Genomic DNA, 48770 nt, shown 5'->3' with positions numbered 1-48770 from the left:
CGTAGCTCAGTTGGTAGAGCACGGGATTGTGACTCCCGTTGTCGAGGGTTCGATCCCCTTCGTCCACCCCATATTTAGAAGGACGCCAGATTAATAATCTGGCGTCTTTGCTTCAAAAGTTTGAAATGCGGATGTGGTGGAATTGGTAGACACACTGGATTTAGGTTCCAGCGCCGCAAGGTGTGAGAGTTCGAGTCTCTCCGTCCGCACCAAATTAGGTTTCGCAATGTATCGCTGTGCGAAACCATTGAGAAAGCCGCCTGTGGCGGCTTTTTTATTGTGCAACAGGGGCTTTATCAGCAACTTGGCGCACAGGTAGTGAATCTTCAGTTCACTGGTTTGACTAGTGGCCTATTGATACATTGCTGGCTCGGCTGATCAAGCAAGGTTTGTTCAGTCAGGTGCAACATGCAATATGGTGGGCGTAGCTCAGTTGGTAGAGCACGGGATTGTGACTCCCGTTGTCGAGGGTTCGATCCCCTTCGTCCACCCCATATTTAAAAAAACGCCAGATTAACCATCTGGCGTTTTTGTTTTTGACGTTTAAAAAAGCGGCTGCAGTTCGACCTCGCGTGTGAAGGTCGTGTCGTCATAAGGCCTTGATGCTTAAGTCTATTGGCTGCATCCAGGTAGGCATTTTGCTCGTCAGACACTAAAAAAGCGCAGAACCTGAAAAGGCATGCGCTTTTTTTTGGTTTAAAAAGTTTAAGCGGTTCAGGGGTGGGTACACGCGGTGTTGGGTGACGTTTGTCAGGCGCATGTGTGTTCTCTGCTTCTATATAGAAGGCTCTGAACGGGGTCGTGTGTAAAGGTTTGTGTATTTTGAGCGGGTTAAGCAAATCATTGCTTGTGCTTAATAATGTACCGGTCGTTTCTATGTGCGATTTGGGTAGGGTGACTTCTTGAGTTTGACCCACTAGAATGCATGCCCTTGATTATGGGGTCGGAAACGGCCGGCTAATGTCTGTGCAACGAGGAATATCCATGCAAGTTTCTGTTGAAAATACTTCCGCTCTTGAGCGTCGCATGACCATTGGCGTGCCAGCTGAGCGTATTGAGGCTGAAGTCAACAAGCGTCTGCAACAGACTGCCCAAAAGGCCAAAATCCCGGGCTTCCGTCCAGGCAAAGTGCCAATGAGCGTGATCCGTCAGCGCTACGAAGCTGATGCGCGTCAAGAAGCGCTGGGCAACGTGATCCAGGCTTCCTTCTACGAAGCAGTGGTTGAGCAGAAGCTGAACCCGGCTGGCGCACCGTCGGTTGAGCCTAAAGTCTTCGAGAAAGGCAAAGATCTGGAATACATCGCGACATTCGAAGTGTTCCCTGAATTCGAAGTGACTGGTCTGGACACCATCGCCGTCGAGCGCCTGAGCGCCGAAGTGGCTGAAGCTGACCTGGACAAAATGCTGGACGTGCTGCGCAAGCAGAACACCCGCTTTGAAGTAACTGAGCGTGCTGCTCAGAACGAAGACCAACTGAACATCGATTTCGTTGGCAAGGTTGATGGCGAAGTATTCGCTGGCGGTTCCGCCAAGGGTACTCAGCTTGTTCTGGGCTCGGGCCGTATGATCCCTGGCTTTGAAGAAGGTCTGGTTGGCGCTAAAGCAGGCGAAGAACGCGTTCTGACCCTGACTTTCCCGGAGGACTACCAGAACCTGGACCTGGCAGGCAAAACTGCTGAGTTCACCGTGACCGTGAACACTGTTTCTGAGCCTAAGCTGCCAGAACTGAACGAAGAATTCTTCGCTCAATTCGGTATCAAAGAAACAGGTATCGAAGGTTTCCGCACCGAAGTTCGCAAGAACATGGAGCGTGAGCTGCGTCAGGCGATCAAATCCAAAGTTAAAAATCAGGTAATGGACGGCCTGCTGGCTGCCAACCCGATTGAAGTGCCAAAAGCACTGCTGTCCAACGAAGTTGATCGTCTGCGCGTGCAGGCTGTTCAGCAATTCGGTGGCAACATCAAGCCTGACCAACTGCCTGCCGAGCTGTTCGAAGAACAAGCCAAGCGCCGCGTTGTACTGGGTCTGATCGTTGCTGAAGTGGTTAAGCAGTTCGATCTGAAGCCTGACGAAGATCGCGTTCGCGACATGATTCAGGAAATGGCTTCCGCTTACCAGGAGCCAGAGCAGGTTGTAGCGTGGTACTACAAAAATGATCAGCAATTGAACGAGGTTCGTTCTGTTGTGCTGGAAGAACAAGTTGTGGATACTGTTCTGCAGAAGGCTAAGGTGACCGATAAAGCGGTCTCTTACGAAGAAGCTGTCAAGCCGGTGGAAGCTCCACAAGCCGACTGATTTGTGATTCGTTAGAAAACACAACCATAAGCCAGCCTCGAGCTGGCTTATGCGTATTCCAGACAAGACTTTTTGGGAGTGACTGCCGGACATGTCCCGCAATTCTTATATTCAGCAGAACTCTGACATTCAGGCCGCAGGCGGCCTGGTCCCGATGGTTGTTGAGCAATCTGCTCGTGGCGAACGCGCCTACGACATCTATTCGCGCCTTTTGAAGGAGCGGATCATCTTCCTGGTAGGCCCTGTCGAAGACTACATGGCCAACCTGGTAGCTGCGCAGTTGCTTTTCCTTGAAGCCGAAAACCCGGACAAGGACATCCATCTGTACATCAACTCCCCAGGCGGCTCGGTCACTGCAGGCATGTCGATCTACGACACTATGCAGTTCATCAAGCCAGACGTATCGACTATCTGCATTGGTCAGGCCTGCAGCATGGGTGCTTTCCTGCTGGCCGGTGGCGCACCGGGCAAGCGTCACTGCCTGCCTAACTCGCGCATGATGATTCACCAGCCATTGGGCGGTTTCCAGGGCCAGGCGTCGGATATCGACATCCATGCCAAAGAAATCCTCAACATCCGTCATCGCTTGAACTCGTTGCTGGCCCATCACACCGGTCAGTCGCTGGAAACCATCGAGCGTGACACAGAGCGTGACAACTTCATGAGCGCTGAGCGTGCAGCCGAATACGGTTTGATCGACTCTGTGTTCAGCAAGCGTCAAATGCCCGCTTAAGCAGCTCAAATGTAGGTGGTTGGATTAACCGACCACCTGCGGGCTTGAAAAAGCCCGCAGTTGCCTTCATCTTGTGTTGCAAGCCTATCGGATTTGGATCGATCGAATGACTGACACCCGCAACGGCGAGGACAACGGCAAATTGCTCTATTGCTCCTTCTGTGGCAAAAGCCAGCATGAAGTGCGCAAATTGATTGCCGGCCCCTCGGTGTTTATCTGCGACGAATGCGTCGACTTGTGCAACGACATCATCCGTGAGGAGGTGCAGGAAGCCCAAGCCGAAAGCAGCGCGCATAAATTACCTTCGCCAAAAGAAATCAGCGGCATCCTTGATCAATACGTGATTGGTCAGGAACGTGCCAAAAAGGTTTTGGCTGTAGCGGTTTACAATCACTACAAGCGCCTGAACCAGCGTGACAAAAAGAACGACGACGTCGAACTCGGCAAGAGCAACATCCTGCTGATCGGACCTACCGGCTCGGGTAAAACCCTGCTGGCCGAAACTTTGGCTCGTTTGCTGAACGTACCTTTCACCATCGCTGATGCCACCACACTGACCGAAGCCGGTTATGTGGGTGAAGATGTTGAAAACATCATTCAGAAATTGCTGCAGAAATGCGATTACGACGTAGAGAAAGCCCAAATGGGTATTGTCTACATCGATGAAATCGACAAGATTTCGCGCAAATCTGACAACCCTTCGATTACCCGTGATGTTTCCGGCGAAGGTGTGCAGCAAGCGTTGCTGAAACTGATCGAAGGCACCGTGGCTTCCGTACCGCCTCAAGGTGGTCGCAAGCACCCGCAGCAAGAGTTCTTGCAGGTTGATACCCGCAACATTCTGTTTATCTGCGGCGGTGCATTCTCGGGCCTTGAAAAGGTTGTGCAGGCGCGCTCGACTCGCGGCGGCATCGGCTTCAGTGCCGAAGTTCGCAGCAAGGAAGAGGGCAAGAAAGTTGGCGAATCGCTGCGTGAAGTCGAACCTGACGATCTGGTCAAGTTCGGTCTGATCCCGGAATTTGTCGGCCGTTTACCTGTTCTGGCTACTCTGGACGAACTGGATGAAGCAGCACTGATCCAGATTCTGACTGAGCCCAAGAACGCGCTGACCAAGCAATACGGCAAGTTGTTCGAGATGGAAGGCGTTGACCTTGAGTTTCGTGCAGACGCACTGAAAGCAGTGGCCAAGCGCGCCCTTGAGCGCAAGACCGGTGCTCGTGGTCTGCGTTCGATTCTCGAAAGCGTACTGCTCGATACCATGTATGAAATCCCCTCGCAGTCCGAGGTGAGTAAAGTGGTGATCGACGAAAGCGTTATAGAAGGTAAGTCCCAACCGTTGTTTATTTACGAAAGCAACGAAGTGGCTGCCAAGGCTGCACCTGACGCGTAAATGTATTGCTGCGTATGACATATTGCGTGTTAAAGAAGGGGCCTTCGGGCCCCTTTGTTTTTCCTGTCGCTCAGTGCTTGTTTTTTTTCGAGACAGCCCCCATCTTGGCTTCAAGCTTACTTCCACCTGATTACGGCCTTATGGCCGCCGTAGAGGCGAAATCATGAAGACAACCATCGAATTGCCTCTCCTGCCATTGCGCGATGTTGTTGTTTATCCGCACATGGTTATCCCACTGTTCGTGGGACGTGAGAAATCAATCGAGGCCCTTGAGGCTGCGATGACGGGCGACAAGCAGATTCTGCTGTTGGCTCAGAAAAATCCTGCAGACGATGATCCGGGCGAAGACGCGCTCTATCGTGTAGGTACGATTGCAACTGTCCTGCAACTGCTCAAGCTGCCGGACGGTACCGTTAAAGTGCTGGTTGAGGGCGAGCAGCGTGGCGCTGTGGAGCACTTCGGCCAGGCAGATGGCTACCTGAGCGCCGAAGTCTCGCTGATTGACGAAGTGGCCGTAGCAGAGCGTGAGTCCGAAGTCTTCGTACGCAGCTTGCTCTCGCAATTCGAACAGTACGTACAACTGGGTAAAAAAGTCCCGGCCGAGGTGCTGTCTTCGCTTAACAGCATTGATGAGCCGAGCCGTCTGGTAGACACCATGTCTGCCCACATGGCCCTCAAAATCGAGCAAAAGCAGGAAATCCTCGAAATCATCAACCTGCAAGACCGGGTTGAGCATGTGCTGGCGTTGCTGGATGCCGAGATCGACTTGCTGCAAGTTGAAAAGCGCATTCGTGGCCGTGTCAAAAAGCAGATGGAGCGCAGCCAGCGCGAGTACTACCTGAATGAGCAAATGAAAGCCATTCAGAAAGAACTGGGTGACGGTGACGAAGGTCACAATGAAATCGAAGAGCTGAAAAAACGCATTGATGAAGCGGGCTTGCCCAAAGATGCGATGACCAAGGCCCAGGCTGAGCTGAACAAGCTCAAGCAAATGTCGCCAATGTCGGCAGAAGCGACCGTCGTGCGCTCTTACATCGACTGGCTGGTACAGGTGCCTTGGAAGGCTCAAAGCAAAGTGCGTCTGGATCTCAAGCGCGCTGAAGACATTCTGGATGCCGACCACTACGGCCTGGAAGAAGTCAAAGAGCGGATCCTCGAATACCTCGCCGTGCAAAAGCGCGTGAAGAAAATTCGCGGTCCTGTGCTGTGCCTGGTAGGGCCGCCTGGCGTGGGTAAAACCTCGCTGGCAGAGTCCATTGCCCACGCGACAAACCGCAAGTTTGTACGCATGGCCTTGGGTGGCGTGCGTGATGAAGCTGAAATCCGCGGTCACCGCCGGACTTACATCGGTTCCATGCCGGGCCGATTGATTCAAAAAATGACCAAGGTTGGGGTGCGCAACCCGCTGTTCCTGCTCGATGAAATCGACAAAATGGGCAGCGACATGCGTGGCGACCCGGCGTCGGCCCTGCTTGAGGTGCTGGATCCGGAGCAAAACCACAACTTCAACGACCATTACCTTGAGGTTGATTACGACCTGTCGGACGTCATGTTCCTGTGCACCTCGAACTCCATGAACATCCCGCCAGCCTTGCTGGACCGGATGGAAGTGATTCGTCTGCCGGGCTACACCGAAGACGAAAAGATCAACATCGCGGTCAAATACCTCGCTCCGAAACAAATTGAAGCGAATGGTTTGAAGAAAGGCGAGCTGGCTTTCGATAACGCGGCCATCCGCGACATCATCCGTTATTACACCCGTGAAGCCGGTGTGCGGGGCCTTGAGCGTCAAATTGCGAAGATCTGCCGCAAGGCCGTGAAGGAACATGCGCTGGAAAAACGCTTTGCCGTCACCGTGACGCCGGAGCTGTTGGAGCACTTCCTCGGTGTAAGAAAATTCAGCTATGGCTTGGCAGAACAGGAAGATCAAATCGGTCAAGTGACGGGCCTTGCCTGGACGCAAGTGGGTGGCGAATTGCTCACCATTGAGTCGGCTGTCGTGCCTGGCAAAGGCCAGTTGATCAAGACCGGTTCGCTGGGTGATGTGATGGTTGAGTCCATTACCGCAGCGTTGACGGTGGTTCGCAGTCGCGCCAAGAGCCTCGGTATCCCATTGGATTTCCACGAGAAACGTGACATCCACATTCACATGCCCGAAGGCGCCACGCCTAAAGATGGCCCTAGCGCGGGTGTAGGAATGTGCACGGCACTGGTGTCGGCACTTACGCTGATTCCTGTGCGAGCTGATGTTGCAATGACCGGTGAAATTACCCTGCGTGGTCAGGTACTGGCCATCGGCGGTCTTAAAGAAAAACTCCTGGCAGCCCATCGCGGTGGAATCAAAACGGTCATTATTCCTGAAGAGAATGTCCGCGATCTGAAGGAAATTCCTGACAACATCAAGCAGGATCTTCAGATTAAACCGGTTAAATGGATTGACGAGGTCCTGCAAATTGCGCTGCAATACGCCCCGGAGCCCTTGCCAGATGTGGCTCCTGAGATTGTTGCCAAGGATGAGAAGCGCGAGTCTGACTCTAAGGAAAGAATTAGCACGCATTAATACGAATTTGCCTGAGGGGCTTTCTTGACGCTGTATAGAGCCCTTGTTATAAAGCGGCTCTATAAGTGTCCGTAATACTCAGGCAAACGTTTAGCTTTACCAAAAAACTTTAGAAACATACTCAGACAGATATAAGGGGACTTAGAGTGAACAAGTCGGAACTGATTGATGCTATCGCTGCATCTGCTGATATCCCGAAAGCTGCAGCTGGCCGTGCGCTGGACGCAGTAATCGAATCCGTCACTGGCGCTCTTAAGGCCGGCGACTCTGTGGTACTGGTTGGTTTCGGTACTTTCTCTGTGACCGATCGTCCTGCTCGCACAGGTCGTAACCCACAGACTGGTAAAACGCTGGAAATTCCTGCCGCTAAAAAACCAGGCTTCAAAGCCGGTAAAGCGCTGAAAGAAGCGGTTAACTAAGTTTCTGTAACACTTTTTACCCAACCGGGTCAGGCGCACGCCAGGCTTGGCAGCGGAGCGGTTGTACCGTCGATGGTTATGTTGACGTGTTACGCCGAGGGTCGCGGGTTCGAGCCCGGTCCGCTCCGCCAGTTACGAGAAGGCGCATCCTCGGATGCGCCTTTCTTCTATCCGGACTCTACCCACGCTCCACGGTTGCTCATTGTGCAAGACCGTTTCTGGGGGAAGCATGCTGCAAAATATCAGGGACAATTCACAAGGCTGGATTGCCAAGACCATCATCGGTGTCATCGTCGCGTTGATGGCGTTGACCGGTTTCGATGCGATTTTTCAAGCCACCTCTCACAGCAAGGATGCGGCCAAAGTAAACGGTGAAGAAATCACCCAGGTTGAGCTCAGCCAGGCTGTCGACATGCAACGTCGTCAGTTAATGCAACAACTGGGCAAGGATTTTGACCCTGCATTGCTGGACGAAAAAATGCTGCACGATGCAGCCCTTAAAGGGTTGATCGACCGCAAGCTGTTGCTGCAAGGCGCCAACCAGGCCAAGTTCTCCTTCTCGGAAGCGGCTTTGGACCAGGTTATCCTGCAAACACCAGAGTTCCAGGACAATGGCCAGTTCAGCCCTGAACGTTTCGACCAGGTGATTCGTCAACTGGGTTACGGCCGTCTGCAATTTCGCGAAATGCTAGGTCAGGAAATGCTGATTGGTCAGTTGCGTGCCGGTTTGGCAGGCAGCGGTTTCGTGACCGACGAAGAAGTGAACGCGTTTGCCCGTCTTGAGAAGCAAACCCGTGATTTCGCCACCCTGAACATCAAGGCTGATCCAGCTGCGGTGAAGGTCAGCGATGACGAGGTCAAGGCTTACTACGACGAGCACGCCAAAGAGTTCATGACCCCTGATCAGGTGGTGATTGATTACATCGAATTGAAGAAGTCCGCCTTCTTCGACCAGGTGGCAGTCAAAGATGATGAGCTGCAAGCGCTTTATCAGAAAGAAATCGCCAACCTGGCTGAACAGCGCCGCGCTGCGCACATCCTGATTGAAGTCAACGACAAGGTCAGCGACGCGCAAGCCAAAGCCAAAATTGAAGACATTCAACAGCGCTTGGCCAAAGGCGAAAGCTTCGAAGCACTGGCCAAAGAGTTCTCCCAAGACCCGGGTTCGGCTGCCAACGGCGGTGACCTTGGCTTTGCAGGCCCGGGTGTCTACGACCCAACGTTTGAGACGGCTGTCTATGCGTTGAAAAAAGATCAGGTATCGGAGCCGGTGCGTACCAGCTTTGGTTATCACTTGATCAAGCTGTTGGGCGTTGAGGCACCAGAAGTGCCGAGCTTTGCCAGCTTGAAAGACAAACTGACCCGTGATCTTAAAACCCAGCAGGTTGAGCGTCGCTTCGTCGATGCAACCAAGCAGCTGGAAGACTCGGCTTTCGAAGCATCCGATCTGGCCCAGCCGGCGCAAGAGCTGAACCTGACCGTTCATACCTCGGCACCGTTTGGTCGTGAGGGTGGCGAAGGCATCGCTGCCAACCGCGCTGTGGTTCAAGCCGCATTCAGCACCGAAGTGATGGATGAAGGCGCGAACAGCACCGCACTTGAGCTTGACCCTGAGACCGTTGTGGTTCTGCGTGTTAAAGAGCACCTTAAGCCAGAGCAACTGCCTCTGGAAGCCGTTGCCTCGAGCATTCATGCACATCTGGTCAAAGAGCAGGCCGCTGGCGCTGCTAAAGCCAAGGCTGAAGGCATCATCAAAGATCTGCGCGATGGCAAGCTGGCGTTGAACCAGCCGGTTGCTGGCCAGTCGTGGAAAGTTGATGAAGCCGTCACTCGTGGTCAGGACGGTATTGATCCTGTCGTGCTGCAAGCGGTCTTCCGCATGCCTAAGCCGGCAGCCAAGGACAAGCCGACCTTTAGCACTGTTAGCCTGGCTGATGGCACCGTTGTCGTACTGCGCCTCAATGGCGTAAACGATGATGCGAAGCCAACCGACGAAGAGAAAGCTTCTTACCGTCGCTTCCTGGCGTCGCGTTCGGGTCAGCAAGACTTTGCTGCCTACCGCAAGCAGTTGGAAAACGAAGCCAAGGTTGAGCGCTACTAAGCCCTCAGCATCGCTTCACTAAAAATGGCCGCTCACTGAGCGGCCATTTTTTTTGCGGTCCAAACGCTGACAAAAGACCTTTATTTGATCAGGTCCATCACAAAGCTGAGCAGGGCGCGAGTCTTGGCCGGGACGTGATGGCGCGACGGGTAGTAGGCGTAGAGCGGGAATCGCTGGTCCGACCATTCGGGGAACAATTGCACCAACTGATTTGATGAGGTGTATTGCTCGATCCCCAGTTCGAATAGCTGGGCAATGCCCAGGCCTGCCAGGCAGGCGCTGTAGACCGTTCCTGGATCATTTACCGTGAGTTGCCCCTGGGGCTTCACGGTCAATTGTTTACGCTTTTGGTGAAACTCCCAGGCAAACGGTTTTCCCGTCACAGGTTCCCGGAAAAGAATGCAGCGGTGAGGCGTGTTTTCCAGTTCGCGTGGATCTGTCGGATGCCCAAAACGTTCTAAGTAGGCCGGGGATGCCATGGCCAAAACCCGAGTGTCGAACAGTTTTCGGGCGACAAGCGACGATGGGAGAGGGTGCCCAAAGCGCAGTGCCAGATCAAAACCATCTGCCACCAAATCTCCCAGATCCTCCTTGCTGCGCATGTCCAGTTCCAAGTCCGGATAGCTGTCCAGAAAAGGCCCCAGTCGCGGCCCAAGGATGAAGCGTGCGAATAGCGGGTCGACATTGATGCGCAGGCGACCCTGGACCATTTGTGCGTCACCGGCGGCACTGCTGGTGACCTCGGCCAGAGCGCCGATCAAAGGCATCACCTGCTCGTAAAAATGACGGCCTTCTTCGGTCAGCCTGACTGATCGTGTGGTGCGCTCGAAAATCCGGATCCCCAATCGGGTTTCCAGTCGGGCGACGGCTCTGCTGACACCGGACTGGGACATGTCCAGCACTTGGGCTGCGCCGCCAAAACTTCGTGTGTCGACCACTGCGGCCATGACATCCACGCCTTCAAGCAGTTGGGGGCTGAACGCTCGCATTAATGACTCCGGGGCATGGATATTGTGACTCTCATGCTATCGCACTTCTGCGAAGTAAATCCCACACTGGCTCTCGCTCAGCACACCACATTCATCGGGTGTGTTGGCCTTTCCCATCGCCATTCATTCGGGATGAAATGATGCAATCGATAGTTACAGATTCAAGCCCTGATCCTTCAGCGTCGCAACACCACGGGATGAAGGTCTCTAAAGGGCGAAGTGCAAGCGCCGTGCTCGCTTTAAGCCTGGGGTGCTTTTCTTTTGTCAGCACAGAACTCATGCCGGTCGGTGTTCTACCGGCACTGGCCCAAGGGCTGCACGTCTCGCTGGGCGTTGCAGGCTACCTGGTCACGATCTTTGCGTTCATGGTGGCCCTCACTGCCGCACCTCTCACCAGCCTGTTGGGGCACATCAACCGTAAAACCCTGATGTCGGGTCTTCTGGCCGTATGTTGCATCGGTAATCTGATTACCTTTCTGGCCTCAGGTTATTTCGTTGTGTTCATCGGCCGAATTCTGGTTGCCGCTGCCATTGGTGTGTTCTGGTCGACCGCGGTTGTCACCGCCGTGCACCTGGTTGCTACCCGCAATGCGGTGCGTGCGACGTCTATCGTGTTCGGCGGCGTTTCACTGGCCGCCGTACTTGGCGTTCCTGCGGGGTCCATGCTGGGCGATCTCTATGGTTGGCGTGCGGTATTCGCGGCACTCTCTGTGCTGAGCCTGATCGTGTTCATGCTGATTGTCTGGTCTGTCCCGGCTGTGCGTATTTCCCGAACGGCCAAACGCGGGGCCATGTCGTCTGTGCTCAAGAGTCGTTCTTTGCTGGCGATTTTTGGGATCACCGCCTTTGTCGTGACCGGTAACTTTCTGGCTTACACCTACATTGCACCGTACCTCGAGCAGGTAGCCAGGCAGAGTGCCGCGCAGATCAGCTTGCTTTTGCTGGTTTATGGCGCTGCGGGCGTGGTCACCAACTTTGCCATCGGGCCCTTTGCCGCGCGAGCGCCACGGGCCAGTCTGGGAGCAGTGACGGTGCTGCTTGGCGTGAGCCTGGCATGCCTGAATACCGCTGCGCTTAGCCACACCGCGGTCATTGTCACGCTTGCGGCCTGGGGCGCGGCATACGGTGCGCTTCCCGTCTTGCTGCAGACCTTGGTGTTTAAAGAGGCATCCAAAATCGAAGGCGGTGCAGATGCCGCCACCTCTATCAACGTCTCTGTATTCAATGCCGCGATCGGGCTGGGCTCTCTGGTTGGGGGACTGTTGATCAATCTGGCCGGCCCGTTGCCCATACCGTTTGTATCGGCAGCTTTCGCGTTGGCCGGGCTTGCGGTGCTGTTTATCAGCCGCGAGCGCAAAGCCCGCAGGTCCTGATGCTATTCGTTTTCTCTACACACTTATCAAGCAGGTTGTTAAAGCATGAGCAACATTACAGTACTGGGCCTGGGGGCGATGGGGTCGCGGATGGCCGCTCGACTGATCGCCGCCGGGCATAAGGTCACGGTCTGGAACCGCACGGGCCGGGCTGCGCAACCGTTGGTTGACTTGGGCGCCACCCTGGCGGTGTCGCCAAGGGACGCCAGCCAAGGCGCTGAGTTTGTGATCGCTATGCTGCGTGATGATGAAGTGTCGCGTTTCGTATGGCTGGATCCTGAGTGTGGGGCGCTCGCGGGAATGTCACCCGACACTGTCGCAATCGAGAGTTCAACCCTGACGTCGGGCTGGATACAGATGCTGGGTGCGCACATGCAGCATCAACGGGTATCACTGCTGGAGGCGCCCGTTTCCGGATCCCGGTTGCAGGCCGATACAGGGCAGTTGACCTACCTGATCGGCGGGGACACACAGGTGCTTGAGCGTTGTCGTCCTGTGCTGGGTGCATTGGGTTCTGGTATCCACCATACCGGTGCATTGGGGCATGGGGCGCTCACCAAGCTCGCAACCAATGCCTTGTTAGGCATACAAGTAACCGGTTTGGCTGAGATCATCGGCATGCTTAAGCGCAGTGGCGCCGATGCTTCGCACGTGTTGGCGGCGATGGCAGGCACTTCTGTCTGGGCGCCGGTTGCCACTTACCTTGCCAATACGATGCTGGCAGAGAACTTCGCCCCGCAGTTTCCCGTAGAACTCATCGAGAAAGACTTCGGATACGTGTTGAATGAAGCCGGAATTTCCAGGGATGCACCGACCATCGCTGCGGCACATGGGGTGTTTCAGCAGGCAATGGCGCAAGGGCTAGGTGCAGAGAACATGACCAGCGTCGTGCGGCTATTTACCGCGCAGCATGCGCCTGGTGAGGCAGATAGCTGACGCGGGCTGTGAGCCAAAACAAAAAACGCCCGGTGCAGACTCTGCACCGGGCGTTTTTATTGGCGGTTGCGCCGAAGCAATTACTCTTCGAGGCTGCCCATAGCGGTGGTGTTGAAGCCGCCGTCTACGTACATGATTTCGCCGCTGATGCCCGAGGCCAGGTCGGAACACAGGAAGGCGCCGGCGTTGCCGACTTCTTCGATGGTCACGTTACGGCGCAGCGGGGTTTGAGCTTCGTTGGCTGCCAGCATTTTGCGGAAGTTCTTGATGCCCGAAGCGGCCAGGGTACGGATCGGACCGGCCGACACGCAGTTAACGCGAGTGCCTTCCGGGCCCAGGCTGCCTGCCAGGTAACGTACACCGGCTTCCAGGCTGGCTTTGGCCATGCCCATCACGTTGTAGTTAGGCATGGTGCGCTCAGCACCCAGGTAGGACAGGGTCAGCAGGCTGCCATTGCGGCCTTTCATCATCGGGCGACCGGCTTTGGCCAGGGCCACGAAGCTGTAGGCGCTGATGTCGTGAGCGATGCGGAAGCCTTCACGGGTGGTGGCGTCGGTGAAGTCACCGTCCAGTTGGTCGCCAGGGGCGAAACCTACGGAGTGAACGATGCAGTCCAGGCCGTCCCACTTCTTGCTCAGGTCTTCGAAAACCTTGGCGATTTCTTCATCGCTGGCAACGTCGCAAGGGAAGCACAGTTCCGGGCCAGAGCCCCAGCCTGCGGCGAACTCTTCAACGCGGCCTTTAAGCTTTTCGTTCTGATAAGTGAAGGCAAGTTCAGCGCCTTCACGGTGCATGGCGGCAGCAATGCCAGAAGCGATGGACAATTTGCTGGCGACACCGACGATCAGGACGCGCTTACCGGCGAGAAAACCCATGTGTTGTTCCTCTATCAGGTTAATCGACAGCCACTGGTGCCAAAAAGGCGGCTTCCAGCAGCTGTTGTGTATATGGATGTTGCGGTGAGGCAAAGATACTTTGCGCATCACCCTGTTCGACCACTTGGCCATGCTTGACCACCATCAGTTGGTGGCTCAGCGCTTTGACTACCGCCAGGTCATGGCTGATAAACAAATATGTCAGGTTGTACTTGGTTTGCAGCGAGCGTAACAACTCGACTACCTGGCGTTGTACTGTGCGGTCCAACGCTGAGGTTGGCTCGTCCAGCAGAATCAACGCCGGTTTTAATACCAGTGCCCGGGCAATGGCGATTCGTTGCCGTTGCCCGCCAGAAAACTCGTGAGGGTAGCGGTGCCGGGTTTCCGGATCCAGACCTACTTCTCGCAAGGCTTCAATAATTGCCTTTTCCTGCTCTTCAGGTGTGCCCATACGGTGAATGCGCAAGCCTTCACCGACGATCTCGCTGACGCTCATGCGTGGGCTGAGACTGCCAAACGGGTCCTGAAACACCACCTGCATTTCTCTGCGCAGGGGTCTTACTTCCTGGCGTGACATGCAGTCTAACCGTTTGCCTTCAAAACGGATCAATCCTTCGCTGCCAATCAGGCGCAAAATCGCCAGGCCCAGCGTCGATTTTCCTGATCCGCTTTCTCCCACAATCCCCAGGGTCTGCCCTTGAGGCAGGCTGAAGTTAATCCCGTCGACCGCTTTGACGTAATCCACGGTCTTGCGTAACAAGCCTTTTTTGATCGGGAACCACACTTTGAGGTCCTCGACTTCCAGCAACGGCGCCCCGGCAAGCGTGTCAGCCGGGCCTCCGCTGGGCTCTGCGCTGAGCAGTTCCCGGGTGTACGGATGCTGTGGTGAACGAAACAATTGCTCACACGATGCTTGTTCGACGATGCAACCGCGCTGCATGACACATACTCTGTGCGCAATTCGTCGAACCAGGTTCAAATCGTGACTGATCAGTAACAGCGACATGCCCAGACGCGCCTGTAATTCCTTGAGCAATTCGAGGATTTTCAACTGAACGGTGACGTCCAGTGCGGTGGTGGGTTCGTCGGCAATTAACAGTTCGGGTTCATTGGCCAGGGCCATGGCGATCATGACACGCTGGCGCTGGCCACCTGACAGCTCGTGTGGCAGCGCTTTAAGGCGTTTGTGTGGCTCGGGGATGCCCACCAGCTCAAGCAGCTCCAGCGTGCGCAGGGTGGCCTCTTTGCCGGTCAGGCCTTTGTGAATGCCCAGCACTTCATTGATTTGTTTTTCAATGCTGTGCAGCGGGTTCAGCGAGGTCATGGGCTCCTGAAAAATCATGGCAATGCGGTTGCCGCGAATATGCCGCAGCTTTTTCTCATCCAGGTGCAGCAGGTCTTGCCCGGCATACTCAATGCTGCCGTGTGGATGGCGCGCCATGGGGTAGGGCAGCAGCCGCAGAATGGAGTGTGCGGTCACCGATTTGCCGGAGCCGCTTTCGCCAACCAGTGCCAGGGTTTCGCCGCGTTTGATATCGAAATTGATGCCTTGCACAACACGGTGTGATTGCTCGCCGGTGACAAACTCAACGGCGAGATCACGCACTTCGATCAGAATGTCCTGCGTCATCTTATTTCCTCGGATCGAAGGCATCGCGAGCGGACTCGCCGATAAACACCAGCAGGCTCAGCATGATGGCCAGCACCGCAAAGGCGCTGATGCCCAGCCACGGCGCTTGCAGGTTGGATTTGCCCTGCGCGACCAGTTCGCCCAGCGACGGCGCGCCCGGCGGCAGGCCAAAGCCCAGGAAGTCCAGCGCGGTGAGCGTGCCAATGGCGCCGGTCAAAATAAACGGCATAAAGGTCATGGTCGAAACCATGGCGTTGGGCAGGATGTGCCGGTACATGATGGCCATGTCTTGCATGCCGAGTGCGCGAGCGGCGCGTACATATTCCAGGTTTCGCCCGCGCAAAAATTCGGCGCGCACCACATCCACCAGGCTCATCCATGAGAACAGCAGCATGATCCCCAGCAGCCACCAGAAGTTGGGCTGCACAAAACTCGCCAGAATTATCAGCAGGTACAGCACCGGCAGCCCCGACCAGATCTCCAGGAAGCGCTGGCCTGCCAGATCGACCCAGCCGCCATAAAACCCCTGAAGCGCACCTGCGATAACGCCGATGATCGAGCTCAAAATAGTCAACGTCAGGGCGAACAGCACTGAAATCCTGAAGCCATAAATCACCCGTGCCAGCACATCGCGCCCTTGGTCGTCGGTGCCCAGCCAGTTTTCCAGAGACGGCGGAGCGGGGGCTGGCACTTTCAGGTCGTAGTTAATGCTCTGATAGCTGTAGGGGATCGGTGGCCACACCACCAGGGCGTCTTTCTTGGCCAACAGTTCGCGGATGTACGGGCTTTTGTAGTTGGCCTCGAGCGGGAATTCACCGCCGAAGTCGGTTTCTGGGTAGCGCTTGAGCGCAGGGAAATACCATTCACCGTCGTAATGGACCACCAGCGGTTTATCATTGGCGATCAGTTCAGCGCCCAGGCTCAGCCCAAACAGCACGATAAACAGCCACAAAGACCACCAGCCACGCTTGTTGGCTTTGAAACGTTCGAAACGTCGTCGATTGAGAGGGGACAGTTTCATCTCAATGCTCCCGGCTTTCAAAGTCGATACGCGGATCAACCAGGGTGTATGAGAGGTCGCCGATCAGTTTCACCACCAGCCCGACCAGCGTGAAGATAAACAGGGTGCCAAACACCACCGGGTAATCGCGATTGATCGCAGCTTCGAAGCTCATCAGCCCGAGGCCGTCCAGCGAGAAGATCACTTCAACCAGCAATGAGCCGGTAAAGAAGATGCCGATGAAGGCCGACGGGAAGCCGGCAATCACCAGTAGCATGGCGTTGCGAAACACGTGCCCGTAGAGCACGCGGTGATTGGTCAAGCCCTTGGCCTTGGCCGTGACCACGTATTGTTTGTTGATCTCATCCAGAAAGCTGTTTTTGGTCAGCAAGGTCATGGTGGCAAAGTTACCGATGACCAGCGCGGTGATGGGCAGCGCCAAGTGCCAGAAATAGTCGAGGATCTTGCCGCCCAGGCTGAGCTCGTCGAAGTTGTTGGAGGTCAGGCCGCGCAATGGGAACCAGTCCAGATAACTGCCCCCGGCGAACACCACGATCAGCAGAATGGCAAACAAAAAGGCCGGAATCGCGTAACCGATAATGATTGCCGAACTGGTCCATACGTCAAAGTGGCTGCCATGGCGCGTGGCCTTGGCGATACCCAGCGGGATCGAGACCAGGTACATGATCAGCGTGCTCCACAACCCCAGCGAAATGGACACCGGCATTTTTTCTTTGATCAGGTCGATGACCTTGGCGTCCCGGAAAAAACTCTCACCGAAATCCAGTTGGGCGTAGTTCTTGATCATGATCCACAGGCGTTCAGGCGCTGACTTGTCGAAACCGTACATCTTCTCGATTTCTTCAATCAGCGCCGGGTCCAGGCCTTGCGCGCCCCGGTAGTTGGAGCCAGCCACCGAGACTTCCGAGCCGCCTCCGGCGATACGGCTGGTTGCTCCGTCGAAGCCTTCAAGTTTGGCGATCATCTGGTCAACCGGGCCGCCAGGGGCGGCCTGAATAATGACGAAGTTAATCAGCAGAATGCCGAACAGCGTCGGAATAATTAGCAGCAGTCGCCTGAATATATACGCCAGCATTTACGGCTCCAGGCTTTCGCTTGTGGGTTTGGTAGGGGTTACGGGCGCTGCATCAGGTTTTGCCCACCACGTCTCGGTGCCGATGTCGTACAGCGGGGTCACCGCCGGGTGGCCAATGTTGTGCGAGTAGGCGACGCGCCAGGTTTTGATGTGCCAGTTGGGGATGACGTAGTAGCCCCATTGCAACACGCGGTCCAGCGCCCGGGCGTGGTTGATCAGGCTTTGCCGGGAATCGGCATGGATCAGGTCTTCGGTCAGTTGATCGATGGCCGGGTCTTTAAGGCCAATAAAATTACGGCTGCCGGGTTTGTCGTAGCTCGACGATTCCCAGTATTCACGCTGCTCACTGCCCGGCGAGTTGGACTGCGGGAAGCTGCCGACAATCATGTCGAAGTCCCGTGAACGCAGGCGATTGAGGTATTGCGAGGTGTCGACCCGACGAATTTGCAGATCGATACCCAAGTCGCTGAGGTTGCGTTTGTAAGGCAGCAGAATTCGCTCGAATTCCGATTGCGCCAGCAAGAACTCAATTTTTACCGGCTTGCCTTGGGCGTCGACCATCTTGTCATCGACGATACGCCAGCCAGCGTCTTGCAGCAGTTGATAGGCGCGGCGCTGTTGGTCGCGAATCATGCCGCTGGCGTCGGTGACGTTGGGTTTGAAGACCTCGGTGAAAACCTTGTCCGGTATCTGGCCACGCAAGGGTTCTAAAATAGCCAGCTCTTCAGCGCTCGGAAGTTCCTTGGCGGCCATTTCCGAGTTCTCAAAATAACTGCCGGTGCGTGAATAGGCGCCGCTGAACAGTTGCTTGTTGGCCCATTCGAAGTCAAACAGCAGGCTCAGAGCTTCGCGCACCCGTACATCCTGAAACATGGGTTTGCGCAGGTTGAAGATAAAGCCTTGCATGCCGGTCGGGTTATGGTTACGAATTTCTTCTTTTTTCAAGCGGCCCTGGGTGAAGGCTGGCGCGTTGTAGGCACTCGCCCAGTTCTTGGCGCTGATCTCGAACCAGTAATCAAACTGCCCGGCCTTGAGGGCTTCAAATGCCACGCTGTTGTCGCGGAAGTAGTCCACGGTAATCGCATCGAAGTTGTACAGGCCCTTGTTGATCGGCAGGTCTTTGCCCCAGTAATCCTTGTTGCGCTCGTAGCGGATGGAGCGCCCGGGTTTGATATCCGTGATGGTGTAGGGGCCGCTGCCGACAGGGATTTCAAGGTTGCCTTTACCGAAGTCTCGGGTTTCCCACCAATGCTTGGGCAGGACGGGCAGTTGCCCCAGAATCAGCGGCAGTTCGCGGTTTTTGTTGTGCTTAAAGGTGAACTTCACCTGCAACGGGTTTTCGGCAATGGCCTGGTCGACATCGCTGTAATAGCCCTTGTACAGCGGCGAGCCGTTTTTCATCAGTGTGTCAAAGGTAAACACCACGTCTTCGGCGCGGATCGGGTGGCCATCGTTGAACTTGGCTTCGGGGCGCAGGTAAAACCGTACCCAGCTGTTATCCGGCGCTTTTTCCATCTTTTGCGCGATTAAACCGTAGGAGGTAAACGGTTCGTCCAGCGTCTGGCGGGTCAGGGTGTCGAAGGTCATTTCAATCCCTTCGGCCGGTACGCCCTTGTTGATAAACGGGTTGAGGCTGTCAAAGCTGCCGGTGGTTGATTTGCGAAAGATGCCGCCCTTGGGGGCATCCGGGTTCACGTAATCGACATGCTTGAAGTCAGCCGGGTATTTCGGCGGCTCATCGTAAAGCGTCAATGCATGTTGCGGAGCGGCCAATGCCGCACAGGTCACACTGGCCAGCAACAGGCCTGCCAGCGGTTTTAGCCAGGTACGCAAAGGCATCATTGGGTTTTCTCCGTAGGCTTGAGCCACCATGCGCTAAGGCCCAGTGTGTAAGGCGGCGTCGTCACAAAGGCGAACCGGTTGCGGTACGCCAGGCGGTGATAATTCAGATACCAGTTGGGAATCATGTAGTGCTGCCAGAGTAAAACGCGATCCAGCGCCCGGCCAGCAGCCAGTTGTTCTTCGCGGTTCTGTGCGGCCAGGAGTTTTTCCAGCAATTGATCGACGACCGGGCTGGCAACCCCTGCATAGTTCTTGCTGCCCTTGACGTTGGCCTGGCTGGAGTGAAAGTACTGCCACTGTTCAAGCCCGGGGCTCAAGGTCTGATCGAGGGTCATCAGGATCATGTCGAAATCGAATTGGTCCAGCCGCTGTTTGTATTGCGCGCGGTCGACAGTGCGCAGCCGCGCTTCGATACCGATGCTGGCGAGGTTCTCGACATAAGGTTGCAAAATGCGTTCGAGGTTCGGATTGACCAGCAATATCTCGAACGTCAGCGGTTTGCCTTCGCTATTGAGCAAGCGTTGCCCGGACAGTTTCCAGCCACCTTGGGCCAACAGATCCAGAGCGTGGCGCATGGTTTCGCGGGGGATACCGCGGCCATCAGTTTTCGGCAGGCTGAAGGCCTGGCTGAACAGCTCGGGTGGCAACTGGCTGCGCCAAGGGGAGAGCATCAGCCATTCATGGCCTTGGGGGATGCCGCTGGCCGAGAACTCACTGTTGGGGTAGTAGCTTTCGGCCCGTTGATATGAGCTATTGAATAAGGCGCGGTTGGTCCATTCGAAGTCGAACATTTGCCCCAGTGCTTCGCGAACTTTAGCTTGCGCGAAGGTACTGCGGCGGCTGTTCATAAACAGGCCTTGTGTCTGGGTCGGGATCTGATGGGTGATTTCAGCCTTGATCACATCGCCACGGCGTACTGCCGGAAACCGGTAGGCATTGGCCCAGTTCTTGGCCTGGTGTTCGATATAAATGTCGAATTCGCCCGCCTTGAACGCTTCGAAGGCAACGTTGCTGTCACGGTAAAACTCCACTTCGACCCGGTCGAAATTGTATTTACCGCGATTGACTGGCAGGTTGGCGCCCCACCAGTTTTTGACATGTTCAAACACCAACTGCCGGCCTGGGGTCACCTTGGTGATGCGATAAGGCCCGCTGCCCAGCGGTGGCTCGAACGTTGTCGCTTTAAAGTCGCGTTTCGCCCAGTAGTGCTGCGGCAGAACTGGCAATTCCCCCAGCCGCAGAATCAATAACGGGTTGCCCGCACGTTTAAACACAAAACGGATGCGCTTGGGACCCAAAATATCGACGCGCTGAACTTCTTGAAGGTTGGTCCGGTATTGAGGATGACCTTCTTTTAGCAGCAAGTTGTAAGAAAACGCTACGTCGTAGGCGGTGATGGGTTTGCCATCATGAAAACGTGCTTCGGGTCGCAGGTTAAACACCACCCAACTGCGGTCTTCGTTGTATTCGACTGATTGTGCAATCAAGCCATAACTGGACGTAGGTTCGTCACCGGACGGGGCATATTGGCCAGTACCGGCCATTAATGTCTCGTTGAGTTCGTTGACCCCGTATTGCAAGAAGTTTGCAGTCGAAACCGGGCTGGTACCCTTGAAGGAATAAGGGTTAAGCGTGTCAAACGTGCCAAATGCCATGACCCGCAACGTCCCGCCTTTAGGCGCGTCGGGATTTACCCAATCGTAATGAGTAAACGTTGCCGGGTATTTGAGAGTACCGAACTGTGCATAACCGTGGCTTTCACTCAGGGTCGCACTCGCCGGAAAGCTCAAGGCCAGATTGATAAGAACTAACAGAAAGGGACGCATTAAGTCAGGTATTCGATCCGGGCATTGGGCTGAAGGTTTCCGTACAGTAACAGCTTGTATCTGTAGGAAAAAGGCCACGCCAGAAAGCACTGCGGGCAAGCAACTTCCTGCAATTTAGTAGGAGTATGCTTGCCCGCATGTACGTGCGAACCGAATCAGTGCGGCTTGTAGACCGTCAGGACTTGACCGGGCTTGAGGGCCTTGGCTGAATTTGGATTCCAGCGCTTAAGGTGCTGCATTTCAACATTGAAACGCTTGGCAACAATGTATAAAGAGTCGCCTTTTTTAACCGTGTAAGTTGTGGCTTTTTTAGCAGCAGGCTTGCGGGTGTCCTGCATGACCAGCGTTTGGCCAGCCTTCAGGTTATGCCCGCTAAGTTTGTTCCAGCGCTGCAGATCTTTGACGTCAACTTTATTGGCTTTGGCGATCAGTGTCAGGTTGTCACCGCGTTTAACCCGGTATTGACGGGTTGGCCGGGCCGGCGGGTTGCTGGCGACTGTGTCGAAAACGGCCTTTTTAGGGCGCAGGCTCACCAGCTCTTCAGGCTTGAGATTTGACAGGCTGGCGGTCAACAACTGGGCTTTGGACGTTGGCACCAGCAAGTGTTGCGGGCCATCAGTGGTGGCGCGCTGCTTGTAGGCGGGGTTCAACTGAAACATTTCGTCTTCGTCGATCTCGGCCAGGGCTGCCACGCGGGACAGGTCCATGGACTGCTTGATCTCGACCATCTCGAAGTACGGTTCGTTGGCAATCGGGTTGAGGTTGATGCCATAGGCTTCGGGGGTCAGCACCACCTGTGACAGGGCCAGCAGCTTGGGCACATAATCTTTGGTTTCCTGCGGCAAAGGCAGGTTCCAGTAGTCGGTCGGCAAGCCGAGTTTTTCGTTGCGTTCAATTGCCCGGCTGACCGTGCCTTCACCTGCGTTATAAGCGGCCAGTGCCAGCAGCCAGTCACCGTTGAACATGTCATGCAGGCGCGTCAGGTAGTTCATGGCCGCGAGGGTCGAGGCGGTAATGTCGCGTCGGCCATCGTAGGCGCGGGTTTGGCGCAGATTGAAATAACGGCCCGTCGACGGGATGAACTGCCAAAGCCCCACCGCATTGGCGTGGGAATACGCCATCGGGTTGTAAGAGCTTTCGATTACCGGCAATAACGCCAGTTCGAGTGGCATGTTGCGTTCTTCAAGGCGCTCGACGATGTAATGAATGTACAAGCTGCCGCGTTCGCCGGCGCCTTCAAGAAAAGACGGGTTGCTGGCAAACCACAAACGCTGTTGTTCGATACGCGGGTTGACGCCCAGGCCTTCTTGTAGCTGGAAGCCTTGACGCATGCGTTCCCAAACGTCTTTGGGGGCAACTGGCCCCGGCTTTTCCTTGAGCCAGAGCGGCTCTTGAGGAATGCGTTTGGTCAGTTTGAGAGTGGGCCGATCGACCGTTTGGGTCGAATGATCGAAGCTCTGGCATCCCGCCAAAGTGGCGGACACAACCACCGCGATCGCTTTAGCCAAGCGCGTCAATGCGTCTGAACTGATGGAGTTAGATTTAAATGACGACATTGGTTAAAGATAGTTTCGGGCAAAAATGTCGGGCGATTCTAGAAAGCAGGTGGGGCGCGGTCAACCATTCAGAATTTTAATGGCAACCGCGACACTGATTAAAACTTGTCTTTCCAGCTACGCAAGCTGGCAAAGACCGCGCTGGGCGAGTCATTGTCACGCTTGTTCCATTCGTCAGCTTTTTCTTTAACAGATATTTCGTTAACCCGCAGAAACGGATTAGTGCGCAATTCAAGCGCAATACTTGATGGCAAACTGATTTTGCCTGCATCACGCCAGGCCGCAACTTGTGCAACTCGGTCGGCAATATCCGGGTTATTCGGCTCTACCGCTTGGGCAAAGCGCAAGTTGCTTTGTGTGTATTCGTGAGTGCAATACACCTCAGTGTGCGCTGGCAAGGCTGCCAGCCGACTTAAAGAGTGATGCATTTGTTCAGGAGTGCCTTCAAATAACCGGCCGCAGCCAGCTGCGAACAACGTATCGCCGCTGAACAATAGTGGCTTTGAAACATCAGCGTGGTAATAAGCGATATGACCCAGGGTATGCCCAGGAACCAGAAATACTTTGAATTCAATTCCCAGTACGTTGATCACATCGTTATCGTTAAGTGGCACTTGTCGCGCGGGAATGTTTTCCAGCGCCGGGCCCCAGACTTTAGCGCCTGTGGTGGTGTGTAATTGCTCAACGCCACCCACATGGTCATGGTGATGGTGGGTGACCAGAATATCGCTGAGAACCCACTCGGGATGGTGCTTGAGCCAGTTCAGCACCGGGGCGGCGTCACCCGGATCGACCACGGCGCAGCGTTTTTGGGTCGTATCCTGTAACAACCATATGTAGTTGTCGCTGAAGGCGGGCAGGGCGTCGATCTGTAACATGGTGCAATTCCCAAGTGCGAGACAATGGCGCATCTTAGGGGCTGTTGGTGTTGCAATGCGAGCCGCGTTGCAGCGCCAGCCGAACGAAGAGGCGTAACCGGTGGATGGCGAGGTGGAGGAACAATGACCGATAAACCATTGGCTCAGGCGGACCCTGAGTGGCTGGCACTGATCAGTTCGGCCCGCGAATGGCTGTCTGGTCCCCTTGGCCAGTTGCTGCTGGAAGATGAGCAGCGTGTGCTTGAGGACGAACTCGGACGCTATTTCGGTGGCTACCTGGTGCATTACGGTCCGGGTGCCGACACGCCGCCCAAGGCTCCGCAAGTGCAGCGCAATGTGCGGCTGGGCGCGCCTTTACCGGGTGTCGAAATCATTTGTGAAGAGCAATCCTGGCCTTTATGCGAGCACGCGGCCGATGTGGTGGTGTTGCAGCACGGTCTGGATTTTTGTTTGTCACCTCACGGTCTGCTGCGTGAAGCCGCCAGCAGCGTCCGCCCCGGCGGGCATTTGTTGATTGTGGGGATCAACCCCTGGAGCAGTTGGGGGCTGCGGCATGTTTTTGCCAAAGATGCCCTGCGCAAGGCACGGTGCATTTCCCCGTCGCGGGTTGCCGACTGGCTGAATCTGCTGGGCTTTGCGCTGGAGAAACGCCGCTTCGGATGCTATCGTCCGCCGCTTGCTTCCAAGGCGTGGCAAGGCCGTTTGTCAGGTTGGGAGCGCAAGGCCGGTAGCTGGCAATTGGCCGGTGGGGGCTTCTATGTATTGGTCGCCCGCAAAATGGTGGTGGGTTTGCGGCCCGTCAAGCCACTGCGTCGAGAGCCAAAAGGCAAACTGATCCCTCTGCAGATGGCCAAGGTCAATCGACCTGATATTGAACCCTAATTTAAAATGCCGGGTCGGGTTAACCCGGCCCCAGGTGCTGCCATCACGACTTGATAGGCAGGCCGAGGCAGTTCTTTCTGGATAGTTGGCAATGAGCGATTGCGTAGAAATGTTCACCGATGGAGCCTGCAAGGGTAACCCTGGCCCGGGTGGCTGGGGGGCTTTGCTGGTCTATCAAGGCGTTGAAAAAGAACTCTGGGGCGGCGAGCCCGACACCACCAACAATCGCATGGAGTTAATGGCGGCCATTCGCGGGCTTGAAGAGCTCAAGCGCCCCTGCGAAGTCTTGCTGGTCACCGACTCGCAGTACGTGATGAAAGGCATCACCGAGTGGATGGTCAACTGGAAGAAGCGCGGGTGGAAAACCGCTGCCAAAGAGCCGGTGAAAAATGCCGACCTGTGGAAGCAACTGGACGAACAAGTCAATCGCCACACGGTGAAATGGCAGTGGGTGCGCGGGCACATTGGCCATCATGGCAATGAGCGTGCTGACCAGTTGGCCAATCGCGGGGTCGAGGAAATGAGGGGCAAAAAACATGCGTAGTGTAGTACTCGATACTGAAACCACCGGTATGCCCGTCACCGATGGTCATCGGGTGATCGAGATTGGTTGCGTGGAATTAATGGGCCGTCGCCTCACCGGCCGTCATTTTCACGTGTACCTGCAACCTGACCGTGAAAGTGACGAGGGTGCCATCGGCGTCCACGGTATTACCAATGAGTTTCTGGTCGGCAAACCGCGTTTTGGCGAAGTCGCCGACGAGTTTTTCGACTTCATCTCGGGTGCTCAACTGATCATTCATAACGCCGCGTTTGACGTCGGCTTTCTGAATAACGAGTTTGCCTTGATCGGGCAGACCGACCGCGCTGACATCACCCAACACTGCACCATTCTCGATACCCTGATGATGGCGCGTGGCCGTCACCCTGGGCAGCGCAATAGCCTGGATGCTTTGTGCAAACGCTATGGTGTAGACAACTCGGGCCGTGAGTTGCACGGCGCCTTGCTCGACTCCGAGATTCTGGCGGATGTTTACCTGGCCATGACCGGTGGGCAAACCAGCCTGTCGCTGGCGGGTAATGCGTCTGATGGCCATGAGTCGGGTGAGAGTTCTGGCAGCCAGGCCACGGAAATTCGCCGTTTGTCAGCGAGCCGTCAACCAGGTCGGATTATTCGTGCAAGTGAAAGTGACTTGGCCGAACATGCGGCGCGCCTTGAGGCGATTGCCAAGTCGGCGGGTGGTCCGTCGCTGTGGGCACAACTCATCGAAGCTCAAACCCGGCACTAGATCTATCATGGTTGTCACGCCGTCGCGGATTGCGATGGCGAGTTGCAGGGGTATTTCACCGCAAGAAAGAGGGATTTTTCATGCACCTGGTTTTAAACCCCAATGACCCCGTGGTTTCGGTTCGATTGGCGGATGAAGGGTTTGCGCCTTATGTATGGGGCAATGATTTTAGTTTTGAAGTAAACGCGTATGCCCGTGCTGACCGTCATAAGAAGGTCGAGCACTGGCCATTGGACATGATCACGCCCTATCGCAAGTGTTACGGCATAGACCCGGATGAATTTGCCAGTTTCATTGGGGCGCCGGACAGTGCGATTTTCATGGCTTATCTGGATGATCAGCCGGTAGGGCATGTGGTCGTCAGTACAAACTGGAATGGCTTTGCCCATGTCGATGAACTGGCCGTTGCCGCTTGTGCGCGCCGTCATGGCGTGGCCAAGTCATTGCTCGATGTGGTCAAGTTCTGGAGCCACAAGAAAAAACTGCAGGGCATCATGCTCGAAACCCAAAACAACAACATCGGTGCCTGCCGCTTGTATGAGCGTTGCGGGTATCAGGTGGGCGGTATTGATTACTTGCGCTATCGCGGCATCGATCCGCAAACCTGCGAAGTGGCGATTTTTTGGTATCTGCTGTTTGAAAGCCAGGTGTAGCCGCGGCCGCAGGCTGCCATCTTTACAGGTAAGAAACCTAAGATCGTGTTAAAGGGTGACGGCGCCCTGGTCTGCCAGCAAGACCTCGGCCCGTTCACGCACAATCTCAAGCAGCGCTTTAAGCGCTGCGCCGGGCTCTGAGCCTTTGCGCGTGAGGGCATACAGAGTCACGGGAACTGCGGGTGATAACGGGCACACGTCCAGCCCGCTGTTTTTGGCGCCAATGGCAGTAAACGGATCCACCAGCGCCAGGCCTTCGCCTGCTTCAACCATGCTGCGCATCATCTGATAACTGTGTACGTCAATGTGCACCACCGGCGCTGGCCGCAGTGTGTGCAGCTTGCTGTCGAGCATTCGGCTCAGCGGGTCGTGCTGACGCAGGCCAATCATGGCTTGGCCGGCCAGATCGTGCAGGGCGATGTACTTTTGTTTCGGGCCAAGCCAGCCGTGAGGCGCGAGCAATTGGACTTTTCCCTGGGCCAACTTCTGGCTATCAACGCCCGGCTGCTCGGCCGGTTGCAGAGCCAGGCCGACGTCGCATTCATCCATTAGCACGCGGCGTACTATTTCAGAGAAGCACTGGCTGCTCAGGGTCGTGGGCGTGTCGGGGAAGCGTCGTCTCAACGTCGCAACGCTGTGCGGCAGCAAGGGCTGCGCCAAGGTCTCGCTACAGGCCACGCGCAAGGTCGGGTCCTGATGCTGGCGCAAGGCGTCGCCAAGTCGGCGAAGCGGGTCTGCATCCATGTACAACTGATTGACCAGCGGTTGCAGCAGGAGGGTTTCGCGAGTGGCTTGCAGGCGTCCGCGCACGCTGGCAAACAGCATGAAGCCGAGCTGTTGCTCGGCTTCATGGAGTGTCGCGCTCAGCGTGGATACAGGCAGTTGCAACCATTCGGCCGCATGGTCGAGGTTGCCGGTCTGCAAGATCGCCTGGATCACTTCGATGTGGCGTAAACGCATGCGTGAAGTCCGTATTCAGCGGGTCAGGTTGGCGCGTTGCCTGGCCTGACCCCAGTCTCATCCTGTGACTTCAGCGTTATCCCGGTGGCTGAGGGTTACTCAGGCGTTACAACGGCGTCAGGCTTTGTCGCCACGGCGGTTTGCGAATCACGCGTTAGCAGCACTTTCGACTGGATCAGTTCGAACTCGTTGTCACTGATCTTGGTAACGCGATCTCCAATAGCCAGCTTGTAGGTGACCACAGGGTGACCCTCTACCACTGTTTCAAACTCATGCACCGAATAGACACGGCCTTCCGCGTCTCTTGCATGAAATTGCCCAACTAAAACTGCAGCCATTTGTAGAGAACCTCTGGAGATAAACACCCAATTTGCGGCTCTGTAGACCGTTGATCAGTAGGGGAAGTTTAACGATTTGGAAAAAATAGTCCGGCTACTTTACAGGCTTGCCCGCCGATAAGGTAAATCGAACTGCAAGAAAGCTGCCCGATCATCTATAACTAATCTTCCTACAGCCACAGACTCGGAGTTTTCTATGAGCAAGGTCTACAACGTAGCAGTGCTAGTCGGTAGTTTGAGGAAGGATTCGCTCAATCGAAAAGTGGCTCATGCACTGGCAGAGCTGGCGCCGGCCAATTTGAAGCTGAACATTATCGAGATCGGGGATCTGGCGCTGTACAACGAGGACATTGATACCGCCACGCCACCCGCGGCCTACAGCGCTTTCCGTGATCAAGTACGCGCCGCCGATGCTGTGCTGTTTGTCACCCCGGAATACAACCGCTCGGTTCCGGCCGCCCTGAAAAACGCCCTCGACGTGGGTTCCCGCCCTTACGGTCAAAGTGTCTGGGGTGGTAAGCCTGGCGCAATCATCAGCGTGTCGCCGGGTGCCATCGGTGGTTTTGGCGCCAACCATCACTTGCGGCAATCGCTGGTCTTTCTGAATGTTCCTTGCTTGCAACAGCCAGAAGCCTACCTGGGCGGGGCCGGTAGCGTCTTTGATGAGTCAGGCAAGCTGTCAGAAAAAACCCGACCATTCCTGCAAGCCTTTATCGATGCCTACAGCCAGTGGGTTGAGCAATTGAAAAAAGCCTGATCGCGGATCAAGACCTGCACGGCAGACGACTGCACCGGGCGCAGTCGTCTGTCGGCCATCACTTAACTGCTTTGCGGCATTTCGCCGTTCGCCAGGCGTTTGTTGATATCGGCAATCACCTCGGGCAAATCGCTGAGGGTGTCGATCAAGTAATGCGGACGCGACCCTTCAAACAGGCTGTGAATACGTGTGCGTTCCGAGGCGAGGGTGGCTGGGTCCAGCGCACGGTATTGCTCGTACGTCAGGCCCAGCGCGTTGCCGGAACACACCAACGCCACCGTCCACATGCCCGCACGGCGGCCTTCAAGAATGCCTGGCACGGTGTCGTCGACTTTTACGCAAGCGCCCACATCATCAATACCCAGCGCGATCACGTTGGCCAAGGCCTGGGCAGGCCACGGGCGGCCGTTAGGCACTTGGTCAGTCGCCACGACGTGATCGGCGGTGTAACCGCGTGTGGCCGCCAGTTCAACGACCTTGGTCATCACTTGCGCCGGATACCCTGAGCACGACCCGATTTTGATTCCTTGCTCGCGTAACTGGGCGATGGTTTCCAGTGCGCCGGGGATCAGCGCCGAGTGCTCGGCGATTTTTTCGATTTGCAGCGGCATAAAGCGTTGGTAAATAGCCGTGACATCGTCATCGCTCGGTGTGCGGCCAAAAACCATTTTGTAGCGCTCACTGATCTGGGGTTGATCGCACAGGGTGCGAATGTGGTCCCACTTGCCCATGCCCATCGGGCCGCGTGCTTCCTCGATCGACACCTGCACGTCGAACTCGGCAAAGGCTTCGACAAAAATCTGAGTTGGGGCGAAGGAGCCAAAGTCGACCACGGTGCCGGCCCAGTCGAGAATCGCTGCCTGAAGTTTGCTTGGGTTGGTGTAGTTCATGTCTGTAAATCCTGTATGAGCAGCCTCGACTGCACGAAATAAACGGGGGGTTATCAGGTCGGAGCGGTCTTAAATGTCCAGCACTTCCATTTCGCCCAGCGCTTGGGCGATGGCAGTGACCGCTGCGTGCATGTCGATGGAACTGACGTGCCCGATACAGCCGACGCGGAACGTTTCAACTTGGGTCAATTTGCCGGGGTACAGGATGAAACCCTTGGCCTTGACCCGTTCGTAGAGCGTTTTGAAGTCATAGCGCGGGTCTTTGGGGGCATGGAAGGTCACGATGATCGGTGCCTGAATCGCTGCGGGCAGAAAGCTGCGCAACCCAAGCCGGGCCATGCCGTCGAGCAGTGTCTGGCAGTTGTTGGCGTAGCGTTTGTGCCGTGCTGGCAAGCCGCCTTCTTCGTTGTATTGCAACAAGGCTTCGTGTAGCGCGGCGACGACGTGGGTGGGCGGGGTGAAGCGCCATTGCCCGGTCTTGGCCATGTAGGCGTGCTGGTCTTGCAGGTCCATTGCCAGCGAATGGGCGTTGCCGGCAGCGTTGGCCAGTGATTCTTTGCGGGCGAAGACAAAGCCCATGCCCGGTACGCCTTCCAGGCACTTGCCGGAGGCTGCGATCAGCGCATCGAACGCGATTGTTTGTGCGTCGATGGGCAGGGCCCCGAAGGAACTCATGGCGTCGATGATCAGGCGTTTGCCGTGGCGGGCGATGACCGCCGCTATGTCTGACAGCGGGTTGAGGATCCCGGTGCTGGTTTCACAGTGAATCAAGGCGACGTGGCTGATACTCGGATCGGCCTTGAGCAGGCGCTCAACATCGGCGGCGGTGGTCGGTTGGTCTTCGGCGGTTTCAAAGATGCTGAAGCGGCGGGCGAGGACTTCGCAGATTTTTGCCAAACGCTTGCCGTATGCGCCATTGATCAGTACCAGGACATGGCCGTCGCGGGGCACCAGGGTACCCATCGCCGCTTCGACCGCGAACGTGCCGCTGCCCTGCAACGGTACGCAGTGGTGGGTCTCGCTGCCGTTGATGATCGCCAGCAATTGTTCGCACACGCTGGCCGTCAACTGGTTGAAGCGGTCATCCCATGAACCCCAGTCGACCAGCATGGCCTGACGTGTGCGCAGCGAGGTCGTCAATGGGCCCGGGGTCAGCAGGATCGGCGCAGCAGGGGTCATTCTGGTTTCCTCACACACTTGGGATGGCAATTGATTACAGGGCATACGTTGCAGTTTGCGTTTCTATCAATCAAATTGTTTATTGTTATCTCAGCTATCGGCCAGGCTTATACCTATGAATTTATTCCAGCTTCGTGCGTTTGATGCAGTGGCCCGTGAAGGCAGCTTTACAAGGGCTGCGGCGCGCCTGTTTATCAGCCAGCCAGCGGTGACCGGGCATATCAAGGCGCTGGAGGAGCACTACCAAATCACCTTGCTGCGACGCACGGCACGGCGTGTGGAGCTAACGGAGGAGGGTACCCGGCTGGCGGCCATCACCCGTGCCATGTTCGGCTTGGTCGATGAGGCGCAGGTGTTGCTGGAGGCTAATCGCCAGCTTCTGACCGGGCGACTGGAGGTGGCCGCCGACGGTCCGCATATGGTGATGCCGATGCTGGCGAGCCTGCGTGCGCGGTATCCGGGGATTACCGTCAATTTGCGCCTGGGCAATGCCCAGGAAACCTTGAACGCGCTGTTGTCCGAGCACGTTGATGTGGCAGTGCTCACCGAGGTCGAGCCGCGCAAAGGGCTGACTTTGCGGGCCCTGCAAGAGTCGCGGATTTGCGTCCTGGTGCCGGCCAGTCACCCGTGGCTGGGGCTGGCGCAGGGTGTGGATATTGCGCAACTGGATCAGGTCATCATGGTGTTGCGCGAGCCGAGTTCGATTACCCGACGCACCTTTGATCAGGCCTGCGACCGTGCGGGCGTCAATCCGCGGGTGTTGCTGGAGCTGGACAGTCGTGAAGCCGTGACCGAGGCGGTGGCGGCGCAATTGGGGATAGGCATTGTGTCGTCAGCAGAAGTCAGCCACGACCCGCGGGTAGGGGCTGTTCCGATCAACGGTGCAGGCTTGGTAAACCGCCATATGCTCGGCTGCATGGAGCGCCGCGCAGAGCTGCGGCTGATCAAAGCGTTTATGGAGCTTGCAGCCTAAATTGGATTTTTTGGTCGATTGACGACTTTCAGCCGTATAAACTTGCATCCATTCGACGGCCAAGCCGCCGCGACACACCCGATTGAGAGATGAGTAATGGGCGCACAGTGGAAGGTTAAACACAAAGCGGAAGCCGCAAACAGCCGCGGCAAGATTTTCGGCAAGTTGGCCAAGGAGCTGACAGTAGCAGCCCGTAACGGTGCTGACCCGGACATGAATTCGCATTTGCGCCTGGTCTATGAGCAGGCCAAAAAAGCCTCGATGCCTGCCGATACCATCAAGCGTGCCATCAACAAAGGTGCCGGTATCGGTACTGAAGCGGTGCAATACACCCGCGTGACCTACGAAGGTTTCGCCCCGCATCAGGTGCCGTTGATTGTTGAGTGCCTGACTGACAACGTTAACCGTACTGTTGCTGAAATTCGTGTGGCATTCCGTAAGGGCCAGTTGGGCGCTTCGGGTTCGGTGGCATGGGACTTTAACCATGTAGGCCTGATCGAAGCCAAGCCGGACACAGCCGATGCTGATCCTGAGATGGCGGCTATCGAAGCTGGCGCCCAGGATTTTGAAGAAGGCGAAGAAGAAGGCACCACCTTGTTCATCACTGAAACCACTGACCTGGATGCGGTGCAGAAGGCACTGCCTGAGCAGGGTTTTACGGTGTTGTCGGCCAAGTTGGGTTACCAGGCGAAGAACCCGGTGACCAGCCTGACTGAGGAGCAAATGGCTGAAGTCCAGGAGTTCCTGGCCAAGCTTGAAGAGCAGGACGACGTGCAGGACCTGTTCGTAGCCTTGGCATAAATCCCGGTTGTGCTCGGCTCGCGATCTTTTAAATCATCAAAAGATCGCGAGGCAAGCTCTATCGTTGGCTTGCGCACATCGCGTAGCAGTTGACGAGCTTTACGAGGCTACGTCCGGTTGCGCAGCAGCCGCAAAACCATCCCGCGAGATTTAAAGTTGCCTCTTGGATCAAAAGATCGCGAGGCAAGCTCGCTCCTACAGGAGGGTGGTGGGGCCTTCAGGCCAATGCCTGGCTGATGGCAGCGAAATCCGGGCGGGCCAATACGTCAGGTTGAGTGCACCGCTGCTGCAAATCCTTCCACTTCGCGTGTTGTTGATCGCTCATGTCTGAGTCGATCCGCTCCAGCAATTCCCCCAGCAAAATCCCGAATGCACGGACTTCAATGCGTTGCAGGGCACGGCTCTGCGGGCTGTTGTCGAGGGCGTGAAAGCACGCCGCGCCAAAGTCGCCAAGCAGGCAGTCACCTTCGTGGCTGTACAGAATATTGTGCGCGTATAAATCGCCATGGCAGATGCCTTGCGCATGCAAGTGATCTGCTGCCGAGGCGATACCGCGGGCAATACGCAAGGCGCTGTCGTAGGTGAAGCGGGTGGCGGGGGCATAGACGTCGCGACTGCAGGTGTCGAAGCTGGGCAGGGCGGCCAGGTTCATGAACGACGGGTCGATCAGCTCCATGACCAGGCCAGCGGTTTGCTCGGGGTGCCCCGTCACGCGGCCCAGAACCTTGATCAGGTTGGGATGCTGGCCGGCGGCAATGCAGGCATTCATTTCATTGAGCGGCGAACCATCGCTGGTCATGCTGCCTTTGTACAGCTTGACCGCAACCGCGTGTGCCGGTTGGCCAGGAGCGTTCCATTGCGCCTGGTGAATGATCCCGGACGCGCCTTCGCCCAGTTTTTGCCCCAGCTCAAGGTGCGACCACTCGATGTCGGGGGTGTTATCGGCTTCTCGCAGGGCGCTGGCGTCTTCACGCAACGGATTTCCTGCGTAGGCCAGCCAGCTCAAGCCCGGCAAGGCCAGCACGGTCTCAGGCAGTTCGGTGAATTGGTTGGCTGCCAGACGGATCAGTTCCAGACGCTCACACCGGGCCAAGCTGGCCGGTAACGTTTGCAGGCGGTTGCCGGCCAACATCAGCTTTTGCAGCAAGGGCCGCTGGCCCAGTTCGTCGGGCAACTGCTGGATGCGGTTATCCGTGAGGATCAGCCAACGCAACAACGGCGGCAATGCTGCGCCAGGGACGTGCTCGATCTGATTGGCCTTGAAGCCGATCATGCTCAGTTTCGCGCATTGCCCCAGGCAGGCGGGCAGTTCAGTGAACTGGTTGTCCGAGCAAAACAGAGTGCGCAGATGGCTCAGGCGGTGCAGGTCCTCGGGTAAGCGGCTGAGGGCGTTGCCACTCAAATTGAGGATCTCCAGGGTGCCAGCCAGCTGGAAAATTTCGGGTGGGAATTCAGTCAGCCCGCACGACAGATCCAGACGTTTAAGGCCGACCAATTGGCCGGCGCGCAGTTTAGCGAGGGTATCCATAAGCAGGCGGTGTGTACTCGTGCACGTAAAAGAAAAAGTGGCTCAACGCAGCTCGCGAACCATGGCTGACAAGGTGCTCAGCACGCTCTTGCCCAATTGCATGGAGCGCTTGCCAGACCAGCCGGTGATCGGGTCCGGTGCATTGTTGTTGTCCTTGAAGGGCATCTCAAGGGTTAGCGACAAGCAGTCAAAGTGGTCACCCACGCTGTTGCAGGCCAGGGTCATATTGGCTTGGCCGGGCTCATCACGGGTGTAGCCATGTTCGGTCTGGAAGTCGGGAGTCAGCTTGCTCAGGTGGCTGCGAAAGCGCTCTTCAAGGGCTGCCTGGCGTTTGGTGTAGCTTGCGTTGCCTTCACACCCTGCGGTGAACACGTAGGGGATTTCTTCGTCGCCGTGAATGTCCAGAAACAGGTCGACACCGTAGTGCTTCATCTGCTCCAGGGCGAAGAACACTTCAGGGCTGACATCGCGCTCGGTATGTTGCCAGGCGCGGTTTAGATCCTGGCCATTGGCATTGGTGCGCAAGTGCCCGAGAAACGCGCCGTCCGGGTTCATGTTCGGGATCAGGTACAGATCGGCGAAGTCCAGCAACTTTCGTAGCTGTGGGTCGCTGCCCTGTTCAAGGCGTTCAAGAATGCCCTGCATAAACCATTCGGCCATGTGCTCGCCGGGGTGTTGCTGGGCGATGATCCAGATCTTGCGTTTGTGGCCGCCGCCGGTGCCTTTGCGCAATAGCGGTATATCGCGTCCTTCGACGCTTTTGCCGATGGCCAGTACCTCACAGCCGGACCACTGCAACGCGTTTTTGATCAACTCGTCGTGGCGTGCACGGCTGTAGGGTTCGAAGTAAGCAAACCAGACCTGTGGTTGCTCTGCTTTCAGGCTGAAGGTCAGCGCAGTGCCGTCGAACTCAGTCGGGACGCGAAACCAGTTCTCGTGATCGTAGGACGCCACCGCTTGATAGCCATCCCAGGCTTTGTTGTAGGACGACTGGCTGGCGTTACCTAATTCGAAACGATGGGTCTGACCAATTTGCAGGCCATCGACCTTGAAATGAAACCACTGGAAATGTGCGCTCCGGGTGTCGGGTTTAATCGCCAGCCGTACATGCAGCGGATTGCTGGCATCCAGCACCTGGATATTGCCACTGTCAAAGTCACTGGTGATATGAAGTGCAGAGGGCGCCACGGTCATCGTCCAAATCCTGGAATCAGATAATTGTGGTCGCTACTTTACCTTGCAACCGCAATGGGCCAATACGCAATTTTGGAAAGGGGAGGAGAGGACAACGGGGGGGCGTCATCCTTGACGCCGCGCGAGAATAGCGTTTTTGAGAGTGATTCTCAAGTTCAAAATCGCTATTACGGCTAAGGTCTTGGGTAATAAGCTTCCGCTGGTCAATATTCTTTTGCTATCATCGCCGGCATCGTAGCGGCCACCGAAAAAAACCGGCCGCACACAAGACTTCATTAGCCTGAAGCACGCTGAGCCAGATAACTGGCCGCAAAAAAAAGACCCGGCCATAAGCCGGGTCAAATAACCGTGATTAGCCTGATGAGGAGATAATTCGAAGACCGACCTAAGGTCATTTGAATTATCGACTGATCTCGCGACCAGTTGCTTGCAATAGTAATCATTATCATTTGCAAGTCAAACGATTTTCCTCACTTTTTCGACATTTATTTTCCCTTTCTCCTACAAAGGCTCTGGCTCGCTGGTTTACCAATCAAGCGACTGGGCATCTTTTTGGCTGTTTCAGCTACCGATTGTTCAGTTTTTGCACATCCAGGGCCTTGTCCAGGAGCTGTTTGGCTGACTCGATAAAAAATGCCAGTGCCAGAAACTGATCGCGATGCGCACCCTGATGGGTGTCTGCTGCGCTATGCACCATGCTCACCCCGCATCGCAAGTATTCGCAGGCAGTGACCATGGCTTCTTCCTGGCTCACGTCATCACTCACAACGAACACTTTCTTCTCTTGAGGCGGCTGAGAAACAGCTGGTTTCAAATAATAGTCGAGTGCGCGCTGGGTGGCGGCGTCGTCTTTTAGCGCTTCAAGCTCAATATCGAGCTCAGTTTCCGGCGTGATTTTTGTTATGGAAGTCATGATTTACCTGCGTTTCTGAGATTAATCGGATCAGCCGGAGTCAGATTAGTACAATAAGTATTTTGAGCATTGGTTTAAATAATACGGAATGTGTATTGTTGCTCGGAATTCAATCCGTATTGTTCGGCCAATGGATAAATGGATCGCTTTAGTCAGAACCAAATTGCGCGAGCAAAAACTCACGCAAGAGAAACTCGCCGAACGCGTTGGCGCTTCCCAAGGGGGCGTTGGGCATTGGCTCAATAAACGCCGTCAGCCCGACCTGCTCACGATGAACAAAGTGCTGCACGCCTTGGGGCTGGAGCACCTGGAAGTCGCCTTGGTGATTCGTGGACGCAATGAGGCGGCGAATGACCCGAGCGTTGACGAACCCACCTACGACATAACGTCTGCATTCCGTTATCCCGTCAGTGACTGGGCGACGGCAGGCCAGATTAACGAGAAAGTGCTGCCGGGTTATCAGCCGGGCATCCGTTTTGAGGTCAGCGACCATTACGCCAAAGGGGCGGCATTCTGGTTGCAAGTGATGGGGGATGCGATGACAGCCCCAATGGGCGTCAGTGTTCCGCAAGGCATGATGATTCTGGTGGATCCGGATATCGAGGCAGAACCCGGCAAAATGGTGATTGCCCGTACACCTGAGTTGACCGAGGCGACGTTCAGGCAGCTCAGCGAAGAAAGCGGCCAGCTTTACCTCAAGCCGCTGAACCCGACTTACCCGAAAGTGTTGTTTGATGAGCGTTGCTCGATTATCGGGGTGGTGGTGCAGGCCAGCACCAAATTTTGAATAACATCCGGCACAGGCCCGGAAAAAAGCGGATACCGTTGCCGGTATCCGCTTTTTTATTCCATTTCGATCAGTGCGGTTCCCTCGCTGACCATTTCCCCTTCCTCGCAGAACAACGCCTTGATGACGCCCGCCTGGGGGGCTCGCAGGCTGTGCTCCATCTTCATTGCTTCTAGCACTACGAGTTGCGCGCCGGCCTCGACCGTCTGGCCTATTTCTACCAGCACGCGTACCACGCTGCCATTCATGGGCGCTGTCAGGCCCCCTTGCTGGCCGTGGCTGGCACTGACGGCTGCAATAGGGTCGTAGAGGCTGACGCTGTGGACTTCGCCTTGCCAGCGCATGTACAGCGTGTCGCCTTGACGAATGACCAGGTGTTGACGGCGTATCCCGTCGTGTTCGATCACCAACTGTTCGTTGTGCAAGGTGGCCTTGGGTTCACCGAGGCTGACCACGTGGCGCTCATCACCGGCGCTCAAGACCAGCAGGGTTTTGGCTGGCAGGCCGCTGCGAAAGCCCGTGTGCAAGGCCCAGGGTGACGTCGGGTCATCGTTGCGCTGCTCAGGGGCCTGGCTTTGCTGGAAGGCTTGAGCGGCGGCCTGCCAAAAGGCGCCTGGCAACGGTTGGGCAGGCGGCAGCAGTTGCGCCTGATACCGCGGGATAAACCCGGTGTCCAGTTCGGCTGCGGCAAAGGCGGGATGGCCGATGATGCGGCGCAGGAAGCTCAGATTGGTTTTCAAGCCACCAATGGCGAACTCATCGAGCATCGCCAGCAAGCGCAAGCGGGCTTGTTCACGGTCTTCGCCCCAGGCAATCAGCTTGCCGAGCATCGGGTCATAAAACGGTGACACTTCATCGCCTTCGCTGACACCGCTGTCTACCCGGCGTCCCATCCCGGCTGCTGACTCGCGGTACACCTGGAGGCGTCCGGTTTGCGGGAGGAAGTCATTGCTCGGGTCTTCAGCATACAAACGCACTTCAATCGCGTGCCCGCGTAACGGCACTTGCGCCTGGGTGATCGGCAAGGCTTCGCCGCGTGCCACACGGATTTGCCAGTCCACCAGATCCAGGCCGGTGATGGCCTCAGTCACCGGGTGTTCGACTTGCAGGCGGGTGTTCATCTCCATAAAGAAGAATTCGCCACGTGCATCGAGCAAGAACTCCACGGTGCCGGCACCGACATAGCCGATGGCCTGCGCGGCACGTACCGCAGACTCACCCATGGCGCGGCGTTGCTCTGCACTGAGGCCGGGGGCGGGGGCTTCTTCAACGACTTTCTGGTGGCGACGCTGAATCGAGCAGTCGCGTTCGTTGAGGTATAGGCAGTTGCCGTGCTGGTCGGCAAACACCTGGATCTCGACATGCCGGGGTTTGAGTACATATTTCTCGACCAGCATCCGCGCATCGCCAAACGAAGACAGTGCTTCACGCTGAGCAGAAGCCAGGGCGTCGGCCAATTGGCTGACGTCCTCGACCACTTTCATGCCCTTGCCACCGCCACCCGCCGTGGCTTTTAGCAGCACCGGGTAGCCGATACGCTCGGCGGCAACGCGGAAGGTTTCCAGGTCTTGCGCTTCGCCGTGATAGCCCGGCACCAACGGCACACCGGCCGTTTCCATCAAGGCTTTGGCGGCGGACTTGCTGCCCATGGCATCAATGGCCGAGGCGGGCGGCCCGAGAAAAATCAGTCCGGCGGCTTCAATCGCACGGGCAAAGCCCGCGTTTTCGGACAAGAAGCCATACCCCGGATGGATCGCTTGCGCGCCGCTGGCCTGGGCGGCGGCAATGATCTTGTCGATTTTCAGGTAGCTGTCGGCGGCCTTGCTGCCACCCAGATCAACGCAGATATCAGCTTCGCGACAATGCCGCGCATCGCGGTCAGTGCTGCTGTGCACGGCTACTGTGGTGAGGCCCAGCGCCTTGGCGGTGCGCATGACCCGGCAGGCGATTTCACCGCGGTTGGCGACCAGTAACGAAGTAATCAGAGGGGCGCTCATGAACGCGGCTCCTGGGTCGATGTGTCTGTTTGCCAGCGGGGCGTGCGTTTTTGCAGAAAGGCCCGCAAGCCTTCCTGGCCTTCGGGGCTGACCCGGATCCGGGCAATTGCGTTTTCGCAGTAACGGCGAATGGCAGGCGTCGGCGCGCCGTGGCTGACTTCGCGCAGCAAGTCCTTGCAGGCGCGCATGGCCTGCGGGCTGTTGAGTAACAGGTTGTCGACCCAATGGGCGATCTGCTGCTCCAGCTCGACCAGCGGGTAGCATTCTGCAAGCAGCCCCAGTTCGCGGGCGCGCAGCCCGCTGAAGCGCTCGGCGGTCAGGGCAAAACGGCGGGCAGCGCGTTCGCCAATGGCTTGCACGACAAACGGGCTGATAACGGCCGGGGCCAGGCCGATGCGCACTTCAGACAAACAAAACTGCGCATCCTCGGCACCAATCGCCATGTCGCAGGCGCTGATCAAACCCAAGGCACCGCCATACGCGGCGCCTTGCACCACTGCCAAGGTCGGGATTTTCAGTTTGGCCAGGTTGTACATCAACTCGGCCAGGTGCCGCGCATCATCCAGATTGGTGTTGTAGTCGAGTTCGGCCGATTGTTGCATCCAGGCCAGATCGGCCCCGGCGCTGAAATGCTTGCCGCGTCCGCGCAGCAGCAGAAAGCGCAGCGTGCCATCGCTCTGAATCTTGTCGAGCGCGACGATCAGTTCCTGGATCATTTCGGCGTTAAAGGCGTTGTTCTTCTGCTCGCGACTCAACCACAGGGTGGCGAAACCTCGAGGGTCGGTGTGCAGTTCAAGGGTGTTGAAGTCGTTCATGTGCGTCAGTCCTTTCATCGCATTACATGCGGAACACGCCGAAACGCGTGGCTTCGATGGGCGCGTTCAACGCTGCCGACAAGCCCAGCGCCAACACCTCTCGGGTTTGCGCCGGATCAATCACACCGTCATCCCACAGCCGGGCACTGGAGTAGTAGGGGTGGCCCTGATGTTCGTATTGATCGAGGATCGGCTGCTTGATCTCGGCTTCTTCTTCGCGGCTGAACACCAGCCCGTTGCGTTCGGCTTGCTCGCGCTTGACCTGCACCAGCACCCCGGCGGCTTGCTCGGCGCCCATCACGCCGATGCGAGCGTTTGGCCACATCCACAAAAAACGCGGGTCGTAGGCGCGTCCACACATGCCGTAGTTACCGGCGCCAAAGCTGCCGCCGATGATCACGGTGAACTTGGGTACTTTGGCGCAAGCCACCGCCGTCACCAGTTTTGCGCCGTGCTTGGCGATACCGCCCGCTTCGTATTTTTGCCCGACCATAAAACCGGTGATGTTTTGCAAAAACACCAATGGGATGCCGCGCTGGCAGGCCAACTCAATAAAGTGCGCGCCTTTTTGTGCCGCTTCGGCAAACAAGATGCCGTTATTGGCCAGGATCGCTACCGGGTAGCCGTGCAAATGAGCAAAACCACAGACCAGTGTGGTGCCGAACAGCGCTTTGAACTCATCGAATACCGAGCCGTCCACCAGCCGCGCAATGACTTCGCGCACATCAAAAGGCTGTTTGGCATCGGCCGGGACGATGCCGTACAGCTCGTCCTTGGGATACAGCGGCGCCAAAGGGCTGCGTTGGTTCAACTGGCCCAGCTTGCGCCAGTTAAGGTTGGCCACACTGCGGCGGGCCAGCGCCAGGGCATGCTCGTCACTGTCAGCGTAATGGTCGGCAACGCCGGACACCTTACAGTGCACGTCGGCACCACCCAGGTCTTCAGCACTGACCACTTCGCCGGTGGCCGCTTTTACCAGGGGTGGCCCGGCCAGGAAAATCGTCGCTTGCTGGCGCACCATAATCGCTTCGTCAGCCATGGCCGGCACATAGGCGCCGCCTGCGGTACACGAGCCCATGACCACGGCAATTTGCGGAATGCCGGCCGCGCTCATGTTGGCCTGATTAAAGAAGATCCGGCCAAAATGCTCGCGATCCGGAAACACTTCATCCTGACGCGGCAGGTTGGCGCCGCCCGAGTCCACCAGATAAATGCACGGCAAGCGGTTTTGTTCGGCAATCGTCTGCGCGCGCAGGTGCTTCTTTACCGTCAGCGGGTAGTAAGAACCGCCTTTGACCGTGGCATCGTTCGCCACAATCATGCATTCAACCCCTTCGACCCTACCGATACCGGCGATGATTCCTGCGGCTGGAACGTCTTCGCCGTACACGCCATAGGCAGCCAACTGACTGAGCTCCAGAAAGGCCGAACCCGTGTCCAGCAACCGGTCAATCCGCTCACGGGGCAGCAACTTGCCACGTGAGGTGTGGCGCTCTTGGGCCTTGGCGCCGCCGCCTTGCTGCACCTGCTCAAGCAACGCGTGCAGAGCGTCGACCTGTTTGAGCATGGCCTCGCGGTTGGTCGCGAACTCCGCAGAGCGCGGGTTGATGGTCGTATGCAAGATGGACATACGTGCGCTCCTCAGCGGGTTTCGTTAAACAGTTCGCGACCAATCAACATACGGCGGATTTCACTGGTGCCCGCGCCGATCTCATAGAGCTTGGCGTCACGCAGCAGGCGCCCGGCAGGGAATTCATTGATGTAGCCGTTACCGCCCAGAATCTGGATCGCGTCGAGGGCCATTTGCGTGGCGCGCTCGGCGCTGTACAAGATCACCCCGGCGGCGTCCTTGCGGGTGGTTTCGCCGCGTTCGCAGGCAGCCGCCACCGCGTACAGGTAAGCGCGGCTGGCATTGAGCTGGGTGTACATGTCGGCCACCTTGCCCTGGATCAGCTGGAATTCGCCGATGCTCTGGCCAAACTGTTTGCGATCGTGGATGTACGGCACCACCAGGTCCATGCACGCCTGCATGATCCCGGTCGGGCCGCCTGAAAGCACGACACGCTCGTAATCGAGGCCACTCATCAACACTTTGACGCCTGCGTTGAGGGTGCCCAGGAGGTTTTCTTCGGGGACTTCAACGTCGTCGAAAAACAGCTCGCAGGTGTTCGAACCGCGCATGCCGAGCTTGTCGAAATGGGTGCTGCGGCTGAAGCCTTTCCAGTCACGCTCAACAATAAAAGCGCTGATGCCGTGTGGGCCTTTTTCCAGGTCGGTTTTGGCGTAGATCACATACGTGTTGGCGTCCGGGCCGTTGGTGATCCAGGTTTTGCTGCCGTTAAGGACGAAATGATCACCGCGCTTGTCGGCGCGCAGCTTCATCGACACCACGTCAGACCCGGCATTTGGCTCGCTCATGGCCAGGGCGCCAATGTGTTCGCCGCTGATCAACTTGGGCAGGTATTTGAGTTTTTGCGCGTGGCTGCCGTTGCGGTTGATCTGGTTGACGCACAGGTTGGAGTGCGCCCCGTATGAAAGGGCTACCGATGCCGAGCCGCGGCTGATTTCTTCCATGGCGACCACGTGAGCCAGGTAGCTCAGGCCAGTCCCGCCGTATTCTTCCGGCACGGTGATGCCCAGCAGGCCCATGTCACCGAACTTGCGCCACATGTCAGCGGGGAACAGGTTGTCTTTGTCGATTTGCGCCGCGCGGGGGCTGAGTTCGTCAGCCACAAAGGCTTGTACCTGATCGCGCAGCATGTCGATGGTTTCGCCCAGGGCGAAGTTCAAAGTCGGGTAGCTCATGGGGCACCTTGGTCATTGTTCTTATAAACGGCGTTAACAGCATCGCCATGGGTAAGCTTTACGTTAACGTAAACTTGGCAATGAATGCTGTCAATGACCTTTACGTTAACGTCAACTTGGTTCAGAGTAATTGCTATTCTGCACAGAGGGAATGCGTGAGTGCGCGTCTTCCCCATGCTCCCAAAACAATCACAAGAGGAGTTGTCATGAAGCCGCAATCTGTCCCCAGTTACAGCCAGGGCGCGCTGGACAAGCCGTTGCTGGCGATGACCATCGGTCAGGCGTTCGATCAAACCGCTGCCCGCTACCCCGACGGTGAAGCATTGGTGGTGCGCCATCAGCAGCAGCGTTACAACTGGGCGCAGTTGGCTCAGGCCGTTGACCTTCACGCCAGGGCCTTTATGGCGTTGGGCATGCAGGCGGGCGACCGGTTGGGCGTGTGGGCGCCTAACTGTGCCGAGTGGTTTATCTGCCAGTTTGCCAGCGCAAAAATTGGCGTGATTCTGGTCAACATCAACCCGGCCTATCGTTTGTCTGAGCTTGAATACGTGCTCAAACAATCAAAGTGCCAGTGGCTGGTGAGTGCGAGCACGTTCAAGACCTCGAACTACCACGCGATGCTCCAGGAGTTGCTGCCTGAGCTGGAAGGGCAGGCGGCCGGGCAACTCAACAGCGAGCGTTTTGAAGACTTGCGCGGGGTGATCAGCCTCGATGCACAACCGCCTGCAGGGTTCTTGCCCTGGCCGCAACTGGCCACATTGGGCAGCGGCGTTGCAGTGCAGCAACTCTACGCACGACAGGCCAGCCTTCAGCCCGACCAGCCGGTGAACATTCAATACACCTCTGGCACCACGGGCTTCCCCAAAGGTGCGACGCTCAGCCACCGCAATATTCTCAACAACGGTTACATGGTTGGCGAAAGCCTGGGGCTGACGGCCGCTGACCGGCTGGTGATTCCGGTGCCGCTGTATCACTGCTTTGGCATGGTGATGGGCAACCTGGGGTGCGTGACCCACGGCACCACCATGATTTACCCGGGCGATGCCTTTGACCCCACGCTGACCCTGCAAGCCATCGCCGAAGAGCGGGCTACAGCGCTATACGGGGTGCCCACCATGTTTATTGCCTTGCTCGATCACCCCGAGCGCGCCGGCTTTGACGTGTCGAGCCTGCGTACCGGGATCATGGCTGGCGCCACCTGTCCGATAGAAGTGATGCGCCGCGTGATCAGCGAAATGCACATGGGCGAGGTACAAATTGCTTATGGCATGACTGAAACCAGCCCGGTGTCCATGCAGACCGGGCCGGATGATGATCTGGAATTACGCGTGACCACCGTAGGGCGTACCCAGCCGCACCTGGAGAACAAGCTGATAGACGCGCAAGGCAATATCGTCGCTCGCGGTGAGGTGGGTGAACTGTGCACCCGTGGTTACAGCGTGATGCTGGGTTACTGGAACAACTCGCAAGCGACCCGCGAAGCCTTGGACAGTGAAGGCTGGATGCACACCGGTGACCTGGCAGAGATGAATGAGCAGGGCTATGTGCGCATTGTCGGGCGTAACAAGGACATGATTATTCGGGGCGGCGAGAACATTTACCCGCGTGAGCTGGAAGAGTTCTTTTTCACCCACCCTGCGGTGGCGGACGTGCAGGTTATCGGGATCCCGGATGAAAAATACGGCGAAGAGATTGTCGCCTGGATCAAGTTTCACCCTGGCCACAGTGCGAACGAGCTTGAGCTGCAAACGTGGTGCAAGTCGCGCATCGCCCACTTCAAGACGCCGCGACACTTTAAGTTTGTCGACGTCTTCCCGATGACCGTGACCGGCAAGATCCAAAAATTCAAAATGCGCGAAATCAGCATTCTGGAGATCAGAAAGGTCTAGGCCGCTGGTTTTATGTGGAACTCTGTTTGTCGTGGGAGCGGGCTTGCTCGCGAATGGGTCGGCGGTGTGCAACAAGCACACCGCGTTGGCTGAATCGCGAGCAAGCCCGCTCCCACAGAAACACAAACCCCGGAAAGCACAAAGGGGAGCCTAGGCTCCCCTTTAACGTGTCGTTGCGTGCTCTTTTTATTATTGAAGGGTGGTCTATTGTTGTTTTTGGAACTCACCCTTTGCTGCGTTTTTTAGCGATCCCCATCCGGGATCAAGAGCAAACGTATTTTTTTGAGCGCTGATCCACTTTTATCACTGGCTATCAAACCGGTGATCCAACCTGAACGGGTGCTACCTGAAGGTAGTTTTATTGTTCTCTGCCCGGTTGCGAGGTGGCTCTTGGCTCCCCGGAAAAGTAAACCTTCTCCAAAAAAATCTGTTAGCTGCGTCTCTGCCGTGTTGTTTTTGTTATGTCAGAGTCGTTTCGTATTGTTCTTATTATGTTGCTGCGGTTTTTATTCTTGTTATGCCATAGAGATAGCAGGAGCCGTGCCAACTTTTAAAAATCCTTATAAATCAAGGAGTTAAATTTTTAGGCAATAAAAAACCGGCCTGGGTCAGGGCCGGTTTGTTTCCGTGTTACTCGTTTGTGTGAGGGGGCGGTAACACTAAGCCACACTTTTCAGCACTGACGCGCCTTGGCGACCCGTGACCCGGTAACACGCCCCAGCACGTTGCAGATGTGCTGGCCTGCCAGTAACAGCTTGTCCATGTCGACCCCGGTTTCGATCCCCATGCCATTGAGCATGTACAGCACGTCTTCGGTGGCCACGTTACCGCTGGCGCCCTTGGCGTACGGGCAGCCGCCCAGGCCTGCCACCGAGCTGTCGAACACATTGATCCCTTCGAGCAAGCTGGCGTAGATGTTGACCATGGCCTGGCCATAGGTGTCATGGAAATGCCCGGCGAGTTTGTCGCGGGGGACATGAGCCCCTACGGCTTCGAACATGGCACGGGTTGCCGAGGGCGTGCCGGTGCCGATGGTGTCGCCCAGCGACACTTCGTAACAGCCCATGGCGTACAGCTCTTTGGCCACGGCGGCAACTTGTTGCGCCGACACCTGGCCTTCGTACGGGCAGCCCAGCACACAGGACACATAGCCGCGCACGCTGATGCCGTGTTGCCTGGCGGATTCCATGATGGGCACAAAGCGTTCCAGGCTTTCACTGATCGAGCAGTTGATGTTGCGCTGCGAAAACGCTTCGGAAGCGGCGGCGAATACGGCCACTTCTTTAACCCCGGCGGCGACAGCGTCTTCGAAGCCGCGCATATTCGGCGTCAACGCCCCATAAACCACACCCGGCTTGTGCTGGATCTGCGCGAAGACCTCGGCGGAACCGGCCATTTGCGGCACCCATTTAGGCGACACAAAACTGCCGACTTCGATATAGCCCAGCCCGGCGTCGGTCAGGGCGTTCACCAACTGCACCTTGTCGGCCACGCTGATGGGCTGGGCTTCATTTTGCAAACCGTCGCGCGGGCCGACTTCAATCAGGCGCACATGGGTGGGAAATGTCATGGGGGGATCACCAGGGTTGTTATGTTTTAGGAGGCCGTCTGACTTTTTATCGTGTGTTCAAGCGCCTGGATACAGCGTTCTTCGGCCGTATCCAGTTCAAGTTGCATCTGCTGAATATCCAGCAACTGTTGCTCCAGCTGTTCGCGGCGCTCAGCTATTTTGGCCAGCATGCTGTTCAACTGTTTCTGGTTGCCGCTGGTAGGGTCGTAAAGCTCAATCAGCTCGCGACATTCAGCCAGCGAAAAACCGATGCGCTTGCCGCGCAAAATCAGCTTCAGGCTGACTTTGTCCCGCGCTGAATAGATCCGCTCCTGGCCTCGGCGCTCGGGGGCGAGCATGCCTTGTTCTTCGTAAAAACGAATGGCGCGGGTGGTTATATCAAGTTCGCGGGCAAGGTCGGAAATACTGTACGTCTGGCTGCTCATGGGCGGGCTCTGGAAGGATCATGCGGTTAAGCTAAAGGTTGGTTGACGTTTACGTCAAGCAAGCGCTGCGCCTCGGCTTTCTTTTCCAGTGCCAATTGCTGTTGGCACACCTCGATCAACTGCTCACGCATCCAGCGGTTGGCGGGGTCTTGCTCGGTACTTTCGTGCCAGTACAAGTGTGTTTCCACGCCCGGCAATTCGCTGATAGGCAGCGGCACAAAATGCAGGCCGTGCCGACGGGCAAAACGCTCGGGCACGGTCATGACCATGTCGGTTTGCTGCAAAACATTGGAGGCCATCAGGTAATGCTGGGAGCGCAGGGTGATTTTGCGTTGCAGGCCGATTTTTCCCAATGCCAGATCCACCTGGCCGAGGCCGTTGCGCCGTGTCGAAATATGGATATGGGTCAGCGCCAGGTACTCGTCGAGGCTGATACAGGCCTTGCCCGCCAACGGGTGGCCCTGGCGCATGGCGCACACGTAGCGGTCTTCCATCAACTTGATATGGCGCACTTGAGCGTCGGTATTGAGCGGCGCATCGACGGCGAAATCCAGTCGTCCTGCCGCCAGGTCGCTGGTGGTCTCGCGGCGGTGGGCTAAAAAGCTTTCGATCACCACGGCTGGAGCATGTCGGCGCAAGCGCTGGAACAAGGGCGGCAAAATCACCGCTTCTGTCAGGTCGGTCATGCTGATACGGAACGTCTTGTTCGCCTGCAGCGGGTTAAACGTTCGGCTTTCTTGCACCGACACCCGCAGCAGAGCCAATGCGCTGCGCACCGGGCTGATGATGTTCTGCGCCATGGGCGTGGGCACCATGCCTTGCGCCGTGCGCACAAACAGCGGGTCGTTAAAGGTTTCACGCAGCCGGGCCAGCGCGTTAGACACCGCTGGCTGGGTGATGCCAATGATTTGTCCTGCACGGGTCAGGTTGGCTTCGGTGTAAATGGCATCGAAGACGATGAACAGATTGAGGTCGACCTTGCTCAGGTTCATGGCACTGGGCTCTTGTTGTTGGAGATGAGGCGATGGGCGCAATCATATATTGCTTATGAATGGTAATACACGTCGTTAATAGACAGCGCAAATGGAGAAGGGCTGATCTAGCATCACGGCAACGTCTATACACATTCACAGTAAAAGGTAGCCACCCATGGATTTCGCATACTCACCGAAAGTTCAGGCTCTGCGCGAACGCGTCACGGCGTTTATGGAGGCTTATGTCTATCCGGCCGAGGCGATTTTCGATCAGCAGGTGGCACAAGGTGATCGCTGGCAGCCGACGGCCATCATGGAAGAACTCAAGCGCAAGGCCCGGGCAGAAGGCCTGTGGAACCTGTTTTTGCCGGAGTCGGAACTCGGTGCCGGGCTGACCAATCTGGAATACGCGCCCTTGGCCGAGATCATGGGTCGGTCGATGCTCGGCTCGGAGCCGTTCAACTGCTCCGCGCCGGACACCGGCAATATGGAGGTGCTGGTGCGTTACGCCAATGCACAGCAAAAACAGCAGTGGCTGGAGCCGCTATTGCGCGGCGAGATTCGCTCGGCGTTCGCCATGACCGAGCCGGAGGTGGCCTCGTCCGATGCCACCAACATGGAGGCCCGTGCCGTGCGTGACGGCGATGAATGGGTGATTAATGGCCGTAAATGGTGGACGTCCGGGGCCTGCGATCCGCGCTGCAAAATCATGATCTTCATGGGCCTCAGCAACCCTGAGAATGCCCGGCATCAACAGCATTCGATGATCCTGGTCCCGGTCGATACCCCCGGCGTGAAAATTGTCCGCCCATTGCCGGTATTCGGTTACGACGACGCGCCCCACGGTCACGCCGAGGTACTGTTCGAGAACGTGCGTGTACCGTACGAAAACGTCCTGCTGGGCGAAGGCCGTGGTTTTGAAATTGCTCAGGGCCGCCTTGGCCCGGGCCGCATTCACCACTGCATGCGCTCAATCGGCATGGCCGAGCGTGCGTTGGAGCTGATGTGTCAGCGCTCGCTGCAACGCACGGCGTTTGGTAAACCGCTGGCGCGTTTGGGTGGCAATATCGACAAAATCGCTGACTCGCGGATGGAAATCGACATGGCGCGCCTGCTCACCTTGAAAGCGGCGTACATGATGGACACCGTGGGGAACAAGGTCGCGAAAAGTGAGATCGCGCAAATCAAGGTGGTTGCCCCCAACGTCGCGTTGAAGGTGATCGACCGGGCGATCCAGATTCATGGCGGGGCAGGGGTTTCGCAGGATTTACCGCTGGCTTATATGTACGCCATGCAGCGTACCTTGCGCTTGGCGGACGGCCCGGATGAAGTGCACCGGGCGGCGGTTGGCAAATTCGAGTTGGACAAATACGCACAATCGCCGGGTTAATACACCCACACTTCAACCCGGCGATTCTTCAGGCGGCCTTCATCTTCGGTGTTGGCCGCCACCGGCATTTGCGCACCGCAGCCGCGAATCTCACGCAGCACCACGCCATTTTTGACCAGTTCGCGGCGCACCGTCATGGCCCTGAGCTTTGACAGCAGTTGTGCGCGTTCCGGGTCATCCTTGGCATCCCCAAACCCTACCAGCGTCACCTGTTTGTTGAGTTTGTCGTGGGTTTTTAAATAGTCGACGACGCGAAGCAGAT

The 48770-nt window shown here is 56.7% G+C and carries 42 protein-coding genes and 2 tRNA genes (1 of these 44 only partly in view); 20 read left to right on the top strand and 24 right to left on the bottom strand.

What is annotated here, in order from left to right:
* Window positions 1-127: 127 nt before the first annotated feature.
* The 8 genes from GHO25_RS08165 (at window position 128) to GHO25_RS08130 (ending at window position 9498) form a co-directional block, all read left to right on the top strand.
* Window positions 128-212 (top strand) — tRNA-Leu (locus GHO25_RS08165).
* 206 nt (window positions 213-418) lie between these two features.
* Window positions 419-494, top strand: a tRNA-His gene (locus GHO25_RS08160).
* A 490-nt stretch (window positions 495-984) separates the two neighbouring features.
* Window positions 985-2295, top strand: a complete 1311-nt coding sequence (gene tig / locus GHO25_RS08155) for a trigger factor (protein WP_048373030.1) — start codon at window positions 985-987, stop codon at window positions 2293-2295.
* Window positions 2296-2386: 91 nt separating this feature from the next.
* Entirely contained in the window at window positions 2387-3028 is a 642-nt protein-coding gene (gene clpP / locus GHO25_RS08150) for an ATP-dependent Clp endopeptidase proteolytic subunit ClpP (RefSeq protein WP_048373031.1), read from the top strand.
* Window positions 3029-3134: 106 nt separating this feature from the next.
* On the top strand, window positions 3135-4418 hold the full coding sequence (clpX, locus tag GHO25_RS08145; protein WP_048373032.1) for an ATP-dependent Clp protease ATP-binding subunit ClpX: 1284 nt from the start codon (window positions 3135-3137) through the stop codon (window positions 4416-4418).
* A 163-nt stretch (window positions 4419-4581) separates the two neighbouring features.
* Window positions 4582-6978: an endopeptidase La gene (lon, locus tag GHO25_RS08140; protein WP_048373033.1), complete on the top strand. Its 2397-nt coding sequence runs from the start codon at window positions 4582-4584 to the stop codon at window positions 6976-6978.
* Between the two features lie 146 nt (window positions 6979-7124).
* Window positions 7125-7397, top strand: a complete 273-nt coding sequence (locus GHO25_RS08135; RefSeq protein ID WP_003183171.1) for an HU family DNA-binding protein — start codon at window positions 7125-7127, stop codon at window positions 7395-7397.
* A gap of 229 nt (window positions 7398-7626) precedes the next feature.
* Window positions 7627-9498, top strand: coding sequence for a SurA N-terminal domain-containing protein (locus GHO25_RS08130; protein ID WP_048387292.1), 1872 nt, complete (start codon window positions 7627-7629; stop codon window positions 9496-9498).
* Between the two features lie 80 nt (window positions 9499-9578).
* On the opposite strand, the gene GHO25_RS08125 is transcribed toward GHO25_RS08130, so the two are convergent.
* Complete coding sequence (locus GHO25_RS08125; protein WP_048373035.1) at window positions 9579-10487, bottom strand: LysR family transcriptional regulator; 909 nt, start codon at window positions 10485-10487, stop codon at window positions 9579-9581.
* Window positions 10488-10489: 2 nt separating this feature from the next.
* Between GHO25_RS08125 and GHO25_RS08120 the strand changes: the two genes are divergently transcribed.
* Entirely contained in the window at window positions 10490-11860 is a 1371-nt protein-coding gene (locus GHO25_RS08120) for an MFS transporter (protein WP_305977929.1), read from the top strand.
* Window positions 11861-11905: 45 nt separating this feature from the next.
* A complete protein-coding gene (locus GHO25_RS08115) occupies window positions 11906-12796 on the top strand; it encodes an NAD(P)-dependent oxidoreductase (RefSeq protein ID WP_153390524.1) in 891 nt (296 codons plus the stop codon).
* A gap of 80 nt (window positions 12797-12876) precedes the next feature.
* Here GHO25_RS08115 and fabI read toward each other — a convergent pair whose 3' ends face one another.
* The 8 genes from fabI to gloB form a co-directional block, all read right to left on the bottom strand.
* Complete coding sequence (gene fabI, locus GHO25_RS08110) at window positions 12877-13671, bottom strand: enoyl-ACP reductase FabI (protein ID WP_048373041.1); 795 nt, start codon at window positions 13669-13671, stop codon at window positions 12877-12879.
* 19 nt (window positions 13672-13690) lie between these two features.
* Entirely contained in the window at window positions 13691-15301 is a 1611-nt protein-coding gene (locus tag GHO25_RS08105; RefSeq protein ID WP_153390522.1) for an ABC transporter ATP-binding protein, read from the bottom strand.
* A gap of 1 nt (window position 15302) precedes the next feature.
* On the bottom strand, window positions 15303-16322 hold the full coding sequence (locus tag GHO25_RS08100) for an ABC transporter permease (RefSeq protein ID WP_048373045.1): 1020 nt from the start codon (window positions 16320-16322) through the stop codon (window positions 15303-15305).
* Between the two features lies 1 nt (window position 16323).
* Entirely contained in the window at window positions 16324-17397 is a 1074-nt protein-coding gene (locus GHO25_RS08095) for a microcin C ABC transporter permease YejB (protein ID WP_153390521.1), read from the bottom strand.
* Window positions 17398-19239, bottom strand: coding sequence for an extracellular solute-binding protein (locus GHO25_RS08090; RefSeq protein WP_153390519.1), 1842 nt, complete (start codon window positions 19237-19239; stop codon window positions 17398-17400).
* Entirely contained in the window at window positions 19236-21065 is a 1830-nt protein-coding gene (locus tag GHO25_RS08085) for an extracellular solute-binding protein (RefSeq protein WP_153327697.1), read from the bottom strand. Before GHO25_RS08085 ends, GHO25_RS08090 begins: the two co-directional genes overlap by 4 nt.
* 155 nt (window positions 21066-21220) lie before the next feature.
* Window positions 21221-22621, bottom strand: coding sequence for a LysM peptidoglycan-binding domain-containing protein (locus GHO25_RS08080; RefSeq protein ID WP_153390517.1), 1401 nt, complete (start codon window positions 22619-22621; stop codon window positions 21221-21223).
* 98 nt (window positions 22622-22719) lie between these two features.
* A complete protein-coding gene (gene gloB, locus GHO25_RS08075; RefSeq protein ID WP_153390515.1) occupies window positions 22720-23499 on the bottom strand; it encodes a hydroxyacylglutathione hydrolase in 780 nt (259 codons plus the stop codon).
* 123 nt (window positions 23500-23622) lie between these two features.
* Here gloB and GHO25_RS08070 point away from each other — a divergent pair, with 123 nt between their 5' ends.
* The 4 genes from GHO25_RS08070 (at window position 23623) to GHO25_RS08055 (ending at window position 26323) form a co-directional block, all read left to right on the top strand.
* Window positions 23623-24381: a class I SAM-dependent methyltransferase gene (locus tag GHO25_RS08070; RefSeq protein ID WP_123750085.1), complete on the top strand. Its 759-nt coding sequence runs from the start codon at window positions 23623-23625 to the stop codon at window positions 24379-24381.
* A gap of 91 nt (window positions 24382-24472) precedes the next feature.
* Complete coding sequence (gene rnhA / locus GHO25_RS08065) at window positions 24473-24925, top strand: ribonuclease HI (RefSeq protein WP_048373061.1); 453 nt, start codon at window positions 24473-24475, stop codon at window positions 24923-24925.
* Window positions 24918-25670: a DNA polymerase III subunit epsilon gene (gene dnaQ, locus GHO25_RS08060; protein ID WP_048373063.1), complete on the top strand. Its 753-nt coding sequence runs from the start codon at window positions 24918-24920 to the stop codon at window positions 25668-25670. The genes rnhA and dnaQ overlap by 8 nt, the downstream gene beginning before the upstream one ends.
* Before the next feature lie 80 nt (window positions 25671-25750).
* Entirely contained in the window at window positions 25751-26323 is a 573-nt protein-coding gene (locus GHO25_RS08055) for a GNAT family N-acetyltransferase (RefSeq protein WP_048373064.1), read from the top strand.
* Window positions 26324-26371: 48 nt separating this feature from the next.
* Here the strand turns inward: GHO25_RS08055 and GHO25_RS08050 are convergent, their stop codons facing one another.
* Both GHO25_RS08050 and GHO25_RS08045 read right to left on the bottom strand, forming a co-directional pair.
* On the bottom strand, window positions 26372-27283 hold the full coding sequence (locus GHO25_RS08050) for a LysR family transcriptional regulator (protein WP_153390513.1): 912 nt from the start codon (window positions 27281-27283) through the stop codon (window positions 26372-26374).
* A 95-nt stretch (window positions 27284-27378) separates the two neighbouring features.
* Entirely contained in the window at window positions 27379-27621 is a 243-nt protein-coding gene (locus GHO25_RS08045; protein ID WP_048373067.1) for a hypothetical protein, read from the bottom strand.
* 196 nt (window positions 27622-27817) lie between these two features.
* Here GHO25_RS08045 and GHO25_RS08040 point away from each other — a divergent pair, with 196 nt between their 5' ends.
* Entirely contained in the window at window positions 27818-28378 is a 561-nt protein-coding gene (locus tag GHO25_RS08040) for an NADPH-dependent FMN reductase (RefSeq protein WP_153390511.1), read from the top strand.
* 62 nt (window positions 28379-28440) lie between these two features.
* Here GHO25_RS08040 and phnX read toward each other — a convergent pair whose 3' ends face one another.
* Window positions 28441-29268 (bottom strand): phosphonoacetaldehyde hydrolase, encoded by an 828-nt coding sequence (gene phnX / locus GHO25_RS08035; RefSeq protein ID WP_153390509.1) that lies wholly within the window; start codon window positions 29266-29268, stop codon window positions 28441-28443.
* A gap of 69 nt (window positions 29269-29337) precedes the next feature.
* Window positions 29338-30447 carry a 2-aminoethylphosphonate--pyruvate transaminase gene (locus GHO25_RS08030; protein WP_153390507.1) on the bottom strand — a complete coding sequence of 370 codons (1110 nt, stop codon included), beginning with the start codon at window positions 30445-30447 and terminating at the stop codon, window positions 29338-29340.
* Between the two features lie 115 nt (window positions 30448-30562).
* On the opposite strand from GHO25_RS08030, the gene GHO25_RS08025 reads away from it, so the two are divergent.
* Window positions 30563-31420 (top strand): LysR substrate-binding domain-containing protein, encoded by an 858-nt coding sequence (locus GHO25_RS08025; RefSeq protein ID WP_153390505.1) that lies wholly within the window; start codon window positions 30563-30565, stop codon window positions 31418-31420.
* Between the two features lie 96 nt (window positions 31421-31516).
* On the top strand, window positions 31517-32221 hold the full coding sequence (locus GHO25_RS08020) for a YebC/PmpR family DNA-binding transcriptional regulator (protein WP_048373078.1): 705 nt from the start codon (window positions 31517-31519) through the stop codon (window positions 32219-32221).
* A 217-nt stretch (window positions 32222-32438) separates the two neighbouring features.
* On the opposite strand, the gene GHO25_RS08015 is transcribed toward GHO25_RS08020, so the two are convergent.
* The 3 genes from GHO25_RS08015 to GHO25_RS08005 all read right to left on the bottom strand — a co-directional run bounded on the left by GHO25_RS08015 (window position 32439) and on the right by GHO25_RS08005 (window position 35856).
* Window positions 32439-33749 (bottom strand): protein kinase, encoded by a 1311-nt coding sequence (locus GHO25_RS08015; protein ID WP_153390503.1) that lies wholly within the window; start codon window positions 33747-33749, stop codon window positions 32439-32441.
* 42 nt (window positions 33750-33791) lie between these two features.
* Window positions 33792-34943, bottom strand: a complete 1152-nt coding sequence (locus GHO25_RS08010; RefSeq protein WP_153390501.1) for a M14-type cytosolic carboxypeptidase — start codon at window positions 34941-34943, stop codon at window positions 33792-33794.
* 565 nt (window positions 34944-35508) lie between these two features.
* A complete protein-coding gene (locus GHO25_RS08005; RefSeq protein WP_153327717.1) occupies window positions 35509-35856 on the bottom strand; it encodes a DUF6124 family protein in 348 nt (115 codons plus the stop codon).
* 130 nt (window positions 35857-35986) lie between these two features.
* On the opposite strand from GHO25_RS08005, the gene GHO25_RS08000 reads away from it, so the two are divergent.
* Entirely contained in the window at window positions 35987-36643 is a 657-nt protein-coding gene (locus GHO25_RS08000) for a LexA family transcriptional regulator (RefSeq protein WP_048373087.1), read from the top strand.
* A gap of 56 nt (window positions 36644-36699) precedes the next feature.
* Here GHO25_RS08000 and GHO25_RS07995 read toward each other — a convergent pair whose 3' ends face one another.
* From GHO25_RS07995 to GHO25_RS07980, 4 genes are read right to left on the bottom strand one after another with little or no spacing between them, the layout of a single operon-like run.
* Window positions 36700-38640, bottom strand: coding sequence for an acetyl/propionyl/methylcrotonyl-CoA carboxylase subunit alpha (locus GHO25_RS07995; RefSeq protein ID WP_153390499.1), 1941 nt, complete (start codon window positions 38638-38640; stop codon window positions 36700-36702).
* Window positions 38637-39455, bottom strand: a complete 819-nt coding sequence (locus GHO25_RS07990; protein ID WP_123750099.1) for a gamma-carboxygeranoyl-CoA hydratase — start codon at window positions 39453-39455, stop codon at window positions 38637-38639. Before GHO25_RS07990 ends, GHO25_RS07995 begins: the two co-directional genes overlap by 4 nt.
* Window positions 39456-39477: 22 nt before the next feature.
* Entirely contained in the window at window positions 39478-41085 is a 1608-nt protein-coding gene (locus GHO25_RS07985) for a carboxyl transferase domain-containing protein (RefSeq protein ID WP_153390497.1), read from the bottom strand.
* A gap of 11 nt (window positions 41086-41096) precedes the next feature.
* Complete coding sequence (locus tag GHO25_RS07980) at window positions 41097-42260, bottom strand: isovaleryl-CoA dehydrogenase (protein ID WP_048373095.1); 1164 nt, start codon at window positions 42258-42260, stop codon at window positions 41097-41099.
* A 206-nt stretch (window positions 42261-42466) separates the two neighbouring features.
* Between GHO25_RS07980 and GHO25_RS07975 the strand changes: the two genes are divergently transcribed.
* Window positions 42467-44149 (top strand): AMP-binding protein, encoded by a 1683-nt coding sequence (locus GHO25_RS07975; RefSeq protein WP_153390495.1) that lies wholly within the window; start codon window positions 42467-42469, stop codon window positions 44147-44149.
* 673 nt (window positions 44150-44822) lie between these two features.
* On the opposite strand, the gene GHO25_RS07970 is transcribed toward GHO25_RS07975, so the two are convergent.
* Genes GHO25_RS07970 through GHO25_RS07960 form a run of 3 tightly spaced genes read right to left on the bottom strand, consistent with a single transcriptional unit; the run spans window position 44823 to window position 47136 of the window.
* Window positions 44823-45719, bottom strand: a complete 897-nt coding sequence (locus GHO25_RS07970) for a hydroxymethylglutaryl-CoA lyase (protein ID WP_153390494.1) — start codon at window positions 45717-45719, stop codon at window positions 44823-44825.
* Between the two features lie 26 nt (window positions 45720-45745).
* On the bottom strand, window positions 45746-46144 hold the full coding sequence (locus GHO25_RS07965) for a MerR family DNA-binding transcriptional regulator (RefSeq protein WP_048373101.1): 399 nt from the start codon (window positions 46142-46144) through the stop codon (window positions 45746-45748).
* 26 nt (window positions 46145-46170) lie between these two features.
* Window positions 46171-47136 carry a LysR family transcriptional regulator gene (locus GHO25_RS07960; protein ID WP_153390493.1) on the bottom strand — a complete coding sequence of 322 codons (966 nt, stop codon included), beginning with the start codon at window positions 47134-47136 and terminating at the stop codon, window positions 46171-46173.
* Window positions 47137-47293: 157 nt separating this feature from the next.
* On the opposite strand from GHO25_RS07960, the gene GHO25_RS07955 reads away from it, so the two are divergent.
* A complete protein-coding gene (locus tag GHO25_RS07955; RefSeq protein ID WP_153390492.1) occupies window positions 47294-48508 on the top strand; it encodes an acyl-CoA dehydrogenase in 1215 nt (404 codons plus the stop codon).
* On the opposite strand, the gene GHO25_RS07950 is transcribed toward GHO25_RS07955, so the two are convergent.
* Window positions 48505-48770, bottom strand: partial view of a substrate-binding domain-containing protein gene (locus tag GHO25_RS07950; RefSeq protein ID WP_153390491.1) — the 3' portion only. 1051 nt of this gene lie beyond the right edge of the window; only the last 266 of its 1317 coding nucleotides appear in the window; its start codon lies beyond the right edge, outside the window; it ends in the stop codon at window positions 48505-48507. The genes GHO25_RS07955 and GHO25_RS07950 overlap by 4 nt on opposite strands.

It is taken from the genome of Pseudomonas sp. FSL R10-1350, assembly GCF_009600525.1.
In the GTDB taxonomy this organism is placed as follows: domain Bacteria; phylum Pseudomonadota; class Gammaproteobacteria; order Pseudomonadales; family Pseudomonadaceae; genus Aquipseudomonas; species Aquipseudomonas helleri.
The sequence above is the reverse complement of the archived record's forward strand: the minus strand, read 5'-3'. Positions and strand labels throughout refer to the sequence as shown.

Bases quoted from the DNA above. Each gene is read 5' to 3' on its own strand.
- tig (WP_048373030.1), top strand. From the start codon at position 985: ATGCAAGTTTCTGTTGAAAATACTTCCGCTCTTGAGCGTCGCATGACC.
- clpP (WP_048373031.1), top strand. From the start codon at position 2,387: ATGTCCCGCAATTCTTATATTCAGCAGAACTCTGACATTCAGGCCGCA.
- clpX (WP_048373032.1), top strand. From the start codon at position 3,135: ATGACTGACACCCGCAACGGCGAGGACAACGGCAAATTGCTCTATTGC.
- lon (WP_048373033.1), top strand. From the start codon at position 4,582: ATGAAGACAACCATCGAATTGCCTCTCCTGCCATTGCGCGATGTTGTT.
- GHO25_RS08130 (WP_048387292.1), top strand. From the start codon at position 7,627: ATGCTGCAAAATATCAGGGACAATTCACAAGGCTGGATTGCCAAGACC.
- GHO25_RS08125 (WP_048373035.1), bottom strand. From the start codon at position 10,487: ATGCGAGCGTTCAGCCCCCAACTGCTTGAAGGCGTGGATGTCATGGCC.
- GHO25_RS08120 (WP_305977929.1), top strand. From the start codon at position 10,490: ATGACTCCGGGGCATGGATATTGTGACTCTCATGCTATCGCACTTCTG.
- GHO25_RS08115 (WP_153390524.1), top strand. From the start codon at position 11,906: ATGAGCAACATTACAGTACTGGGCCTGGGGGCGATGGGGTCGCGGATG.
- fabI (WP_048373041.1), bottom strand. From the start codon at position 13,671: ATGGGTTTTCTCGCCGGTAAGCGCGTCCTGATCGTCGGTGTCGCCAGC.
- GHO25_RS08105 (WP_153390522.1), bottom strand. From the start codon at position 15,301: ATGACGCAGGACATTCTGATCGAAGTGCGTGATCTCGCCGTTGAGTTT.
- GHO25_RS08100 (WP_048373045.1), bottom strand. From the start codon at position 16,322: ATGAAACTGTCCCCTCTCAATCGACGACGTTTCGAACGTTTCAAAGCC.
- GHO25_RS08095 (WP_153390521.1), bottom strand. From the start codon at position 17,397: ATGCTGGCGTATATATTCAGGCGACTGCTGCTAATTATTCCGACGCTG.
- GHO25_RS08090 (WP_153390519.1), bottom strand. From the start codon at position 19,239: ATGATGCCTTTGCGTACCTGGCTAAAACCGCTGGCAGGCCTGTTGCTG.
- GHO25_RS08085 (WP_153327697.1), bottom strand. From the start codon at position 21,065: ATGCGTCCCTTTCTGTTAGTTCTTATCAATCTGGCCTTGAGCTTTCCG.
- GHO25_RS08080 (WP_153390517.1), bottom strand. From the start codon at position 22,621: ATGTCGTCATTTAAATCTAACTCCATCAGTTCAGACGCATTGACGCGC.
- gloB (WP_153390515.1), bottom strand. From the start codon at position 23,499: ATGTTACAGATCGACGCCCTGCCCGCCTTCAGCGACAACTACATATGG.
- GHO25_RS08070 (WP_123750085.1), top strand. From the start codon at position 23,623: ATGACCGATAAACCATTGGCTCAGGCGGACCCTGAGTGGCTGGCACTG.
- rnhA (WP_048373061.1), top strand. From the start codon at position 24,473: ATGAGCGATTGCGTAGAAATGTTCACCGATGGAGCCTGCAAGGGTAAC.
- dnaQ (WP_048373063.1), top strand. From the start codon at position 24,918: ATGCGTAGTGTAGTACTCGATACTGAAACCACCGGTATGCCCGTCACC.
- GHO25_RS08055 (WP_048373064.1), top strand. From the start codon at position 25,751: ATGCACCTGGTTTTAAACCCCAATGACCCCGTGGTTTCGGTTCGATTG.
- GHO25_RS08050 (WP_153390513.1), bottom strand. From the start codon at position 27,283: ATGCGTTTACGCCACATCGAAGTGATCCAGGCGATCTTGCAGACCGGC.
- GHO25_RS08045 (WP_048373067.1), bottom strand. From the start codon at position 27,621: ATGGCTGCAGTTTTAGTTGGGCAATTTCATGCAAGAGACGCGGAAGGC.
- GHO25_RS08040 (WP_153390511.1), top strand. From the start codon at position 27,818: ATGAGCAAGGTCTACAACGTAGCAGTGCTAGTCGGTAGTTTGAGGAAG.
- phnX (WP_153390509.1), bottom strand. From the start codon at position 29,268: ATGAACTACACCAACCCAAGCAAACTTCAGGCAGCGATTCTCGACTGG.
- GHO25_RS08030 (WP_153390507.1), bottom strand. From the start codon at position 30,447: ATGACCCCTGCTGCGCCGATCCTGCTGACCCCGGGCCCATTGACGACC.
- GHO25_RS08025 (WP_153390505.1), top strand. From the start codon at position 30,563: ATGAATTTATTCCAGCTTCGTGCGTTTGATGCAGTGGCCCGTGAAGGC.
- GHO25_RS08020 (WP_048373078.1), top strand. From the start codon at position 31,517: ATGGGCGCACAGTGGAAGGTTAAACACAAAGCGGAAGCCGCAAACAGC.
- GHO25_RS08015 (WP_153390503.1), bottom strand. From the start codon at position 33,749: ATGGATACCCTCGCTAAACTGCGCGCCGGCCAATTGGTCGGCCTTAAA.
- GHO25_RS08010 (WP_153390501.1), bottom strand. From the start codon at position 34,943: ATGACCGTGGCGCCCTCTGCACTTCATATCACCAGTGACTTTGACAGT.
- GHO25_RS08005 (WP_153327717.1), bottom strand. From the start codon at position 35,856: ATGACTTCCATAACAAAAATCACGCCGGAAACTGAGCTCGATATTGAG.
- GHO25_RS08000 (WP_048373087.1), top strand. From the start codon at position 35,987: ATGGATAAATGGATCGCTTTAGTCAGAACCAAATTGCGCGAGCAAAAA.
- GHO25_RS07995 (WP_153390499.1), bottom strand. From the start codon at position 38,640: ATGAGCGCCCCTCTGATTACTTCGTTACTGGTCGCCAACCGCGGTGAA.
- GHO25_RS07990 (WP_123750099.1), bottom strand. From the start codon at position 39,455: ATGAACGACTTCAACACCCTTGAACTGCACACCGACCCTCGAGGTTTC.
- GHO25_RS07985 (WP_153390497.1), bottom strand. From the start codon at position 41,085: ATGTCCATCTTGCATACGACCATCAACCCGCGCTCTGCGGAGTTCGCG.
- GHO25_RS07980 (WP_048373095.1), bottom strand. From the start codon at position 42,260: ATGAGCTACCCGACTTTGAACTTCGCCCTGGGCGAAACCATCGACATG.
- GHO25_RS07975 (WP_153390495.1), top strand. From the start codon at position 42,467: ATGAAGCCGCAATCTGTCCCCAGTTACAGCCAGGGCGCGCTGGACAAG.
- GHO25_RS07970 (WP_153390494.1), bottom strand. From the start codon at position 45,719: ATGACATTTCCCACCCATGTGCGCCTGATTGAAGTCGGCCCGCGCGAC.
- GHO25_RS07965 (WP_048373101.1), bottom strand. From the start codon at position 46,144: ATGAGCAGCCAGACGTACAGTATTTCCGACCTTGCCCGCGAACTTGAT.
- GHO25_RS07960 (WP_153390493.1), bottom strand. From the start codon at position 47,136: ATGAACCTGAGCAAGGTCGACCTCAATCTGTTCATCGTCTTCGATGCC.
- GHO25_RS07955 (WP_153390492.1), top strand. From the start codon at position 47,294: ATGGATTTCGCATACTCACCGAAAGTTCAGGCTCTGCGCGAACGCGTC.